This window comes from Pseudomonas sp. c313 (assembly GCF_055407145.1).
On record NZ_JBUZRD010000012.1, the window covers coordinates 1 to 55,802 of the forward strand.

The 55,802-nt window shown below is 58.8% G+C and carries 54 protein-coding genes and 2 pseudogenes (1 of these 56 running past the window's edge); 27 read left to right on the plus strand and 29 right to left on the minus strand.

Annotated features, from left to right (window positions below):
• Positions 1 to 256: 256 nt before the first annotated feature.
• From ACZRKZ_RS23610 to ACZRKZ_RS23635, 6 genes are all read left to right on the plus strand, one after another.
• Positions 257 to 994 carry a tyrosine-type recombinase/integrase gene (locus ACZRKZ_RS23610; RefSeq protein ID WP_463982901.1) on the plus strand — a complete coding sequence of 246 codons (738 nt, stop codon included), beginning with the start codon at positions 257 to 259 and terminating at the stop codon, positions 992 to 994.
• Between the two features lie 43 nt (positions 995 to 1,037).
• A complete protein-coding gene (locus ACZRKZ_RS23615; RefSeq protein WP_463982902.1) occupies positions 1,038 to 1,427 on the plus strand; it encodes a hypothetical protein in 390 nt (129 codons plus the stop codon).
• Between the two features lie 298 nt (positions 1,428 to 1,725).
• Positions 1,726 to 1,989: a hypothetical protein gene (locus tag ACZRKZ_RS23620; RefSeq protein ID WP_463982903.1), complete on the plus strand. Its 264-nt coding sequence runs from the start codon at positions 1,726 to 1,728 to the stop codon at positions 1,987 to 1,989.
• 466 nt (positions 1,990 to 2,455) lie between these two features.
• Positions 2,456 to 3,955: a phage terminase large subunit gene (gene terL / locus ACZRKZ_RS23625; protein WP_463982904.1), complete on the plus strand. Its 1,500-nt coding sequence runs from the start codon at positions 2,456 to 2,458 to the stop codon at positions 3,953 to 3,955.
• Positions 3,956 to 4,194: 239 nt separating this feature from the next.
• On the plus strand, positions 4,195 to 4,371 hold the full coding sequence (locus ACZRKZ_RS23630; protein WP_463982952.1) for a gp19.5 family protein: 177 nt from the start codon (positions 4,195 to 4,197) through the stop codon (positions 4,369 to 4,371).
• A gap of 331 nt (positions 4,372 to 4,702) precedes the next feature.
• Positions 4,703 to 5,275 carry an elongation factor P gene (locus ACZRKZ_RS23635; RefSeq protein WP_133098860.1) on the plus strand — a complete coding sequence of 191 codons (573 nt, stop codon included), beginning with the start codon at positions 4,703 to 4,705 and terminating at the stop codon, positions 5,273 to 5,275.
• Positions 5,276 to 5,389: 114 nt separating this feature from the next.
• Here ACZRKZ_RS23635 and ACZRKZ_RS23640 read toward each other — a convergent pair.
• Positions 5,390 to 5,698: pseudogene (locus ACZRKZ_RS23640) on the minus strand (LysR family transcriptional regulator); the annotation flags it as partial.
• A 97-nt stretch (positions 5,699 to 5,795) separates the two neighbouring features.
• Between ACZRKZ_RS23640 and ACZRKZ_RS23645 the strand changes: the two are divergent.
• Positions 5,796 to 6,002, plus strand: a complete 207-nt coding sequence (locus ACZRKZ_RS23645; RefSeq protein ID WP_463982953.1) for a DUF1127 domain-containing protein — start codon at positions 5,796 to 5,798, stop codon at positions 6,000 to 6,002.
• A 64-nt stretch (positions 6,003 to 6,066) separates the two neighbouring features.
• A complete protein-coding gene (locus tag ACZRKZ_RS23650; RefSeq protein WP_463982905.1) occupies positions 6,067 to 7,296 on the plus strand; it encodes a winged helix-turn-helix domain-containing protein in 1,230 nt (409 codons plus the stop codon).
• 108 nt (positions 7,297 to 7,404) lie between these two features.
• Here the strand turns inward: ACZRKZ_RS23650 and ACZRKZ_RS23655 are convergent, their stop codons facing one another.
• Complete coding sequence (locus ACZRKZ_RS23655) at positions 7,405 to 8,751, minus strand: class II 3-deoxy-7-phosphoheptulonate synthase (RefSeq protein WP_463970261.1); 1,347 nt, start codon at positions 8,749 to 8,751, stop codon at positions 7,405 to 7,407.
• Positions 8,752 to 8,912: 161 nt separating this feature from the next.
• On the opposite strand from ACZRKZ_RS23655, the gene ACZRKZ_RS23660 reads away from it, so the two are divergent.
• Positions 8,913 to 9,668: a spermidine synthase gene (locus ACZRKZ_RS23660; protein WP_133098852.1), complete on the plus strand. Its 756-nt coding sequence runs from the start codon at positions 8,913 to 8,915 to the stop codon at positions 9,666 to 9,668.
• A 22-nt stretch (positions 9,669 to 9,690) separates the two neighbouring features.
• Here ACZRKZ_RS23660 and ACZRKZ_RS23665 read toward each other — a convergent pair whose 3' ends face one another.
• Entirely contained in the window at positions 9,691 to 10,482 is a 792-nt protein-coding gene (locus ACZRKZ_RS23665) for a crotonase/enoyl-CoA hydratase family protein (protein WP_463970260.1), read from the minus strand.
• Between the two features lie 422 nt (positions 10,483 to 10,904).
• On the opposite strand from ACZRKZ_RS23665, the gene ACZRKZ_RS23670 reads away from it, so the two are divergent.
• Positions 10,905 to 12,578 (plus strand): DEAD/DEAH box helicase, encoded by a 1,674-nt coding sequence (locus tag ACZRKZ_RS23670; RefSeq protein ID WP_350613153.1) that lies wholly within the window; start codon positions 10,905 to 10,907, stop codon positions 12,576 to 12,578.
• Between the two features lie 75 nt (positions 12,579 to 12,653).
• Here the strand turns inward: ACZRKZ_RS23670 and ACZRKZ_RS23675 are convergent, their stop codons facing one another.
• Entirely contained in the window at positions 12,654 to 13,421 is a 768-nt protein-coding gene (locus ACZRKZ_RS23675; RefSeq protein ID WP_463982906.1) for a DODA-type extradiol aromatic ring-opening family dioxygenase, read from the minus strand.
• 102 nt (positions 13,422 to 13,523) lie between these two features.
• Here ACZRKZ_RS23675 and ACZRKZ_RS23680 point away from each other — a divergent pair, with 102 nt between their 5' ends.
• A complete protein-coding gene (locus ACZRKZ_RS23680; RefSeq protein WP_463982907.1) occupies positions 13,524 to 14,180 on the plus strand; it encodes a thiopurine S-methyltransferase in 657 nt (218 codons plus the stop codon).
• 60 nt (positions 14,181 to 14,240) lie between these two features.
• Here ACZRKZ_RS23680 and htpX read toward each other — a convergent pair whose 3' ends face one another.
• Together htpX and ACZRKZ_RS23690 are read right to left on the minus strand one after the other, a co-directional pair.
• Complete coding sequence (htpX, locus tag ACZRKZ_RS23685; RefSeq protein WP_133098847.1) at positions 14,241 to 15,128, minus strand: protease HtpX; 888 nt, start codon at positions 15,126 to 15,128, stop codon at positions 14,241 to 14,243.
• Positions 15,129 to 15,430: 302 nt separating this feature from the next.
• Positions 15,431 to 16,642, minus strand: a complete 1,212-nt coding sequence (locus tag ACZRKZ_RS23690; protein WP_463982908.1) for a pyridoxal phosphate-dependent aminotransferase — start codon at positions 16,640 to 16,642, stop codon at positions 15,431 to 15,433.
• A gap of 201 nt (positions 16,643 to 16,843) precedes the next feature.
• Here ACZRKZ_RS23690 and msrB point away from each other — a divergent pair, with 201 nt between their 5' ends.
• The 3 genes from msrB to ACZRKZ_RS23705 all read left to right on the plus strand — a co-directional run bounded on the left by msrB (position 16,844) and on the right by ACZRKZ_RS23705 (position 18,308).
• The gene (gene msrB / locus ACZRKZ_RS23695) at positions 16,844 to 17,236 is read left to right on the plus strand and encodes a peptide-methionine (R)-S-oxide reductase MsrB (RefSeq protein ID WP_350613162.1); all 393 of its coding nucleotides are present in this window, start codon (positions 16,844 to 16,846) and stop codon (positions 17,234 to 17,236) included.
• A 128-nt stretch (positions 17,237 to 17,364) separates the two neighbouring features.
• Positions 17,365 to 17,850, plus strand: coding sequence for a glutathione peroxidase (locus ACZRKZ_RS23700; RefSeq protein ID WP_350613164.1), 486 nt, complete (start codon positions 17,365 to 17,367; stop codon positions 17,848 to 17,850).
• Entirely contained in the window at positions 17,847 to 18,308 is a 462-nt protein-coding gene (locus tag ACZRKZ_RS23705) for a MarR family winged helix-turn-helix transcriptional regulator (RefSeq protein ID WP_463982909.1), read from the plus strand. Before ACZRKZ_RS23700 ends, ACZRKZ_RS23705 begins: the two co-directional genes overlap by 4 nt.
• Here the strand turns inward: ACZRKZ_RS23705 and ACZRKZ_RS23710 are convergent.
• A complete protein-coding gene (locus ACZRKZ_RS23710; protein ID WP_463982954.1) occupies positions 18,292 to 20,616 on the minus strand; it encodes a hybrid sensor histidine kinase/response regulator in 2,325 nt (774 codons plus the stop codon). The two genes, ACZRKZ_RS23705 and ACZRKZ_RS23710, sit on opposite strands and share 17 nt — an antisense overlap.
• A gap of 168 nt (positions 20,617 to 20,784) precedes the next feature.
• Here ACZRKZ_RS23710 and ACZRKZ_RS23715 point away from each other — a divergent pair, with 168 nt between their 5' ends.
• Entirely contained in the window at positions 20,785 to 21,675 is an 891-nt protein-coding gene (locus tag ACZRKZ_RS23715) for an ATP-binding protein (RefSeq protein WP_350613168.1), read from the plus strand.
• Positions 21,672 to 22,154, plus strand: coding sequence for a GAF domain-containing protein (locus ACZRKZ_RS23720; RefSeq protein ID WP_463982910.1), 483 nt, complete (start codon positions 21,672 to 21,674; stop codon positions 22,152 to 22,154). The genes ACZRKZ_RS23715 and ACZRKZ_RS23720 overlap by 4 nt, the downstream gene beginning before the upstream one ends.
• Positions 22,155 to 22,208: 54 nt before the next feature.
• On the opposite strand, the gene ACZRKZ_RS23725 is transcribed toward ACZRKZ_RS23720, so the two are convergent.
• The 8 genes and pseudogenes from ACZRKZ_RS23725 to ACZRKZ_RS23760 form a co-directional block, all read right to left on the minus strand.
• The gene (locus ACZRKZ_RS23725) at positions 22,209 to 25,835 is read right to left on the minus strand and encodes a transporter substrate-binding domain-containing protein (protein WP_463982911.1); all 3,627 of its coding nucleotides are present in this window, start codon (positions 25,833 to 25,835) and stop codon (positions 22,209 to 22,211) included.
• 8 nt (positions 25,836 to 25,843) lie between these two features.
• Complete coding sequence (locus ACZRKZ_RS23730) at positions 25,844 to 26,470, minus strand: response regulator (protein WP_463982912.1); 627 nt, start codon at positions 26,468 to 26,470, stop codon at positions 25,844 to 25,846.
• 326 nt (positions 26,471 to 26,796) lie between these two features.
• A pseudogene (locus tag ACZRKZ_RS23735) lies at positions 26,797 to 27,174 on the minus strand (response regulator); the annotation flags it as partial.
• Between the two features lie 250 nt (positions 27,175 to 27,424).
• Entirely contained in the window at positions 27,425 to 28,756 is a 1,332-nt protein-coding gene (locus tag ACZRKZ_RS23740) for a deoxyguanosinetriphosphate triphosphohydrolase (protein WP_463982913.1), read from the minus strand.
• 72 nt (positions 28,757 to 28,828) lie between these two features.
• Complete coding sequence (locus tag ACZRKZ_RS23745; RefSeq protein ID WP_463982914.1) at positions 28,829 to 29,992, minus strand: EAL domain-containing protein; 1,164 nt, start codon at positions 29,990 to 29,992, stop codon at positions 28,829 to 28,831.
• A 110-nt stretch (positions 29,993 to 30,102) separates the two neighbouring features.
• Positions 30,103 to 30,444, minus strand: coding sequence for a hypothetical protein (locus ACZRKZ_RS23750; protein WP_149414153.1), 342 nt, complete (start codon positions 30,442 to 30,444; stop codon positions 30,103 to 30,105).
• Positions 30,441 to 30,827, minus strand: coding sequence for a phage holin family protein (locus ACZRKZ_RS23755; protein WP_133098833.1), 387 nt, complete (start codon positions 30,825 to 30,827; stop codon positions 30,441 to 30,443). Before ACZRKZ_RS23755 ends, ACZRKZ_RS23750 begins: the two co-directional genes overlap by 4 nt.
• A gap of 2 nt (positions 30,828 to 30,829) precedes the next feature.
• Positions 30,830 to 31,144 carry an ElaB/YgaM/YqjD family protein gene (locus ACZRKZ_RS23760; RefSeq protein ID WP_133098832.1) on the minus strand — a complete coding sequence of 105 codons (315 nt, stop codon included), beginning with the start codon at positions 31,142 to 31,144 and terminating at the stop codon, positions 30,830 to 30,832.
• 362 nt (positions 31,145 to 31,506) lie between these two features.
• Here ACZRKZ_RS23760 and ACZRKZ_RS23765 point away from each other — a divergent pair, with 362 nt between their 5' ends.
• Complete coding sequence (locus tag ACZRKZ_RS23765) at positions 31,507 to 32,715, plus strand: ammonium transporter (protein WP_463982915.1); 1,209 nt, start codon at positions 31,507 to 31,509, stop codon at positions 32,713 to 32,715.
• On the opposite strand, the gene ACZRKZ_RS23770 is transcribed toward ACZRKZ_RS23765, so the two are convergent.
• Positions 32,702 to 34,432, minus strand: coding sequence for a cation:proton antiporter (locus ACZRKZ_RS23770; protein ID WP_463982916.1), 1,731 nt, complete (start codon positions 34,430 to 34,432; stop codon positions 32,702 to 32,704). The two genes, ACZRKZ_RS23765 and ACZRKZ_RS23770, sit on opposite strands and share 14 nt — an antisense overlap.
• 187 nt (positions 34,433 to 34,619) lie before the next feature.
• Between ACZRKZ_RS23770 and ACZRKZ_RS23775 the strand changes: the two genes are divergently transcribed.
• From ACZRKZ_RS23775 to ACZRKZ_RS23785, 3 genes are all read left to right on the plus strand, one after another.
• Positions 34,620 to 34,856 (plus strand): glutaredoxin family protein, encoded by a 237-nt coding sequence (locus ACZRKZ_RS23775; RefSeq protein ID WP_463970247.1) that lies wholly within the window; start codon positions 34,620 to 34,622, stop codon positions 34,854 to 34,856.
• Between the two features lie 75 nt (positions 34,857 to 34,931).
• On the plus strand, positions 34,932 to 35,267 hold the full coding sequence (locus ACZRKZ_RS23780) for a transcriptional regulator (protein WP_149414149.1): 336 nt from the start codon (positions 34,932 to 34,934) through the stop codon (positions 35,265 to 35,267).
• Between the two features lie 72 nt (positions 35,268 to 35,339).
• Positions 35,340 to 36,230 (plus strand): pseudouridine synthase, encoded by an 891-nt coding sequence (locus ACZRKZ_RS23785; RefSeq protein ID WP_463982917.1) that lies wholly within the window; start codon positions 35,340 to 35,342, stop codon positions 36,228 to 36,230.
• A gap of 63 nt (positions 36,231 to 36,293) precedes the next feature.
• On the opposite strand, the gene ACZRKZ_RS23790 is transcribed toward ACZRKZ_RS23785, so the two are convergent.
• Entirely contained in the window at positions 36,294 to 36,515 is a 222-nt protein-coding gene (locus tag ACZRKZ_RS23790) for a YgdI/YgdR family lipoprotein (protein ID WP_463970245.1), read from the minus strand.
• A gap of 86 nt (positions 36,516 to 36,601) precedes the next feature.
• Positions 36,602 to 37,198 carry a molybdenum cofactor guanylyltransferase MobA gene (gene mobA / locus ACZRKZ_RS23795; protein ID WP_463982918.1) on the minus strand — a complete coding sequence of 199 codons (597 nt, stop codon included), beginning with the start codon at positions 37,196 to 37,198 and terminating at the stop codon, positions 36,602 to 36,604.
• A 76-nt stretch (positions 37,199 to 37,274) separates the two neighbouring features.
• Here mobA and moaB point away from each other — a divergent pair, with 76 nt between their 5' ends.
• From moaB to yegS, 3 genes are all read left to right on the plus strand, one after another.
• Positions 37,275 to 37,814 carry a molybdenum cofactor biosynthesis protein B gene (moaB, locus tag ACZRKZ_RS23800; RefSeq protein ID WP_149414147.1) on the plus strand — a complete coding sequence of 180 codons (540 nt, stop codon included), beginning with the start codon at positions 37,275 to 37,277 and terminating at the stop codon, positions 37,812 to 37,814.
• The gene (locus tag ACZRKZ_RS23805; RefSeq protein ID WP_463982919.1) at positions 37,798 to 39,024 is read left to right on the plus strand and encodes a molybdopterin molybdotransferase MoeA; all 1,227 of its coding nucleotides are present in this window, start codon (positions 37,798 to 37,800) and stop codon (positions 39,022 to 39,024) included. The genes moaB and ACZRKZ_RS23805 overlap by 17 nt, the downstream gene beginning before the upstream one ends.
• Positions 39,025 to 39,112: 88 nt before the next feature.
• Positions 39,113 to 40,015, plus strand: coding sequence for a lipid kinase YegS (yegS, locus tag ACZRKZ_RS23810; RefSeq protein ID WP_463970242.1), 903 nt, complete (start codon positions 39,113 to 39,115; stop codon positions 40,013 to 40,015).
• On the opposite strand, the gene ACZRKZ_RS23815 is transcribed toward yegS, so the two are convergent.
• The 3 genes from ACZRKZ_RS23815 to ACZRKZ_RS23825 form a co-directional block, all read right to left on the minus strand.
• Entirely contained in the window at positions 39,999 to 40,658 is a 660-nt protein-coding gene (locus ACZRKZ_RS23815; protein WP_463982920.1) for a response regulator, read from the minus strand. The genes yegS and ACZRKZ_RS23815 overlap by 17 nt on opposite strands.
• Entirely contained in the window at positions 40,655 to 41,548 is an 894-nt protein-coding gene (locus tag ACZRKZ_RS23820; RefSeq protein ID WP_463982955.1) for a sensor histidine kinase, read from the minus strand. Before ACZRKZ_RS23820 ends, ACZRKZ_RS23815 begins: the two co-directional genes overlap by 4 nt.
• A gap of 459 nt (positions 41,549 to 42,007) precedes the next feature.
• On the minus strand, positions 42,008 to 42,454 hold the full coding sequence (locus tag ACZRKZ_RS23825) for a hypothetical protein (RefSeq protein WP_463982956.1): 447 nt from the start codon (positions 42,452 to 42,454) through the stop codon (positions 42,008 to 42,010).
• A 553-nt stretch (positions 42,455 to 43,007) separates the two neighbouring features.
• Here ACZRKZ_RS23825 and ACZRKZ_RS23830 point away from each other — a divergent pair.
• A complete protein-coding gene (locus ACZRKZ_RS23830; protein ID WP_463982921.1) occupies positions 43,008 to 43,943 on the plus strand; it encodes a chemotaxis protein CheV in 936 nt (311 codons plus the stop codon).
• A gap of 62 nt (positions 43,944 to 44,005) precedes the next feature.
• Positions 44,006 to 44,812 (plus strand): MOSC domain-containing protein, encoded by an 807-nt coding sequence (locus tag ACZRKZ_RS23835; RefSeq protein WP_463982922.1) that lies wholly within the window; start codon positions 44,006 to 44,008, stop codon positions 44,810 to 44,812.
• A gap of 79 nt (positions 44,813 to 44,891) precedes the next feature.
• Here ACZRKZ_RS23835 and ppnP read toward each other — a convergent pair whose 3' ends face one another.
• The 8 genes from ppnP to ACZRKZ_RS23875 all read right to left on the minus strand — a co-directional run bounded on the left by ppnP (position 44,892) and on the right by ACZRKZ_RS23875 (position 54,755).
• Positions 44,892 to 45,176 carry a pyrimidine/purine nucleoside phosphorylase gene (gene ppnP / locus ACZRKZ_RS23840; RefSeq protein ID WP_463970238.1) on the minus strand — a complete coding sequence of 95 codons (285 nt, stop codon included), beginning with the start codon at positions 45,174 to 45,176 and terminating at the stop codon, positions 44,892 to 44,894.
• Between the two features lie 47 nt (positions 45,177 to 45,223).
• Positions 45,224 to 45,766 carry a 3'-5' exonuclease gene (locus tag ACZRKZ_RS23845; RefSeq protein WP_149414140.1) on the minus strand — a complete coding sequence of 181 codons (543 nt, stop codon included), beginning with the start codon at positions 45,764 to 45,766 and terminating at the stop codon, positions 45,224 to 45,226.
• Between the two features lie 71 nt (positions 45,767 to 45,837).
• Complete coding sequence (locus ACZRKZ_RS23850) at positions 45,838 to 47,793, minus strand: acetyl/propionyl/methylcrotonyl-CoA carboxylase subunit alpha (RefSeq protein WP_463982923.1); 1,956 nt, start codon at positions 47,791 to 47,793, stop codon at positions 45,838 to 45,840.
• 663 nt (positions 47,794 to 48,456) lie between these two features.
• Complete coding sequence (locus tag ACZRKZ_RS23855) at positions 48,457 to 49,248, minus strand: enoyl-CoA hydratase/isomerase family protein (protein ID WP_463982924.1); 792 nt, start codon at positions 49,246 to 49,248, stop codon at positions 48,457 to 48,459.
• A complete protein-coding gene (gene atuD / locus ACZRKZ_RS23860; RefSeq protein WP_463982925.1) occupies positions 49,245 to 50,402 on the minus strand; it encodes a citronellyl-CoA dehydrogenase in 1,158 nt (385 codons plus the stop codon). Before atuD ends, ACZRKZ_RS23855 begins: the two co-directional genes overlap by 4 nt.
• Positions 50,403 to 50,450: 48 nt before the next feature.
• Positions 50,451 to 52,067, minus strand: a complete 1,617-nt coding sequence (gene atuC / locus ACZRKZ_RS23865; protein ID WP_463982926.1) for a geranyl-CoA carboxylase subunit beta — start codon at positions 52,065 to 52,067, stop codon at positions 50,451 to 50,453.
• 3 nt (positions 52,068 to 52,070) lie between these two features.
• Positions 52,071 to 52,958: an SDR family oxidoreductase gene (locus ACZRKZ_RS23870; protein ID WP_463970234.1), complete on the minus strand. Its 888-nt coding sequence runs from the start codon at positions 52,956 to 52,958 to the stop codon at positions 52,071 to 52,073.
• A gap of 12 nt (positions 52,959 to 52,970) precedes the next feature.
• Positions 52,971 to 54,755 (minus strand): acyclic terpene utilization AtuA family protein, encoded by a 1,785-nt coding sequence (locus ACZRKZ_RS23875; RefSeq protein ID WP_463982927.1) that lies wholly within the window; start codon positions 54,753 to 54,755, stop codon positions 52,971 to 52,973.
• 154 nt (positions 54,756 to 54,909) lie between these two features.
• On the opposite strand from ACZRKZ_RS23875, the gene ACZRKZ_RS23880 reads away from it, so the two are divergent.
• Both ACZRKZ_RS23880 and ACZRKZ_RS23885 read left to right on the plus strand, forming a co-directional pair.
• Positions 54,910 to 55,533, plus strand: coding sequence for a TetR/AcrR family transcriptional regulator (locus tag ACZRKZ_RS23880; protein WP_149415265.1), 624 nt, complete (start codon positions 54,910 to 54,912; stop codon positions 55,531 to 55,533).
• Positions 55,534 to 55,632: 99 nt separating this feature from the next.
• A protein-coding gene (locus ACZRKZ_RS23885; protein WP_463982928.1) for a substrate-binding periplasmic protein crosses the window boundary here: on the plus strand, positions 55,633 to 55,802 show its beginning. 628 nt of this gene lie beyond the right edge of the window; 170 of the gene's 798 nt are visible here — the first part of the coding sequence; it begins with the start codon at positions 55,633 to 55,635; its stop codon lies beyond the right edge, outside the window.

Below are 55,802 nucleotides of genomic sequence, written 5' to 3' on the forward strand. Positions count from 1 at the left end.
CAGCGCCTTGAACTATCGCTCTCCGAGGGAGTTCAGGCGCTTAGCGGCAGCATCAATTTAACGGGGAGTTGGTGTTCGGTTTTGTAGGGGCAAGTCCAGGGATGACCTATGGCCGGTCTATCTCAAGGAGAAGGAAGGTGACGTCAAACAGGTCACGCTGGACGGCTACAAGACCAACTATAAGCAGGTAAGTGAAGCCTTAGAGGTCACGGGGACGTCAAATCTGCGCAGGCACACACGGGATGACCTGATAGCCATGCGCGACGAACTCTTAGAGACCCGCAAGGCATCCACGGTCAATAACCTGATTACTCAGTTCACTTCGGTGATGACCTGGGCTGTGGATAACGACTACCTGACCAAGGCGTATACCGCCAAGCTCAAGCTGAAGAAGGGTGCTGAGAGTGGGCGTATTCCCTTTGAGAGGTCCCAGGTGGAAACCCTAATGGACCATGCGAACTCAATGCCTGCGGACAGCTGGGAGCGCTGGGGGCTATCTCTGCTTGCTGTCACAGGGGCACGGGCGCGTGAAGTAACCCAACTGAATCGTAAAGACATCCATGAGGTAGATGGCCTGCTGTGTATCAACATCCGTGAGGATGACGCGGGGCAGTCTGTTAAGAACAAGTACAGCGTCCGCGTGGTGCCTTTGGTCGATGGTGTCTTAGGGTTTGACCTCAGTGCGTTCCAGAAGGCTCTGGATGGGCCTAAGCCACCACTGCCAGTCTACTCAGAGGTGAACAACATCCAGGCGCGTAAGGCGCTGGGGGCGATCATCCGGGAGGTCCTACCAGGCAAATCAGAACACCAGACATTACATTCCCTACGGCACCACATGGCCTCATCTTTTAAGGTCAAAGGGGTCCCTGTAGCGTTCGCCCAGGCTCTGTTGGGGCACTCAAGTGGGACGCTTGCATACGACACGTATGGTGGCTCAGCTATACCAGTAGGCACCTTGGCGGGGGTCATTGAGGGTGTCTTTAGACCGGCCTAACTGCTGTATCATGTGCGGCTTTCTGGATTGGGAGCTTCATGTGATGCGCGTTGGCTATGCTGCTGGTGTCTTAGGTCTTTTGCTCTTAACGGGTTGCGGTAGTCACTCCTCGAATCTCCAAGTCGGCAACGAGCAGTCGTACACCAGCCTTAAGGACCAGCGTGAGGCGGTACGCTCCATCAAGGTCTATGAGGTTCTTCCTACTGGTGCTGAACCACTGACCACAGTGTCTGCTGGACGGTGCCACAGGAGCTTTGTAGAGGAATCGCCTACTGAAGCCAGTGTCCTGATTGACTTGAAGGTGGCTGCATATGCCCAGGGCGCAGATGGCATCACAGGCGTAAAGATTTTCAAAGAGTCTGGACTAAACCGTAACTGCTGGTACGTGCTTGGCGGTACTGCCCAGGCATTCACGTTGGGCAAGGCTAAATGAGTAGGGCCGGTTCGCTCATCTATTGGTCGATAAGCACTCTTTTAGCTTTCGGGCTCATCACAACCATTGCAGGCACATTCTTTCTCAAAGGTGCCTGGATAGACTCAGGTGACGCCTTTAATGCTGCGCCTACCTGGGTCAGGATCATTACGTTAATCGCAGCGGCTGTCATTGGTGTCTACTTAGTTAGGCACGAACGCCGCAATAAACATTAAGGCTGAACATGACATCGCCCACGCTCTACACAGACACCTACCAACTGTTCAAGCTCCTGAAGGCTCAAGGAGGCATTCAGAGCATGCGCACTCACTCTGACTTCGCAAGAACCTTAGAGAAGGGCCTTGATGAGCTTGTAGCGGCTGGTGTGGTGGTCCTGAGTGCCACCCAATGGACCGCTAATGATCAGGTCGTGGCGGAAGAGACGTATCACAGAGAGGACGGTAAGAGCTTCACGGGCATTGGCTTTGGTTCGTGGTTCTGTCTCGCTATGGCACTGAAGGTTAACAAGCCCGAGGTCCGTCAGGCTCTTTCGGATTACCTGAAGAAGCACCCTATCTATTGAGGTAGGGTTTCCTTACTCAACAAAAACACATTAAATATGTTGACAGGATAAGTCGCTAACGATAGATTGAACGCCTGCACCGCTTCCGAGCGGTTTTTAAAGGCTACAAACACACATTAAATGTGTTTAAGTGGCGGTGGATTTAAAAACCCTCACTAAAGCGGCACCCAAGCGAACTCCAAAGGACACCTCACCATGCCAGCAATCACTATCAAGTACCTGTCAGCCACCAACACCAAGCACCTTGGAGACGCAGTATGACTTATGCAGAAATCAAACAGGCTCTTGCAGACCTCGAAGTAATCAACGCGCGCAAGGCAGCGAACGCAGAACGCGCCAAGAGGTGAACTAAAGCCCTTCGGGGCTCCATCACGAAACTCAGTAAGCCACAGCCACCTTTATAGATAACGAAAGGGCTCCACTCAAAGAGCCCCTATCTTTAATGGTTTCCGTGGGTTGGTTCCCAATGACCCTGTTAGCCAACGAGCAACGGGCAGACGCCAACTCTATTTTCATCAAGAGAATCATCGGCCTCCTTCCGTTCCTTGCCGAGCTGAAGACCGGGGCTGGGCAGCGTGATAGCTCCCTGAGCTTCGACGTGGGACCAGCCAAGCCCGACCACTCGCCATCTGTGAAGTCTGTAGGTATCACCGGCCAACTGGCGGGGTCCCGTGCTGACATCCTGATCGCGGATGACGTTGAGGTCCCGAACAACTCGGCCACACAGGTCGCCCGTGAGCACCTGGGCGAACTCGTTAAGGAGTTCGATGCGATCCTGAAGCCGGGAGACGCCTCTACGATCATCTATCTGGGCACACCTCAGACCGAGATGACCCTTTATCGGGAGCTGGAGAACCGTGGCTATGTGACCACCATCTGGCCCGCACGGTATCCGAAAGACCAGAAGGACCTTGAAAGCTACGGGCACCGTCTGGCCCCAATGATCAACAGCGAACTTGCAGCGGATGGGACCCTTTATTGGAAGCCCACTGACCCTGTTCGATTCAATGACACTGACTTGCGTGAACGTGAGCTGTCATACGGTAAGGGTGGCTTCGCTCTTCAGTTCATGCTTAACCCGAACCTGAGTGACGCCGAGAAGTACCCGCTGAAACTTCGCGACTTCATCGTGGGGCGCTTCAGCCTCGATACGGCCCCTACGACCTTGCAGTGGTTGCCCAACGGTAACAACGAAGCCAAGGGGCTCCCCAACGTGGGCCTTAAAGGGGATCGCTTCCACCGCTACGAGACTGTAGGCCAAGCGTCTGCACCGTACACCGCGAAGATCCTTGTGATTGACCCAAGCGGGCGCGGCAAGGATGAGACTGGCTATGCAGTCCTCTACATGCTCAACGGCTACATCTTCCTGATGGACTGGGGCGGTTTCCGTGGTGGCTACGATGACAAGACCTTGCAGGCTCTCGCAGACATCGGCAAGCGCTTCAAGGTTAACGAAGTCGTCATTGAGGGCAACTTTGGTGATGGTATGTATGTGAAGCTGTTCACCCCTGTGATGACCCGGACGCACCGCTGTGCTGTCACTGAGGTCAAGTCTAAGGGTCAGAAAGAGCTACGCATCTGCGCCGTTCTGGAGCCCGTACTGGGCAGTCATAAGCTCGTGGTCTCCGAGGATGTCATTACGCGGGACTATGAGACCGCTCTGAACATCGACGGCACGACTGACATTAAGTACAGCGGCTTCTATCAGCTCTCAAGGATCACCAAGGACAGGGGCTCACTGGCTCACGATGACCGGCTTGACGCCCTGGCGATTGGCGTTCAGTTCTTCACAGAGTCCATGGAGAAGGATTCCGAGGTGGGCGCCTCTGAGATGCTGGAAGAGTTCTTGATGCACCACATGGAAAACCCATTGGTAGGCTTCGAGGACCACCGTCAGATGATGCTGGGCGACGTGACGATGCAGTACGAAGAGGACGGCACGACCACCAATTACATGGGTTGGTGATGACTTTGAGGGGCCTTCGGGTCCCTTATTTTTCAGTTTGGTGCTAAATGATCGCCTCTGTAGGCCACGGCCTGTACGGGCTCCAAAACCACTCACTATAACCATAGGGGCCGTTCCTTAGAGATACTTAAAGGCCTTCTTTAAGATGCCTCAGAGACCTCCTGTGTGGGGTGGTGGTTATAACCACTTACCACCTTCTCTCTTTATACCAACCTCAAAGGAGGCCGAGCATGATCAAAATGACCACACGATGGCAGACCTTTGTGGCTGTCTTTAAGACCCTGGCGACTCACCGGGCCACCTACAGATTCCTTGCGTTGCTCATTGTCGCCCTTGGGTTCGCTTCAGGCGGTCCTTTAGTCGAGGCCTTTGGGAGCGCTGTCTGTGTCTTGGTGGCCGGTGGGTGTGCTGAATGACACCTATAGGGAGGTGCCTCTGAGGTCTCTTTGAGAATCTGACAGAAAAATCTCTTAAGGTACCTCAATGCTTATATGGGGCAAGGTTCCCCCCCGTGGGGCCTCTCGCGGGTGTGCATGCATGGGGTCCTTAGCGCGCCTCTGTGCGCCTCTGTAAGCTGGTCGTTTGGTGTCACAAAGACTGTCCCAAGGCTGTAACAAGGGCCTTTACGATGCCCCGCAAGCCCCGTAGGATGGCCCCTCAGTTCTTTCATTGCCCAGTTTTATGTAAATTGGATATGATACGCGACCTTGAATTTTGTAAATCCCATCCAAATTTCGGATATTCGCAATGAAAACTGGTAAAGAGCTTAAACCCGGTACCGTCATCAAGCTCGAAAACGACCCTTGGCTGGTTCAGAAAGCTGAATTCACCAAGTCCGGTCGTAACAGCGCGATCATGAAGACCAAGTTGAAAAACCTGCTGACCGGTTACAAGACCGAAATCGTCTACAGCGCCGATGACAAACTGGAAGACGTGATCCTCGACCGCAAAGAGGCGACCCTGTCCTTCATCAGCGGCGACACCTACACGTTCATGGACACCAGCGACTACACCATGTACGAGCTGAACGCTGAAGACATCGAAGCCGTTCTGCCATTCGTGGAAGAAGGCATGACTGACGTCTGCGAAGCGATTTTCTTCGAAGAACGCCTGGTTTCCGTAGAGCTGCCGACCACCATCGTGCGTCAGGTTGACTACACCGAAGGTTCCGCTCGCGGCGACACTTCGGGCAAGGTGATGAAGCCTGCCAAACTGAAAAACGGTACCGAGCTGAGCGTTGCAGATTTCGTAGAAATCGGCGACTGGATCGAAATCGATACCCGTGAAGGTGGTTCGTACAAGGGCCGGGCCAAGGTTTAATCCTTGCCTGACCCGCAACACCAAAAAAAGCCCGACCATGAGTCGGGTTTTTTTGTGGTCGCGTTTTGTATCTGTTCAGGTGTTGCTTGAGTTCTTCAGAGGCTTGCAACAGGGCGGAGTACCGATGCGTACCAGTCCGACCATATGCGGCTCGCGCAAGGTGTTAAAAACCTCGCTGTGCAACTTCAGTATCCTGCGCGCATAGCCCAGTAGAACCTGCCCCTCCGGTGTCAACCTGACCTGGCGACCATCGCGCTCGAACAGCTTGCGCTGCAGCACGTCCTCTTCCAGGCGCTTCATCTGCATACTCACCGCCGACTGGGTGCGGTTGACCTGCTCGCCCGCGCGGGTGAAACCGCCCTGATCGGCGATGGCGACGAAGGTGCGCAGGACTTCAGTGTCGATGCTCGGGTAGTTGGACAATTGATCAATCTCCGAGATGTATTGCATAAGAAACATTCGTTGGATTGATCATAGCGCCAGGCACAGACTTCAGTCATCCCCACTGGAGGGCAAGATGATGAAAGGTCAAAAAGGTTTTGTGTTGATGGTGAAACGTCCTTTTTCCAGGCTGTTTCAGCGATTTTCCCGTTGGCAGGCGCTGCATCGCGAACGCCAGTTGCTGGCGAGCATGAGCAATGACGCACTCAAGGACATCGGCCTTAATCGAGCCGACGTCGAGATGGAAAGTCACCGGCGTTTCTGGGAAGACCCGCTGCGAAAATGACTTCAATGCCCCTACACAACCCAGGGTTCAGTAAGGTAGTTTGCGAGCCTACAAGGAGATGCCCATGCCCGCAGAACTGTCCTTTTCCCTCAAGCAGGCGCGGCGTCTGGCGCTGGCCGCCCAAGGATTTTCCGGGCGCCAGCCGCCGGCGCTGATCAAGGCTGCGCAGGTCAATCGCCTGATTAACCGTTTGGGTGTGCTGCAGATTGATTCGGTTAACGCTGTGGTGCGCTCCCATTACCTGCCGCTGTTTTCCCGCCTTGGGAGTTATTCCCCGCTGATTCTTGAACAAGCTGCCTGGAGCCAGGGGCGGCGGCGTTCGTTGTTTGAGTATTGGGGGCATGAGGCGTCGTTGCTGCCGATGGCACTGTATCCGTTGATGCGCTGGCGCATGCAGCGCGCGTCTCAAGGGCAAGGTATTTATCATCAGATGGCGCGCTTTGGTCGTGAGCAACAGGACACCATTCGCCGGGTGCTGGGCATCGTCGAGCAGCGGGGTGCCTTGGGCGCGGGCAGTTTGTCGACCCGCGAGGAGCGTGCTGGGCCCTGGTGGGACTGGAGCGATGAAAAGCATGCCCTGGAATGGCTGTTTGCCGCCGGCCTGGTGACGGTCGCCGGACGTCGGGGTTTTGAACGGCTCTATGATTTGCCGGAACGGGTGATCCCCGCCGCGATTCTCCAGCAAACGCCCTTGAGCGAGGCCGAGGCGCAGCGGGGCTTGCTGCTGCACGCGGCTACGGCGTTGGGCGTTGGCACAGAGAAGGATCTGCGGGACTACTTTCGACTGGAGCCCGCCGATAGCCGTGGGCGCTTGGCGGAGTTGGTCGAGGAGGGCCAGTTGGTTGCGTGCCAGGTTCAGGGCTGGAAGCAGCCAGCCTATTGCCTGCCTGAGCCGAAAGTTCCGCGCAAGGTGCTGGCCAGTGCGCTGCTCTCGCCTTTTGATTCATTGATCTGGGAGCGCAGCCGGACCGAGCGGTTGTTCGATTTCCGTTACCGGCTGGAGATCTATACCCCGCAAGACAAGCGGGTCTACGGTTATTACGTGCTGCCGTTTTTGCACAACGAACGGATCGCCGCCCGTGTCGACCTACGGGCCGAACGTGCTGCCGGGCGATTGGCGGTGCATGCCGTACACGAAGAGGAACCGGGGCTGGACGAGGAGGGGATGTTGGCCCTGGCGCTGAATCTACGGCAGATGGCCGGCTGGCTTGGGCTTGAGCAGGTTCAGCTTAATTGCCCGCGGGCCAGTGCGGCGCGGTTGCGGGTAGCGATGGGGGCTTTAGGGTTGCTGTGATAAGCGGGGCCTGGTATGTACTCAATCGCCCCGTAGAACCGAGCCTACCCCCCAGCTATCAGCAACTTCAAGAGATGTGTAGGTGCCTAATCAGGCAACAAAAAAACCTTACCTTTTCACTTGCTTCAATGTTTCGGCAATCAAAAACGCCAACTCCAGCGACTGATCGGCATTCATCCGTGGGTCGCAATGGGTGTGGTAGCGGTCCGACAAACCATCTTCCGTAATCGGCCGCGCCCCGCCGATGCACTCGGTGACGTTCTGCCCGGTCATCTCGATATGAATCCCGCCGGCGTAAGTCCCTTCGGCTTCATGGACCTGGAAGAACTCCTTCACCTCACTGAGGATCTGCGCAAAATCCCGGGTCTTGTAGCCGCTGCTGGCCTTGATGGTGTTGCCATGCATTGGATCGCTACTCCACAGCACTTGCTTGCCTTCGCGCTGCACGGCGCGGATCAAGTTGGGCAGGTGATCGCCTACCTTGTTGGCACCCATGCGCGCAATCAGGTTCAGGCGGCCGGGGTCGTTGTCCGGGTTGAGGATGTCGATCAGGCGAATCAGGTCGTCCGGGTTCATGCTCGGGCCGACCTTGACCCCGATCGGGTTGTTCACTCCGCGCAGGAATTCGACATGGGCGCCGTCGAGTTGGCGGGTGCGATCGCCGATCCATAGCATATGGGCCGAACAGTCGTAGTAATCGTTGGTCAGGCTGTCTCGACGGACAAATGCTTGCTCGTAGTTGAGCAGCAACGCTTCGTGGGCGGTGAAAAAACTGGTCTCGCGCAATTGCGGCGAGCTGTCCATGCCGCAGGCACGCATGAAGGCCAGTGTTTCATCGATGCGGTTGGCCAACTGGCTGTACTTCTCGGCGAGGGCTGAATTGGCGATGAAGTCCAGGTTCCACTTATGCACCTGGTGCAGGTCGGCAAAGCCGCCCTGGGCAAAGGCTCGCAGTAGGTTCAGGGTGGCGGTGGACTGATGGTAGGACTGCAACAGGCGATCCGGGTCCGGCACGCGGCTTTTTTTATCGAAGCCAATACCGTTGACGATATCGCCACGGTAGGCCGGCAGCGTGACGCCGTCGATGGTTTCATCGTTGGCCGAGCGCGGCTTGGCAAACTGACCGGCCATGCGCCCGACTTTCACCACTGGGCAGCCGGCGGCGAAGGTCATGACAATGGCCATCTGCAGCAGCACTTTAAACGTGTCGCGGATTTTCGCCGCCGAGAACTCGGCAAAGCTCTCGGCGCAATCGCCGCCCTGCAGCAGGAAGGCTCGACCCTGGGTAACCTCGGCAAACTGACGGCGCAACTCACGGGCTTCACCAGCGAACACCAGCGGCGGATAGCTGGCAAGGCTTTGCTCGACCTGCAGCAAGTGCGCAGCGTCAGGGTAGCGGGGTTGTTGCTGGATCGGCAGGGCGCGCCAGCTATCGGGGCTCCAGGGTTGGCTCATCATGAACTCGAGTGATTTACGGTCGGGTTGCCATGTTATCAGCAATTAGTGCGTGACCTGCTGGCGCCGGTTCGCGGACAATCGCGCCTTTCCCGCTTGGGACCGGGCGGCTGGATTGATCCGGTGCCCAGGTTGTTGCCTGGTAGCCGTTAGGAGATGAGATGACTGAGGAGCGCGTTGAGCGCCTGCTGGCCGAAGTCCATGATGACTTCGGCATGATCCGTGTATTGGAAGTGGCCGATTACCGCTTTCTTGAATTTGGTGACGCCATTGAGCAGAGTTGTGTGTTCACTGCTGACCCCAGCTGGCTGGAGTACGACTACACCCGCGCCATGCTTGTCGGTGCGCTGTGTCATGAACAGCCGGAAAGTGCGTTGTTCCTCGGGCTTGGTGCCGGAACCCTGACTCAGGCGTGCCTCAAGTTCCTGCCGCTGGAAGATGTCGAAGCCATTGAGCTGCGTCCAGATGTACCGCGCCTGGCCATCGAGTTTCTGGGCCTGGATGACGATCCTCGGTTATATATCCGTGTGGGCGACGCTCTGCAATTGCTGGAAACCGCAGAGCCGGCGGACTTGATTTTCGTCGACTTGTATACCGACCTCGGTCCGGGTGTCGGGCATCTGGCCTGGACCTTCCTGGAAAACTGCCAGAAGCACCTCAACCCTGGTGGCTGGCTGATCATCAACCAGTGGGCCACCGATGACGGCAAGCCGTTGGGCGCCGCTTTGCTGCGCGGGCTTTATCACCGGCACTACTGGGAGCTGCCGGTGAAGGAGGGCAATGTGATCCTGATCGTGCCGGCGGACCTGGATCAGGAGCTGGACCGGGATGCACTGGCTGCCCGCGCCGAAGCGCTGGCGCCGCGACTGGGGTATTCGTTGCAATCGTTGATCAAGGCGATTCGGCCGGCGACCTGAGGTTGGGCACTTGTGTCAGTCATCAACAGCCTTTGAACACCCCAGGTCGCTTTTCGATCATTGCTCGAACACCTTCCTTGGCGTCTTCACTGTTAAGCAGTTTCTCCACCAGCACCGGCAACCCGGTAGCAGCGGCCGCTTCACCCTCGATGCGGGCCTGGCGCGCCGACATCAAGGTGGCCTGCACCCCCAGCGGCGCTTGCCGTGCGATGCGATTGGCCAGCTCCAGCGCCCTGGGTAACAGGTCTTCGCTGGCCATGACTTCCTGCACCAGGCCCAGACGCAGCGCTTCATGGGCATCGAATTCATCGCCGGTAAGCAGCCAGCGCATGGCATTGCCCCAGCCGGCGATTTGATGGAAGCGCAGCGTCGCGCCACCAAAAGGAAAGATCCCACGTTGCACTTCCATCTGCGCAAAGCGGGTATTGCTGGCGCACAGGTTGATATCCGCTGCCAGCATCAATTCGATGCCAATGGTCAGGCAATAACCCTGGGCGGCGACAATCACCGGTTTGCTGACCCTTGGCCCGGCGAATACACCCCACGGGTCGCAACCGCCCAACGGCGGTTGCCAGCCCTGTGCCATGGCGTGGGCGACATTGGCCAGGTCCAGGCCGGCAGTGAAATGGTCGCCGTGGCCGAAGACGATGGCTACTCGCGCCTCATCGTTACGATCAAATTCGCCATAGGCCAGGCTCAGTTCGTTCAGCAGGTCGAGGTCGAAGGCATTGCGCTTGGCCACGCGATCCAGGCCCAGAAGCAGGACGTGACCCTGCTGTTCACGGCTGACGCGGCTGCTGCTGGCTTGATTCATGGGGGAGTCCTCGGGCGCGAAGGGTAGTTTCGGACCAAAGGGCCCGCTGCGAAAAGTGAACCGTTTAAGCGTCATGACCAGCAGGGCCGGGTCTTTGAAAAATAGACGCTACTGCAAGGATCCGCAAAGCCTGTGACACAGAGCAGTTCAACTGGTTTTTTCGATAAAAAAAGCTCCCTTTTTCAGGTATTTCCGGTATAGTGCGCGCCGGCCTTTAACCGGGCCGCGTTTAGGTAGCGCAATTCCCCGAAGTCAGCTTCGGCTGCTCGTCCGCACAGCGGACTCTTCCTTGACGAATCTTTTTCATTCATTCGTTTTCGCAAATCCCCGCCGACAAAGCAGCCAGGGCGACTCTTGAGTCTCAACACGGCATGCGCAGCTTTGGAGCATGGGTCTTTGCGGATGCACTTAGAGGCAGACCCATGACCCAGGAAACCGGCGGCTTCGCCGCTTTTAATCTTAACCCGAATATCCTTGCAGCCGTCATTGCGACTGGCTACGAAGAACCTTCGGCTATTCAGCATCAATCGATCCCGATCATCATGGCCGGCCACGACATGATTGGCCAGGCGCAAACCGGTACGGGTAAAACCGCTGCGTTCGCCCTGCCGATCCTGCATTGCATCGATCCTGCCAAGCGCGAGCCGCAAGCCCTGATCCTGGCGCCAACCCGTGAGTTGGCGCTGCAAGTAGCAACTGCTTTCGAAACTTACGCCAAGCAAATGCCGGGCGTTACCGTTGTGGCCGTTTACGGCGGCGCGCCTATGGGCCCACAACTGAAAGCAATCCGTAACGGCGCACAGATCGTTGTCGCCACTCCGGGCCGTCTGTGCGACCACCTGCGTCGCGACGAAAAAGTCCTGTCGACCGTGAACCATCTGGTTCTCGACGAAGCTGACGAAATGCTCAAGCTGGGCTTCATGGACGACCTGGAAGTCATCTTCAAGGCTCTGCCAGCGACCCGTCAGACCGTATTGTTCTCGGCTACCCTGCCGCAGTCGATCCGTGCCATTGCCGAGCGCCATCTGCGCGATCCGCAACACGTGAAGATCCAGACCAAGACTCAGACCGTTACCGCGATCGAACAGGCTCACCTGTTGGTTCACGCTGACCAGAAGACCTCGGCTGTATTGAGCCTGCTGGAAGTCGAAGACTTCGATGCCCTGATCATGTTCGTGCGCACCAAGCAAGCAACCCTGGACCTGGCCAGTGCCCTGGAAGCCAAAGGCTACAAAGCCGCTGCGCTGAACGGTGACATTGCCCAGAACCAACGTGAGCGTGTGATCGAATCCCTCAAGGATGGCCGTCTGGACATCGTTGTGGCGACCGACGTTGCCGCTCGTGGCCTGGACGTTCCGCGCATCACTCACGTGTTCAACGTTGACATGCCGTACGATCCGGAATCCTACGTTCACCGTATCGGCCGTACTGGCCGTGCCGGTCGCGAAGGTCGTGCACTGCTGTTGGTGACTCCGCGTGAGCGCCGCATGCTGCAAGTGATCGAGCGTGTTACTGGTCAGAAAGTTGCCGAAGTCCGCCTGCCGGATGCCCAGGCCGTTCTCGATGCTCGCATCAAGAAGCTGACCAACAGCCTGTCGCCTCTGGTGGCTGACGCTGAATCGACCCACGGTGATCTGCTGGACCGCCTGACTGCCGATATCGGTTGCACCCCACGTGCCCTGGCTGCAGCCCTGCTGCGCAAGGCTACCAACGGTCAAGCACTGACCCTGGCTGCCATCGAGAAAGATCGTCCACTGGTACCGAACAACGCTCCGCGCGGTGATCGTCCAGAGCGTACCGGTGATCGTCCGGACCGTGGTGATCGTGAGCGTCGTGCTCCGGTTCCATTGGCTGAAGGCCGTGCTCGCTGCCGTACCGCGCTGGGTGCGCGTGATGGTATCGCCGCCAAGAACCTGCTGGGCGCTATCCTCAATGAGGGTGGCCTGGCACGTGAAGCTATCGGTCGCATCCAGGTGCGTGACAGCTTCTCCCTGGTGGAGCTGCCGGAAGATGGTCTGGAAAAACTGCTGACCAAGCTGAAGGACACTCGTGTTGCCGGCAAGCAGCTCAAGCTGCGTCGCTATCGCGAAGATTGATCCGCTCTTGAGCTGATTGATCGAACATAAAAAATCCCCGACTGGTTCGGGGATTTTTTATGCCTGAAGTTTGAGCTAGCCAAATCGATAGATATCCATTCCCAGCGCCCCCATGGTGAAGCCTTGGTGAGCGACGCTGAATTGCCCGCCTGCGCCCCGTGCAAAGTACAACGGCAACAAATGCTCATCGCTGGGATGACTGCGTACTGCATTGGGTGCCTGGCGACGATAGTCGTGCAATGCGGCTTCATCACCGGCTGCAAGCTTCTCCACAACCCAATCGCGAAAGTCCCGAGCCCAGGGTTCAATACTTTCCGGCCCAGCGTGCCAATCCAGCTCGCCAAGGTTATGGGTAATGCTGCCGGAGCCGATCAGCAGCACGCCTTGCTCGCGCAGGCTGGCGAGCGCATGGCCAACTCGGGTTTGCAGGGCAGGGCCGAGGCGGCTGGGCAGCGAGACTTGCAGCACCGGGATATCGGCATCGGGGTACATCAGAGACAGCGGCACCCAGGCGCCATGGTCGAATGGACGTTCGGTGTCGATCATCACATCCAAACCATCCTTCTGGAGCAAGTTGACAATTTCTACTGCCAACTGCGGTTGGCCGGGCGCCGGGTATTGCACGGCAAACAGTTCCGCGGGGAAGCCGCCGAAGTCGTGCCAGGTTTCTGGAGCCGGACTGCCGCTGACCAACAGGCCCTGGCTTTCCCAGTGCGCCGACACCACGACAATTGCCTTGGGGCGCGGTAACTCGGCCGCCAGCCGCGCCAAGGCCGGACCGCTGGCGCCCGGTTGCAGGGCGAGCATGGGCGAACCGTGAGAGATAAACAGGCTGGGGAGCATGAGAGCGGTCCTGAGGTTAAGATGGTGCCATCTTCAATCAGATCATTGATCTAAATCTAATATAAGTTTTAGTACTATTTGATCGAATTTTCAGGGTGATTCATGGATCCCAAGTTTTGGCATGAGCGCTGGGCGCGCAATCAGATTGGCTTTCATTTGCCCGAGGTGAATCCTTACCTGCAGCGCCACTGGCCCGCATTGGTCTTGACGAGCGGGGCGCGTGTGCTGGTGCCGTTGTGCGGTAAAAGCCTGGACCTGGCGTGGCTGGCCAGTCAGGGTCATCAGGTTATTGGTGTGGAGCTGTCGGAAACGGCCATTGAAGGCTTTTTCAGTGAACAGGGGCTTACACCGAAAATCAGTCAGAGGGGGTTATTCAGGGTTTATCAGGCGGGATCTGTTGAGCTGTGGTGCGGTGATTTCTTCGCTTTGGATGAGGGAGACGTGGCCGAGTGCACAGCGTTTTATGACCGTGCGGCGATGATAGCCTTGCCACCGTTGATGCGTGAGCAGTATGCCGCGCACCTGAACAGCATCCTGGCCCGAGGTTGCCAGGGTCTGTTGATCACCCTCGACTATGAACGGGCGCAGAAGGCCGGACCGCCGTTTGCAGTGACTGACGAAGAAGTACGGTTGCTGTTGGGGCAACACTGGCAGTTGGACGTTCTTGACGAGCAGGACATTCTGGGAGAGAGCTGGAAGTTCTTGCAGGGCGGTGTCACGCGACTGGATGAGCGGGTTTACCGGTTGGCCAAGGGCTGAAGAGGCGCCCACAAAAAAAGGGGCGATCCAATCGCCCCTTTCTGTGTCGCTACCAGCTCGTTAGCCCCGACGACGCAAGGCGTCGATCCGCTCTTCCAGTGGCGGGTGGCTCATGAACATGCGAGCCAGGCCTTGCTTGACGCCACCGTTGATGCCGAAGGCGGTCAGGGTGTTGGGCATATGCACCGGCAGACCCTGTTCGGAGCGCAGGCGTTGCAGGGCACCGATCATCGCATTGGTGCCGGCCAGGCGGGCACCAGCTTCGTCAGCGCGAAATTCCCGTTTGCGCGAGAACCACATCACGATCGAGCTGGCGAGGAAGCCCAGTACCAGTTCGGCGAAGATGGTTGCCACGTAGTAGGCAATACCCTGGCCGCCTTCATTCTTGAAGATGACCTTGTCGACGAAGTTGCCGATGATGCGCGCGAAGAACATCACGAAGGTGTTCACCACGCCTTGTACCAGCGCCAGGGTGACCATGTCACCGTTGGCCACGTGACCGATTTCGTGGGCCAACACGGCCTTCACTTCATCGGGCGAGAAACGCTCCAGCAAGCCCTGGCTGACGGCAACAAGAGCATCGTTCTTGTTCCAGCCCGTGGCAAACGCGTTGGCTTCATAGGCCGGGAAGATCCCGACCTCGGGCATCTTGATTCCGGCTTCGCGGGACAATTGCTCGACGGTTTGCATCAGCCATTGCTCATGCCGCGTACGCGGCTGAGTAATGATCTGGGTACTGGTGCTCATCTTCGCCATCCACTTGGAGATGAACAGCGAGAAAATCGACCCGGCGAAACCAAAAACCGCACAGAAAACCAGCAGCTGATTGAGGTTCAGATCAACCCCGTTGGCCGCCATGAACCCGTTGAAGCCGAAAAGGCTCAGGGTGATGCTGGCAATCAGCACGACCGCCAGGTTAGTGGCCAAGAACAGCAGGATGCGCATCATGGTTGTAGAATTCTCCTCATGCTTAATGTGTTGCGTACTGCGGGGTATATAAGGTGCGGCACTGGGCTATTCAACAGGGCGACTATTTCAAACTGTGTCCTACAGCCTGAATGTAAAGCTTTGAAGGGGATTTCCGAGTTTGCAGGTCGGTGAAAATCCCCGCTCAGCCCCATGGTTATTGGCGGGTGCGCGACCAGAGGGGCGAGGTGGGGGCTGTAAATGCCTGCGCCCGTGTCAGGCACAGATGTGTTGCCAGATAATCGCTGTACGACCTTAAGTGAGTCGTACAGTGGAAATACTCATTACTGGCGATAGGACTTCAGGAAGCTGCCAATTCGACCTATGGCCATGTCCAGGTCATCCACGCGCGGCAAAGTCACCACGCGGAAGTGATCGGGCCACGGCCAGTTGAACGCCGTGCCCTGGACCACCAGCAGCTTTTCCGACAGCAGCAGGTCGAGGACGAACTTTTCATCGTTGTGGATCGGGCAGACTTTCGGGTCGATCCGCGGGAAGGCATACAGGGCGCCCATGGGTTTGACGCAACTGACGCCGGGAATGTCGTTGAGCAGTTCCCAGGTGCGGTTGCGCTGTTCCAGCAGGCGACCGGCCGGCAGCACCAGGTCATTGATGCTCTGGTAGCCACCGAGGGCGGTCTGGATCGCGTGCTGGCTTGGCACGTTGGCGCACAGGCGCATGTTGGCCAGCATGTCGATGCCTTCGATGTAGCTTTGCGCGTTGTGCTTGGGCCCGGAGATAGCCACCCAGCCGGAACGGAAACCCGCTACCCGGTAGGATTTGGAAAGGCCGTTGAACGTCAGGCACAACAGGTCCGGCGCCAGGGATGCAGTGCAGATGTGCACGGCATCGTCGTAGAGGATCTTGTCGTAGATCTCGTCGGAGAACACCACCAGATTGTGCTGGCGAGCCAGTTCGAGCATGCCCTGCAGCACTTCCTTGGAATAGACGGCGCCGGTGGGGTTGTTCGGGTTGATGATCACCAGTGCCTTGGTGTTGGGGGTGATCTTGGCCTTGATGTCCGCAAGGTCCGGCCACCAGTTGGCTTGTTCATCACACAGGTAATGCACTGGATGGCCGCCGGCCAGGGTCACGGCGGCAGTCCACAGCGGATAGTCGGGTGCCGGTACCAGCACTTCGTCACCGTTGTTGAGCAAGGCCTGCGTGGCCATCACGATCAGCTCGGATACACCGTTGCCCAGGTAGATGTCTTCGATGCCGACGCCGTCCACCTGCTTTTGCTGGTAGTACTGCATCACCGCCTTGCGGGCGCTGAACAACCCCTTGGAGTCACTGTAACCCTGGGCGGTGGGCAGGTTGCGGATTACGTCCTGGAGGATTTCATCCGGCGCTTCGAAACCAAAGGACGCCGGGTTGCCAATGTTCAGCTTGAGGATGCGATGGCCTTCCTCTTCCAGGCGTTTGGCGTGCTTGAGCACTGGGCCGCGAATGTCGTAGCAGACGTTGGCGAGCTTGTTCGATTTGCTGACCTGCATGGCGATGTGATCCCGAAAATGAACGATCCAGACGGCGTGGACACTACCGTGCTGGGAATCCTGCGCTGGCGCACCCATAAATACGTTTGAATGCCGGTAAAACGGGTGCCAGACTGGCGTTTTGACGAGGCGCAATCATACGTGCCGCCTGATCCATGGAAAAGACACAGATCAGGCTTTTTCAGTTGCCGAGGTGTACCGATGGAAAAGTTGCAGAAAACCGTTGATGAGTGGAAGGCAATGCTCGACCCAGAGCAGTACAACGTTTGTCGCCTCAAGGGCACCGAACGGCCGTTTTCCGGCAAGTACAACGACTCCAAGGTCGACGGTGTGTACCACTGTATTTGCTGCAATGAACCGTTGTTCGATTCGAAGGCCAAGTTTGATTCCGGCTGCGGCTGGCCCAGCTTCTACGAGCCGATTGCCGAGCAGGCAATGGTCGAGATCCGTGACGTCAGCCACGGCATGGTTCGCACTGAAGTCACCTGCACCAAGTGTGATGCTCACCTGGGTCATGTGTTCCCTGACGGCCCGCCGCCGACCGGTTTGCGCTATTGCATCAATTCTGTGTGCCTGGATCTGGTGGCACGCTAGACAGTAACCCTGCAGGCACTCGCGCCTGCAGGGGGGCTATGTCAAGGTATAAGTCTGGTAAATTAAATTGCACGCAATTGAATTGCCTACTATCTTTTAGGCCTCCTTATCTCTTTCGAGGCACTGCCATGAGCGACAACCTGCTGAGCATCCCTTGCACCACCATAAAAGGTGAGCAAAAGACGTTGGCCGATTTCTCCGGCAAGGCGATCCTCGTGGTCAATACCGCCAGCAAGTGCGGCTTCACCCCGCAATACAAGGGTCTGGAGCAACTCTGGCAGCAATACAAGGACCAGGGGCTGGTGGTGCTGGGCTTCCCTTGCAACCAGTTTGGCAAGCAAGAGCCGGGTAACGAAGGTGCCATCTCCGAATTTTGCGAGTTGAATTTCGGTGTCAGCTTCCCGCTGTTCAAGAAGATCGATGTGAACGGTGGCGAGGCTCATCCGTTGTTTGTGCAACTTAAACAGCGTGCGCCGGGCTTGCTGGGTTCCAAGGGTATCAAGTGGAACTTCACCAAGTTCCTGATCGGCCGTGACGGCCAGGTGGTCAAGCGCTTCGCGCCCACCACTAAACCTCAGGAACTGACCCAAGAGATCGAAGCGTTGCTCAAATGACCGACCTGCCCAACGAGTCCCTGGCCCTCGACAGTCAGTTGTGTTTCAAGCTGTACGCAGCCTCCCGTGCGGTGACGCGGGCCTACAAGCCGATGCTCGATCAGTTGGGCCTGACCTATCCGCAATACCTGGTGATGCTGGTGTTGTGGGAATGGCAGGATGCGGCGCCACCGCAGCCGACGGTCAAGGCATTGGGCGAACGCCTGTTACTGGACTCCGGCACTTTGACGCCGCTGCTCAAGCGCCTTGAGCAATTGACCCTGGTCAGGCGTCAGCGCAGTGCCAGCGACGAACGTGAGGTGCACCTGAGTCTTGCCGAGGCGGGCGGGCGCCTGCGTGACAGGGTTCAACCGCTAAAGGCTCGCTTGCTGTGTGACAGTGGCGTCGACCTGAGTCAGGCAGATGCCTTGCGCCACGGCCTGGATCAGTTGCTCAGGCAGATCAAAGGCTTGTCGTAGTCGGCACCCACAGGTCGAGCAGGCCGCTGAGTTCTTCCCGTCGAAAAGGCTTGGCCAGGTAGTCATTCATTCCCGCGGCCCGGCAGCGCTCTCGTTCTTCGGACAGGGCGTTGGCGGTCAGCGCGACGATTGGCAGTTCCGGCCAGCGTCCGCTGCGGCGAATTTGCCGGCTTGCCTCGTAGCCATCCATGACCGGCATGTTGCAGTCCATCAACACCATGTCGAAACGTTGTTCTTCAAGCAGCTTGAGGGCCTCGCCACCGTGGGCCGCAACGATCACCTCACAGCCGAGCTTGCTCAGCATGCCCTTGGCCACCAACTGATTGACCGGATTGTCTTCCACCAGCAGGATGCGCGCCCGATGGGTGATCGGGCCGGCTTCCAACTGGGCAAGGTCAAGGACGATGTTTGTGTCGGGGCGCAGGTTGCGATGCAACATCTGGTACAGCGCATTGCGGCTCAATGGCCGCGCCTGTTGTTGCAAAGGGGCCAGGGCGGCGACTTCTTCGCTGGGCATGAAGTTGCCATAGGCGGTGACCAGCAGGATCGGCGCACTAATCGTCGGGCGCAGGCGGAACAGACATTCGGCGCAGTCGGTGATCAGCAGGTCGGGTTTGAGCCCACTCAAGTCATCGTCGATGGTGCGGCAATGCGGCGTCAGCCCCCAACTGGGCAACAGGGTGTTCAGCAGCTCCGCCAGACCGCTACTGGCAGAGGTAATGGCAAGCACCTCGCCCGTCAGGGGCGCCAGGCGCACGACAGGTATATGGGTGGGCAGAGGCAGGTCAGCGCAGAACTGGCTGCCAAAGCCGGGTTCCGAACTGATGCTCAGGCGGCCGCGCATGGCTTCGCAAAGGCTGTGGGTCAGTGCCAGCCCCAGTCCGGTCCCGCCAAACTGGCGGGTGATGCCGGCGCCGGCCTGGGTGAACGGTTGGAAAATCTTCACCTGGGCATCCTGGGCAATGCCGATGCCGGTGTCGCAGACCTCGATCCTGACTCGACCGTTGTGCGCACTGAGGCGCACATCGACCCGGCCAAAGCGGGTGAACTTCAAGGCGTTGGACAGCAGGTTGCTGACGATTTGCCTGACCCGGGTCGGATCGCCGATGACCTGGGCGGGAAACTGATGGTCGATCAGGCACGTCAACTCGACGTTGGGCGCGGCGTTTTGCGAGAACAGATTGGCGGTGTCTTCCACCAGCGAACCAAGGTCGAACGGGATCGTCTCCAGCTCAAGCTGACCGGCATCGAACTTGGACATATCGAGAATATCGTTGAGCAATTCCACCAGGACTTTGCCTGAGTCATGGGCAATCGATAGCTGTTGGCGCTGCTCGGCATTCAGCGGGCTGTCCAGGGAAAGGGCGATCATTCCCAGCAGCCCATTAAGTGGCGTGCGAATTTCGTGACTCATGTTGGCCAGGAAGGCGGCACGGGCCTGGGCTATGCCAAGGGCCGTCATCTTCGCGGCTTCCAATTCTTCGTTGGATTGGCTCAGCCGGTGGTTGATCGCCTTGAGCTCGGTGGTCCTGGCAGAAACAATATTTTCCAGTTGCCCGAGGTACTCGGTTAGACGGTCCTCGGCTTGCTGGCGTTGCTGGATTTCGGCTTCCATGTTTTCGAACTGTTGGTTGGCGACGTTGACCAACACGCCAATCTCGTCGTGTTCATGCCCTGGCGGGCAGTCCAGGCGGCCTTGGGCGGCGCCACGTGGGTTGCGGGTACTCAGCTTGCGGATGATCCGCACCAGCGGTTGGGTCAGCATCACGTAGAACAATCCCAGCAAGATCCCGGTCAGGATCAGGCTGCGGGTAAAACCGCTGAGCAGGGTGATCTCGGCGCGCCGAAGAAAGCGGCTGCCGAATGTGTAGGTGTCGACGTCGAGGCGCAAGACGCCAAGGGATTCGGTTGGCATGTGGGCGAGGAACAGCCGGTCTTCGAACTGGCGATTGGCGCCAAACAGGAAGTCACTGATGGGGCGGTAGCTGCTTTCCTTGCGTGGTCGATCAACGTCGGCCAGTACCGTTGCGTTGTTGTCGATCAGTTGGGCACGGGTGATGGCAGGGGAGTGCAACAGGCCCAGCGTCAGCTCTTGCGCCAGTTCGGCGTCGATGTTGTAGGCGATGCGTGAGGCTGGGTCATGGCTGATTTCAATCAGCGAGCGTATTTCCCGGTTGATGGAGGCGTCTTCGCTGGCATAATCAATACCGATTTGGATCAGGCTGAGCAAGGTTCCCAAGACGAAACCGACCAGCACAGTCAGTCTGGCTTGTTTATAAGACAAGCGGTGGGTGAACTTGATATCCATCGGGTGCTGAACCACTTTACGTTTCCCTTCGCCCGGCAAGCATAGCTGAACATCAGAGGCTATCGGCCTTGCCCGGCATGAATCGATTTATTCAGGTGCAGCCCTGTGCGGTCTGCGTCAGGGTTTCCAATACGCCATCTTTTACAAGAACTTGCCAGAGGAATAGTCGTGGATTCTCGATTGAATGCCTTTCTTGAGCGGGCCGATGCGGTGCTTGCTCGTCTGGAACCTTTATTGCCGGCGCCTCGCCAGGCCATTGACTGGAATCAGTGCCTGGCCGCCCGTTGGCAGCGTGAAGGCCGCAGTGGCTTCTTGTTACCGCTGGAAGTCAGCCTGGACATGCGTTTGTCCGACTTGATCGGTGTGGACAAACAGCGCGAGCAGTTGGCCCGTAACACCCAACAGTTTCTCGATGGCCTGCCGGCCAACCATGCGTTGCTCTGGGGCTCGCGCGGCACCGGTAAATCCTCGATGGTGCGCGCCTTGCTGGCCCAGCATGCGAAGGCCGGCCTGCGCCTGATCGAAATCGAGCGAGATCACCTGGCCGACCTGCCACGGGTGGTCGAGCAGTTGGTCAAATTGCCACAACGTTTTGTGCTGTTTTGCGATGACCTGTCGTTCGAGGCCGGCGAAAGCGATTACCGGGTCCTCAAGAGCGTACTCGACGGCTCCCTGGAGCAGGCGCCGGAAAACGTCTTGCTGTACGCCACTTCCAACCGCCGCCACCTGGTCCCGGAAAACCAGAGCGACAACGAAAACTGGAAGATGGTTGATGGCGAGTTGCACCCCAATGAAGCGGTGGAAGACAAGATCGCCTTGTCTGATCGTTTTGGCCTGTGGCTGTCGTTTTACCCGTTCAACCAGGAGCACTTTCTCGACGTGGTCGAGCACTGGATCGGTGAGCTGGCCAGCAAGGCCGGCTTGCAGTGGCAACGTGACGAAGCGCTGGACATTCTCGCGGTACGTTGGGCAACCGGTCGCGGTAATCGCAACGGCCGTTGCGCTTATCAGTTCGCCCGCTATTGGGTTGGCCTCAAATTGCTGGAGCGTCAGCCATGATCGATTTGCAGCAGGCCGGTACCGGCCTTGATGGATACGACATGCTTTACGCACAGCTGGAATCGTTGTTGGCCGATGAGCGGGACTTTATCGCCAACGCTGCGCAGTTTTCGGCGTTCCTGTTCAATCAGCTCGATGACTTGAACTGGGCCGGCTTCTACCTCAATCGCGATGAAGAATTGGTGCTTGGGCCTTTCCAGGGGCAGATAGCCTGTGTACGCATTCCCTTTGGGCGTGGTGTTTGCGGCGCTGCTGCGGCCACGCGGCAGACACAACGGGTGGACGATGTTCACGCCTTTGCAGGGCACATTGCCTGTGACAGCGCGTCGAATAGCGAATTGGTGGTGCCGCTGGTCAAGGACGGACGGCTAATCGGCGTTCTGGACCTGGACAGCCCGAAGCTGGCGCGTTTTACCCCTGGGGATCAGGTCGGTATTGAACAGCTGGCAGCGATTTTCCTGCGCCTTACCGATTGTTGAATGAGTAGTGGCCCTGGCTGCAGCTGCAACCTGCAGCCAGGTTACAGTCTGTCGTCAACGACTTGTCAGGCTGTCCAGTTGCATTTGTAGGGTCCGCTCCAGTTCCAGCATGGACGCCTCGATTGCCTTGACCCAAGGATCGATACTCGGCTGATCAGTGCTGTCGCAGGCCTGTTCCAGGACTTCGCAATGTTCGGCCAATGCACGGGCCTGGACGATCCGGGCAGCGCCCTTGATCTTGTGAGCCTGGTCGATAAGGTCCTGCCGGACTCCTTGTGCCAGCAACGCCATGAGTTCACCACGATCATTGCGGCTGCTGCTCAACAGCTCTTCCAGCAGGCGCCGGCTTAACGCCGGATCACCGCCGGTAAGTGCATGCAGGCTGTCGAGATTGAAAGGTTTGCTGGAAGGCAGGGGTCTGACCTCGGCCAAGTGCCGTTCCAGGGTCGTGAGACTGATGGGCTTGAACAGGCAGTCATTCATGCCCGCGTCCTTGCAGCGTTGTTTCTCCTCCGGCTGGGCATTGGCGGTGAAGCCCAGGACAATACAGGGCGCCATGTTTTCCCGTTGCTCGTGCTCGCGAATAGAGCGGGTCAATTCATAGCCGTTCATGATCGGCATATTGCAGTCGGCGATGATCAGGTCGAAGTGTTCCTGGCGCCATGCCTGGAATCCTGCTGCGCCATGTTGGACCGCTGTGAACTGATGGCCGAGGAAACCCAGTTGCTGGCATATGAGCAAGCGGTTTGCCGGGTGATCGTCTACCACCAGCACGTTCAGTACGGCTGCGATTTCCACCACCACCGGCTTCAACTCAATCACGGGATGTGTCGGCGCCAGGCTGGTCATGTTCAGCGAAACATACACCTGGGTACCGACTCTGGGCACGCTGCTCAAGCTCAGATGCCCGCCCATCATTTCGCACAGGCTGCGACAGATCACCAGCCCCAGGCCTGCACCGCTTCTGGCCAAATGCCCTGAGTTGTCAGCCTGGGCAAAAGGTTCGAACAGCCGTTGCTGATCGTCCCTGGTGATCCCGATGCCCGTGTCCTCGACCACCAGTTTCATGTTGACGTGTTGTGTCTGGCTGGTGGCCTGGACATCCACCTTGATCTTCACCTGGCCCAGCTCAGTGAATTTGATGGCATTGCTCACCAGGTTGGAAAGGATCTGTTTGAAGCGCAGTGGATCGATCAGCACATCGGTATGTTCGACGCTGCGGTTGAACTCCAGTAACAGGCTGAGGGATTTCTGGCGCGCCAAGCCATCAAAGACCCGTACCACCGACTCAATGAGTTCCCGCAGATTGACCCGCTCGGGTGCCAGGCTCAGGCGGCCGGATTCGATACGGGCGATATCCAGGATATCGCCGATCAGCTCCAGCAAGTCTTTCGCCGAGTTGTAGGCGACCTCGATGGCCGGACGGTCCAGATGGCCGTGGTCGGCACGTTTGAGGGTCAGCTCAAGCATGCCGATGACTGCATTCATGGGGGTGCGGATTTCATGACTCATGGTCGCCAGGAATGTGCTTTTTGCACGATTGGCCTCATCTGCACGATCCTTGGCGGCCCGCAGTTCATCGAATAATTGGCGTCGTTCGCTGATGTCGATCCAGCCACCAATGATCCCCCTGACCTCGCCGGTGGAGTCGCGGTACGGCAGAATCCAGTGGTAAATCGTCAGTTTTTGCCCATGAATGTGCAACGAACGGTCGAGAATCAACGGACTGCCTTCGGCGACTACCCGTTGATAATCGGCGTGGTATTGGCGGGCCTCCAAATCGATGTCCAGGCCGATCTGGATAACGCTTTTGCCAATCACCTCTTCGCGCCTGACGCCGAAAACCTGCAGGTAGCTGTCATTGCAGGTCTGAAGCAATCCGTTGCGATCGCGTACATAGATCGGATGAGGCGTTTCGTTAACCAGGGCCCGCATGAATTCGAGCTGGTCGTTGAGGGCACGCTCAGCCATCTGTCGGTGCTTGATCTGCCTGCGCATATAAGCATTCCAGGTCAGGGACGTCAGCAGCAGGAGGCCTGCGCCGGTGATGATCTGGAGAATCAGGTGATGGTAGTTACGCCAATAGCTATCGGATGCCGCCGTGTAACCACGCCAGCGACTATTGATGATCCCCAGTTCATCCGGGGCAATACTGAGTAATGCCTTGTCGAGAATCGAGCTTAGCTCGGTGGCGCTACGTGAGGTGGCCAGGGAAAAGGAGGCCAGTTGGGTGCCGATGCTGGAGCTGATCTGCAATTTGTCCTGGAATACCTGTGAGGAGAGGAAGTAGTTGGCGACCACCAGCGGACTGACGGCACCTTCCACGTGCCCTTGGGCCAATAATTCCGAGGCCTTGAAGGTATCGCTGGCTTCCACCAACTTGATCTGCGGGAACGCTTGACGCAAATAGCTCACCAAGGGGTTGCCTTCGGTTATCGCCAGGCGTTTGCCCGTCAGTTGTTCAAGGCTTGAGGGGGCGTCAGGCCCTTTGCGCGTTAGCAGTACATAGGAATTTTCCAGGTAGGGCCGGCTGAAGCTCAGCTTGGCCTTCCGTTCGGTGCTGGGGATGATTGCTGCGATGATATCGGCCTTGTTGCTTTCTACCTGCTGGATCATGTCGTTGAGGTTGCGGGAGTGCTGGGTCTCGAAGCGTAAACCGGTGCGCAGCCGAATCAGCTCCAGAAGATCTGCAGTGATGCCGCGCAGGGTGCCGTCTGCGTCGAGGAAGGTCATCGGTGCGAAGGTTTCATTGATGACCAACGTTACCACGGGATGCTCTTTGAGCCAGCGCTCTTCGCGCTGGCTCAGTTGCAGTTTGTGATCGGTCAGCAATATGTCGCTGCCGGCGCTCCAGCGTTTGGAGATGTTTTCCTGCTCGTTGGTTGCAATGACCCCCAGGACGGAATTGATGATGCTCAACAAGATGGGCTGATCCCGGCGTACGGCAAAGCTGAAACCGTAGGCTTCGTGCTTGCCGAAGTTGGCCATGCGAATATTTTTCAGATAGCCCTTGTTGATCATGTAGTGGGTAGAGATGGTGTCGCCGAGAAATACGTCAGCCTGGTCGAAGGCAACGGCGTTGAGAGCGTTTTGATAGGACGCATAGGCCTGGATAATTGCCTTTGGGTACAGTGCCTCGACTTCCGCCAGGGGCAGATAGTGGTAGACCAGGCTTAACCGCATGCCGATCAGGCCGTCGCTGAGCGAGCGGTTTTCTCCTTCACGGGTGACCAGCACAGGCTGGTCCACGGCGTAGGGCGTTGACAGGACGATCTCGGGGGTACTCGCCTCAAACCCGTTGGCAGTGCCCAGCAAGTCTACTTCGCCGGCTTGCAATGCCTGGATCGCCGCTTCTCGGGTTGGGTAGCGCAGCACGCTGACGGGTAATGCGAGTGCCTTGGACAGGATGCCGGCATAGTCGGCTGTGATGCCCTCATAGTCATGACCGCTGGCGGTGATATCAAAGGGTGGATAGTCGGGTGCTGAGGTACCCAGCACCAACTCGCGTTTGCTTTGTAGCCATTGGCGCTGTGTTTTATCCAGTTGAGTATCCATTTGAACACTGCCTACACGACTCAGCAGTGAGTAACGCTCTTGAGCAGTTAGAGTGGCAGGCACGGCTGTGCTTAAGCACAAACCTGTACTCAATATGATTAGAAAGTCCTTTAAGCGCCTGGGCATTCTGTTTCTCACACTAACGCGTTGCGTTTTGCCATCTCGATAAGCTCTACCAAAGAGGTGGCTTTAAGTTTTTGCATGAGTCTCTTTTTGTAGGTGCTGACTGTTTTGTTACTAAGAAACATACCTTTGGCTATTTCCTTGTTTGTTCTGCCCTGTGCAAAAAGTTGCAAAGCCATAAGTTCGCGGTCATTGACTGATTTGAAGAGGTTTAATTCTTCGTTTTCGCTAGTTTCTGAGCAGTTACTATTTAGTGCTTGGCTGGGGAAATAGTTGTACCCGGATAAAACAGCTTTTATGGCACTTAGCAGTTCACTCAAGTCGCCCTCTTTGCAGACATAGCCGTCAGCACCTGATCGCATGCAGCGTGTTGCGAAGAGTGTCGGGGATTGGGCCGTCAAAATCAGGGTTTTCATGGGGGAACTCATGGCATTGAACCTGCAAAGCACTTCCAAGCCATCAAGTTTCGGGATGCTGATGTCAAGTATTATCAGGTCGGGAAGGCATTCGCGGACCATTTGTATTGCATCGCAACCGTTGTCCGTTTCTCCAACTACTTTGTAACCTTCATGTTCTAACAGCATTCGAATTGCAAGTCGGATAACGGGGTGGTCGTCGATAATAAAAACTGAGTTCATGATCAAATTCCATGTATGTGAAAATAAAGCGGGCACATTAGCTCAGAAGTTGATGCGGGGGCGTGAGGTGAATGCTGGGCAGATGTAAAATAGGAAAGATCCTACATAAAAAAATGTAATGGATTACCCTTTGCCAAGGCTTTCTTTGACGAGATTTAAGGATTTTGCATGTGGCGTATGAGGATTCGAAAACTAGCTATCGAACGGCTGGGCAATAGCGAAATTTCGTAATGGCTGGATGTTTAATGTCCTACACGTTCAATGTCGCTGTGCTTCAAGTTGGCTGGGTTTTGATGATGTTGTTTAGTCCTGCCAAATACCGCCCGGCTGATCAGTGCGCCAAGTTGCTCCTTGTTCAAAGGCTTGACCAGGTAGCCGAGCAAGGGGACATCACGTTGTATTGCCTGGACTTTGAGGTTTTCCAGTTCGACAGCGGGCAGTCCACTCAGCAGGATGGCATATCGTATAAACCCTGCGCGGCTGGCTATTTCTACCAACTCCAGTCCTGGCAGGTCTGGCAGGCATTGATCGCACAGCATGATGTCGAAGGGGGTTTGAGCCAGCGTCATCAATTTTATTGCCTGCTCGGCATTCTCTGCCGGTGTCAGTTGGTTGAAACCGAAAATTTTAAGCAGGCATTGGGTGGCCAGAAGTTGAAAGGGGTGATCCTCCACTAACAGGATGCGCGGTTGTTGTTTGAGCATAGGGGGGTTCCATGAGAATGGCTCATGCTGGAATGACTCCAACCAAGGCTTGTACCGATACGGCCCGCGAGTCATGTGTCGAACTGTCGTTGGGTCGCAGGAATGTAGGCGTTGATTGCTGTATTGGATAAGAAGGCGCGTGATTATTCATCGGGTGTTGGGATTAATTCGATCAGTCTGCTCTGTTCCTTTCGTAGGCAGATTCTTTCAGGGGAATAGCCCTGTCAGGACAGCCCGACAGGGCGCTTCTTTATTGGGGGCTTGAACGCCCGGTCATTTCTCGCGCCATCTCGCTGGCGTAGCTGTCGGTCATGCCGGCAATGAAGTCGATCATGCGCAGGAACGAGCGATGCAGTGACCCATCCGGATCGGGGGCACTGTTGCCCAGCAAATCCAGGATGCGCCGATTCTTGAAGGACGGTGTACGACCACCATGCTGTTCCAGGGCGGCGCCGCAGAAGGCATTCAAGAGGATTTCCAGGGTGGTGTAGGCGCCGATTTCATGCAGCGTCTTGCGCTTGTCCTGGAAGATTTTCTTGCGTGCCATGTCCTTGGCGTTCAGTACGCAGCGCTTGGCAGGACCGTGCATGTGCTCCACCAGATCACCTTCAAGGGTGCCAGCCAGCAGTGCGTCCTGCTGCTCGACGAAGGCCCGTGCCGCTGCATTGGTCAAGTGCTCGATGGCCTTGCCCCGCAGGATGGCCAGCTTGCGTCGCCGGGAATCGAGGGGGCCTAACTGGCGATAGGTTTGCGGCAAGTCATCGCCCACCAGGTCCAGTAGCAGCGATTCGACCTCGGCGTATTCCAGCAAGTCCATTTCCAGGCCATCTTCAAGATCGATCAGGGCATAACAAATGTCGTCGGCCGCTTCCATCAGATACACCAATGGATGGCGCGCCCAGCGTTGTTCTTCCAGTTGTGGCAAACCTAGTTTCTGGGCGATCTGTTCAAGGATCGGCAGCTCGCTCTGGTAACAGCTGAACTTGTGTTTTTTGTAGCCGAGGGAATCGGCGTGGCGGGCGGTCCACGGGTACTTCAGGTAGGTGCCCAAGGTGGCGTAGGTCAGGCGGGTGCCACCATCAAACTGATGGTATTCAAGTTGTGTCAGTACCCGGAAACCTTGAGCGTTGCCTTCGAAGTTGAGAAAGTCGTTGCGCTCGGCACTGCTCATGTCATCCAGCCAGCCACGGCCTGCAGCCTGCTGGAACCAGTGGCGAATCGCATCTTCACCCGAATGGCCGAACGGTGGGTTGCCAATGTCGTGGGCCAGGCAGGCCGATTGCACCACCATTCCCAAGTCGCTGGGATCACACCAGTCGGGTAGCGCGTTACGGATGGTTTCGCCCACGCGCATGCCCAAGGAGCGCCCGACGCAGCTGACTTCCAGGGAGTGGGTCAGCCGGGTGTGAATATGATCGTTGCTGGAGACCGGGTGCACCTGGGTCTTGCGGCCCAGGCGGCGGAAAGCGCCGGAGAAGATGATCCGGTCATGATCTTTGTGAAACGGGCTGCGACCCAGTTCTTCCGGGCTGTGTAGGGATTTTCCAAGGCGTTCGCGGGTAAGCAGGGTGGGCCAATCCAAGTCAGGGTCTCTCCGTGCGGTGAATAACGCTTTCCAGCTTCCCGGTTCAGCCCCTTGGGCGCAAGAGGAAAACTATAAGCCGACCGCGTCGATATCGATTAACAGCAAGCGCTGACCGTTATCGAAGAATTGTCCTGCTGTCAGGCAGTACTGATTGGTGGTGGCGTCGCGGTAGGTGGTGGAGAGCGTCAGGCGGCGCTCGTCCCAGCCCTCGGCCAGTAAATAGTAGAAATAAGGACGCCATGACCAGTTGTGCCCCAGATAACGGCTGTCGGCCTGCCAGGCGTCCTGGCGCCACTCGAAGTTGGGCGTCAACTGCGTGCCATGGCGATCGCACTGGTAAAAACGCAGTAGCCAGGGGAAGGCCGGTAACTGCGGCAACTGGCTGAGGGGTGCTTGTGCCTGGGCCCAGGTTTGCAGGATCTGCATCAGTTCGACCAGTTGCTGGCGCAGTTGCATGATCCGACCGCGCTCTGCCAGTTTCTGCTGGACATAAGCCGCGCGCAACTGGGCGAAGCGCGGTACAAAAGCGTCGGCGGCGAACCAGTCCAGTTGCGCCTGGGCAAACAGATAGCCCTGGACATAGCGCGATCCACACTCTAGGGCAAAGCTCAGTTGCGCCTCGGTTTCCACACCTTCGGCGATGATCCAGCAGCCGGTTTTCTCCGCCATCTGCGCCAGCGCCCGTACTACGTCGCTGCTGGGGCCGCCAAGGGCAGCGGCTTGGAACAGACGCATATCCAGCTTGAGAATGTCCGGCTGCAAGGCCAGCACCCGATCCAGTTGCGAGTAGCCGGCGCCAAAGTCGTCGATGGCAATGCGCGCACCGGCCTGACGATAGCGCGCCACCACTTCAGCCAGGCGCAGGCTGTCTCCCCCCAGTTCAGTGATCTCGAACACGATGCGCCGTGGGTCGACGCCGTGGGCCTGCAGTTGTTTAAGACTTGGTAAAGGCTGGCCGGGGCGCAGGTGAGTGATCCAGTGCGGTGAGATATTCAGGCTCAGGAACCAGTCTTCGGGCGCTTCGTGCAGGCGGCTCAAGGCGTTGTCGCGGATCTGCCGATCCAGGCGGCGCAAGGCCACAGTGGGCGTGCGCGGATCGGCAAACAACGGGCCTACCGAGCGCATCTCTCCGCCAGCCTGGCGCAGGCGTCCCAGCGCTTCCACTCCCGCAATGCGCCCGGTGGCGGTATCGATGAATGGCTGAAAGCAGGCGAGCGGTTGCCCGTCGATCACAGAGCCTCCTTAAGTTACGTCTGATGGGAAAAGAGTCGACATGAAAAAGGCCCGGTCCCTATGCAAGGGTACCGGGCCTGATCCGTGTGCAAGAATGCAGCCAGCGTCTGTCAGTTCTTGCGCGAGGCGCCCTGCATCGCCAGTTTGATCAAGGGAATGAGCCCGGCGCCGAGTCGCACAAGGCGGGTCATGGTGCCGATACCGCCACCCTTGGCGCCTTTGCCGGTGAGAAAGCCCAGCAGCGTTACCACGGCTACGCCCCACAGCGGCGCATGCTTGATGCCAAAGCCGTCCTGCCAGCTTTGCCCCATGTTGCGCACCTTTTGCAGCGGCAGCAGCAGGTTCTGGGACTCATGGCGAATTTCCTGGCGGTGCATCTCCATGCGCAGGCGGATCAACGCCTTGCGCATTTCCCGCCGGGAGTTGGTTTGCGGCAGTTCAGTCAGGCTCATGGCAACAGGCGCTCACGGTCATTGGCCAGCTCTTCGAGGGTGGCGTGGAAAGGAGTGGACTCATCGAAGATGGCCGCCTTCAAGCGCAACCCACAGAACGCCGCAGCCAGCACATAGAAGACGCATAGGCTGATTATCCCGGTCAGGCGATAGGTATCCCACACCAGGATCATCACCAGCGCCGACAAGCCCACCAGCAACAGCAGAGCAAACACCAATGCCAGCCCGGCGAACAGCAACAGGCTGACGGTGCGTGCCTTCTGTTCCTGCAACTCAATGCCGAACAACTCGACATGGCTGTGCAGCAAACCCAGGACTGCAGCGCCCAGGCGCCGCGATGAGGAACTTGGGCCCGAGGACGAGCCGGATTCGCCTATAGACATGATTAGCGCCTTGTAGCCAACAGGCCGATCAGAAAGCCGACGCCGGCAGCGATGCCGACGGACTGCCAAGGGTTGGCCTGGACATAGTCTTCGGTGGCCGTGACCGCTGCCTTGCTGCGTTCGCGCAGGGAGTCTTCGGTCAGTTGCAGGGTTTCACGGGCCTTGAGCAGGCTGTCGTGAATTTTTGTACGCAGTTCATCCGCCTGGTCACCCGCCAGTATCGCGGTGTCGTCCAGCAGCTTTTCGGTATCGCTGACCAGGGTTTGAAAATCCGCCATCAGTATTTCTTGAGCAGTCTTTGCCGTTTTGCTGGCCATGGTTATCTCCGTGAGTGGCTGTCGGGTGCTTTCGAGCTTATTGAAGCTTTTGGTTTCGAGTCATCGGCGTCAGTGAAGGTTCACTGCAAATGCCTGGTACAGCTTTTGCTTTGCCTTGGTGCGCAAACCTGTCGGTTTGCGCTGAATTTGGGCGGTTGCGGGCAAAGCCTTAAAAAACCTTACCCTAAATAACTAAAACTAGCGGAAAAACCAGGGAGTAATTGCCTTCTTCAACCCTCGCTGCGCTAAAGCGGTTCACACCCTCTGAGGAGGGAGGTGCCGGCGGTGCCAATTTAGTGCGCGAAGTTAAGGCAATGAACTGCTTTGGTGCTTTTTCCTAAACTGCAGGCCTGCCAACCTCCATGGAAAATTTGCAAAGTGCGGTGGACACTCTGGTCCACAGCTCCAATACCCTGTTTATCCTGATCGGTGCGGTCATGGTGTTGGCCATGCACGCCGGCTTCGCCTTTCTCGAAGTCGGGACGGTGCGCCAGAAGAACCAGGTCAATGCACTGTCGAAAATCCTCAGTGACTTCGCCATCTCGACCCTGGCCTATTTCTTTATAGGCTATTGGATTTCCTATGGCGTCACCTTCATGCAACCAGCGGCGGTGATCAGTGCTGACCATGGTTATGGCCTGGTGAAGTTCTTTTTCCTGCTGACCTTCGCCGCTGCCATTCCAGCGATCATTTCCGGTGGCATTGCCGAACGTGCACGTTTTGCACCGCAGTTGTGCGCTACGGCGTTGATCGTGGCGTTTATTTACCCGTTTTTCGAGGGCATGGTCTGGAATGGCAACTACGGTCTGCAAGCCTGGTTGCTGGCCAGCTTCGGTGCCAGCTTCCATGATTTTGCCGGCTCCGTGGTGGTCCATGCCATGGGCGGTTGGCTGGCGCTGGCGGCGGTGCTGTTGCTGGGACCGCGTCAGGGCCGTTATCGGGACGGGCGGCTGGTGGCGTTTGCGCCGTCGAGCATTCCGTTCCTGGCGTTGGGTTCGTGGATTCTGATTGTCGGTTGGTTTGGCTTTAACGTCATGAGCGCGCAAACCCTGTCCGGGGTCAGCGGACTGGTGGCGGTCAATTCGCTGATGGCAATGGTCGGAGGCACCGTGGCGGCGCTGGTGATAGGCCGCAATGACCCAGGCTTTTTGCACAATGGTCCGTTGGCCGGGCTGGTGGCGATTTGCGCCGGGTCGGACTTGATGCACCCGGTGGGCGCGCTGGTGACTGGCGTGGTGGCGGGGGGCCTGTTCGTCTGGTGCTTCATCGCCGCCCAGGGCCGCTGGAAAATTGATGATGTGCTGGGTGTCTGGCCGCTCCATGGGTTGTGCGGGGTGTGGGGCGGGATTGCCTGCGGCATTTTTGGTCAGAGCGCCTTGGGTGGGCTGGGCGGGGTGAGCCTGATCAGTCAGTTGATAGGCACCGCGTTGGGCGTGGTCGTGGCTCTGGCAGGCGGGTTCCTGGTGTACGGGGTGATCAAGCGCATCTGCGGTTTGCGCTTGAGTCAGGAGGAGGAGTATTACGGCGCGGACTTGTCGATCCACAAGATTGGCGCCGTCAGTCAGGATTGATCGGCGCCTCCCGATTAGTGTCCGCGCCCTGATAAAAGCCGTGGAGCAAGCGGTAGCGGTTATGCCGCACTTCGTCGACACGGGCCTGCACCTGTTGGTCCGGCAACCCCAGCATGATCAACGCGTGAGACGCGAGCATCAGGCTGGACTCCAGCAGTTCGGGCACCACTTCGCTGGCCCCGGCGGCTTTCAGCTCGGATAACTGGCTGTCGTCGCGGGTACGCACCAGGATTGGCACCTTATGGTTGATTCGACGCGCCTCCTTGAGCACGGTCAATGCGACGTCGGTATTGTCCACTGCAATAACCACCAACCGCGTCCGTTCAAGCCCGACGGCGCTGAGCAAGGCGCCTCGGCGACAATCGCCATAATGCACGCTGGCGTCCTCTGTAGCGGCTTCCTGAACTCGGGCCGGGTCATCATCCAGTGCAATGAAAGCCAGTTGTTCGTGGCGTAAAAAACGCCCGATGGACCGCCCGACCCGGCCATAGCCGCAGATCAACACATGCCCTTGCAGCTCGGCATTGAGGGCCGTGATTTCTTCCAGCTGGACTTGCTGGTTAGGCTTGTGGTGCAGGCGCAGGGCGATGGCGGGAGCAGCCCGAAGCAGCAGCGGCGTCAGCAGCATCGAGCAGAATGTTGCCGCCAACAGCAAGCCGCTGATCTCGTCGGGCAGCAGCCGGCTCAGCTGCATTTGCGCCATCAGGGCGAAGCAGAACTCACCGCCCTGGGCCAGGGCCAGGCCACTGCGCCAGGCGGTTTCGCTGTCGCTGCCACGCAGCTTGACCAGTAGCGCGACGACACCACCCTTGATCAGCATCAATGCCAGTGTCAGGCCGAGAATCAGCAGGCTGTGACTGACGAATAGCTGCAGGTCGATCAGCATACCGATGCTGACAAAAAACAGCCCCAGCAGAATGTCGCGAAACGGCCGGATGTCGGCTTCGATCTGGTGCCGATAGTGGCTTTCACCCAAGAGCATGCCAGCGAGAAAAGCGCCGAGGGCAGGGGACAGGCCCAGCAAGTGCGTCAGCCATGCCGTGAGCAGCACAATCACCAACGCCAGCAGCACGAACAGTTCCGCGGAATGAGAGGCGGCCACTTCATGGAAGAGTCGGGGCAGCAACCAGCGGCTGGCGAGCAGCAGGCCAAGGAACAGCACCAGAGTCTTGCCCAGGGTCACAGGCAACGCCCAATACCAGGCTTGCTCACTGTTGCCGGCGAACACCGGCACCAGGGTCAGCAACAGCACCGCCACGATGTCCTGGAACAACAAGACACCAATGGCATTCTGACCATGACTGCTGAAAATTTCGCCGAGGCTGGTCAGCTCCTTACTGACGATGGCGGTCGACGATAAGGCCAATCCGGCGCCGAGCAACAGAGCGGCGGTGGGCGACAGTCCCCACAGCGTCAGCAAGCCTCCCAGCAGCAGCCCGCAGCACAGCACTTGCAAGCTGCCCAGACCAAACACCACCCGGCGCAGGGCGAGCATTTTCGACAGGGAAAACTCCAGGCCCAGGGAGAACAGCAGAAACACCACGCCCAATTCGGCCAGGTCCGGCAGGTCTTCGCTGTCATTCACCCAGTCCAGGGCGGTAGGCCCTACGGCCAGGCCCACGCAGAGGTAACCGAGCACGGGCGGCAGTTGCAGCCGGCGAAACAGTGCAATGACTACCAGGGATGAGGCAAGAATGATCAGCAGGTTGGCAAACACAAACATCTCCGTCGAGGGACCAGGGCTATCGCTGGAAAAAAAGCCGCGAGAGTCGCTGAATCAGTTATAAGCCATGGTGATCTGGATCAGGGTTTTTTGGATGCGGCCGCAATAAGTCCGGTCGACATCGACGATGTTTTTCCTGCGGTCTAGAATGGACGCCTATTCCTTGTCAGGTCCGTTCGTCATGCCTCCTGAATGCCAGTTATTCGGCACCCTGGGTTGCCATCTCTGTGAAGTTGCCGAAGCCGAAGTCATGCCGTTGGTCGAGCATGGGCTGCTGGTGGAACTGGTGGATATCGCCGATTCCGAAGCCCTGTTCGAAGCCTACAGCCTGCGTATTCCGGTGCTGCGCCGGGTGGATACGGGGGCCGAACTGGGTTGGCCGTTCGATACCGAACAGGTTGTGGCCTTTCTGTTCTAGCACTAATCCAATGGCGAGTTCCCGATTTTTCGGTTACTGTATGCTTGTACAGTGATTGAGTGAGAGGGAAAGCCCGTGGTGAATGTCGAACAACTGAAAAGCAGCGTCAATCGCATGTCCGCAGAGGTTGTGCGCGATGCGGTGAATGAGCTGCGCCTCGATGGGCTGGTCACGGAAGGCAAGACGCCGTTTAACAAAGTGCATTTCAATACCTGCTTTGCGGAAATAGAGGCACTTTTCCAGCGGGCCGGTTATCACAAACAGTTGGATGTGGTCGGGTACCAGGGCTTGCTGTATGCGCTTTACGATCCGGGCCGCTGGGAGGCGGTGGATGTATTGCGCTGGCTCAAGGAGTTTACCGAGGCCGCCAGTACGTCTCCGGTATTGCGAGCGCAATTGGCCAAGGCTTGAGATCTTTCCTGGGCCTGATCTGGTTGAATGCAGGATAATGCCCGTCTGTATTTTCAGGCCTTGAGCGCACGCATGTCCGATTCCGGTTTTTCCGCTTCCCAGCACCAAGCCAGCACCTTGTACCTGCCTCCTGGCCCTTGGGCGACGGTTCTGGATTGCTTGTGCGATCATTTTCGAGCCATCAGCCGTGAGCAATGGCTGGATCGCATCGCTCGTGGCCGGGTGCTTGATGGCAGCGGCACGCCGATTCCCCTGGATCTTTCGTACAAGGAAGGCCTGCGCATCCACTACTTTCGCGAAGTGCCGGACGAAAAACCGATCCCGGTGCAGGAGACGATCCTGTATGCCGACGAGCATTTGGTTGTGGCTGACAAGCCGCACTTCCTGCCCGTCACGCCCGCTGGTGAGTATGTCGAGCAAACGCTGTTGCGGCGCCTGATTCGCCGTCTGGACAACCCTTCGCTGGTGCCGCTGCACCGCATTGATCGCCACACGGCCGGATTGGTGCTGTTTTCCGCCAACCCGCAAAGCCGCTCGGCGTATCAACAGTTGTTTCCCACCCGCCAGATCGAAAAATTCTACGAAGCCATTGCGCCAGCTTTGCCTGGGGTGACATTCCCGCTGGTACACAAGAGCCGGCTAGTGGACGGCGAACCGTTCTTCCGCATGCAGGAAGGTCCCGGCGTGAGCAACACCGAAACAGCAGTCGAGGTGCGGGAAAAACACGGTGACCTGTGGCGCTATGGGCTGTTTCCGGTGACCGGCAAGAAGCATCAGTTGCGGGTCCATATGACGGCGCTGGGGGCCAGTATCTGCAACGATCCGTTTTACCCCCAGGTTATCAAGGACGCCGAGGATGACTACGCCAACCCGCTTAAACTATTGGCCCAAGGGGTGCGGTTTATTGATCCGGTGAGCGGGGTGGAGCGCCGCTTCAACAGTGAAATTACCCTTGCGTGGTAACTCCAGGCGCCAGACATGACAAAGCCCGCATTAAGCGGGCTTTGTCGTTTCGAGCGTTAAGACTTACAGGTCTTTAACGGTGCGAACCTGGTCCTTGTTGATCCGGGTGCGCTTGCCATCAAGCTGCTGGAACTCGTAGAACCCCGAGTCCTGATCGAATTCAGGGGTATCGACAGCCTGGATTTCGCGCCCGTCATTCAGGGTGATCACTGTTGGCGAGGCGCAACCGGCAAGGGTAGCGAGGCCTAGTGCAAGCATGAGAGCGGCGATGGTCCGTTGAGTCATGAGTCTGTCTCCGAGAGAATGCTTTTTTGAGTACTGACCTTGTGACGTATAGAACGTACGCAAAGTTCCTTGTTCAAGGCTCATTCTTACACGCCGGGTGGGGTGTGCAGCAACTGCGGTGTATTGAAGTTGGCCAGGCGCGGATCATTTTCCGGACAAATCAGAGCCTGGGCTCCCAGTTGCAGCAGGATCTGCCGCGGGCTGCGCTCACCGGCCTGCCAGGCGTTTTCGATGTCTGCGCGCAGGCGTGTCGGTATGACGCAGAGCAAGGGTTCCCAGTAATCACCGTGGCGCAGCATCAGCGGAACCTGGGGATTTTGCTGCGCCTTCTCACGCATGTCGCTCAACAGTCCCGCGTCAATTTGCGGCACATCGCAGGGCAATACCAGCAAGTGCTCATGGCGAGCGGCGGCCAGTCCGACGCGAATACCGGCCAACGGGCCAGGGAAGTCCGGGCTGTCGTCGCTTACCAACTGGTCTGCGTAGGGCGCGTACTGCGGCTGATTGCGGTTGCAGGAGATGATCAGGTCATCGGTCAGCGGGCGCACTAGTCGATGCAGGTGGGCAATCAACGGCTCCCCGCGCCAGTCGAGCAAGCCCTTGTCCAGGCCGCCCATGCGCTGGCCGCGCCCGCCGGCCAGCAGCAGGATCGAGCAAGGCAAGGGCGAAGAATTGAATGGCATGACGGCTCCGCTGCGGCAGTGAAATAGGGGGCTGTGATATAACATCGGGCTGTTCCTTCGACAACCGGACCGAGCCATGAAAGCCAAGGCTGATGCGCCTTTCGTACCCCTGAATATCGCTGTTTTGACTGTCAGCGACACCCGCACCCTGCAAACCGATACCTCTGGCCAAGTCTTCGTCGACCGCCTGATTGCGGCTGGCCATCGTCTGGCCGAGCGGGTACTGCTCAAAGATGACTTGTACAAAATCCGTGCGCAAGTGGCCCATTGGATAGCCGAGGACGTGGTGCAAGTGGTACTGATCACTGGCGGCACTGGCTTCACCGGCCGTGACAGCACACCGGAAGCCGTCAGTTGCCTGCTGGACAAGCAAGTGGATGGTTTCGGCGAGCTGTTCCGGCAAATATCCGTGGCCGATATTGGCACCTCCACCGTGCAATCGCGCGCCCTGGCTGGCCTGGCCAATGGCACTTTGGTGTGCTGCCTACCGGGTTCCACCAACGCCGTACGCACTGGTTGGGATGGGATTCTCGCCGAGCAGTTGGATTCTCGTCACGGGCCGTGCAATTTCGTCCCGCACCTGAAACAGGCCGAGCCTTGTGAATCTCGTGGATAAGCCAGGCAAGACGGGTGCCTTGATGCCGGTAGAAGATGCCCTCGGGCGCCTGTTGACCATGGCCGAGGCCACACCTATCCGCGAGCGGGAAAGTTTGCCGCTGGCCGAGTGCGACGGGCGCGTCCTGGCCCAGGCGCTGATTTCCACCCTTGACCTGCCGCCGTGGCCCAACAGCGCCATGGACGGCTACGCCCTGCGCCTGTCGGATTGGAGCGGCGAGCCTCTGGTGGTGAGCCAGCGTGTTTTCGCCGGCCAGGTGCCGGAACCGCTGGCGGCAGGCACCTGTGCGCGGATCTTCACGGGTGCCCCGGTGCCTGAAGGTGCGGACTGCGTCGAGATGCAGGAAAACGCCGAGGTCCACGTCGATCAGCGGGTGAGCTTTACCGAAGCCTTGCGCGCCGGGCAGAACATCCGCCCCCAAGGCCAGGAAACCACCGTTGGCGAACAGGTCTTGTCCGCTGGCACACGCATGGGGCCGATTGAATTGGGGCTGGCGGCTTCCCTGGGTTGTGCTCGGCTGGATGTGGTACGTCGCGCTCGCGTCGCTGTGCTTTCCACCGGCGACGAATTGATTGAGCCCGGCCTGCCGCTGGGGCCGGGGCAGATTTACAACAGCAACCGTCGGGTGCTGTGTAGCTGGCTGGAGCGCCTCGGGTGCGAGGTGGTGGACGCTGGTATCTTGCCCGATGACCTGGAACAGACCCGCACTCGGCTGGGGGGGCTGGGGTCGGTCGACCTGATCCTGTCCACGGGCGGGGTTTCGGTGGGTGAAGCGGATTTCCTCGGCATCGCCTTGCGCGAAGAGGGCGAGTTGGCCCTCTGGAAGTTGGCGATCAAACCTGGCAAGCCGCTGACGTTTGGTCATTTTCGCGGCGTGCCGGTGATCGGTTTGCCGGGTAACCCGGCTTCCACGCTGGTGACCTTCGCCTTGCTGGCTCGGCCCTATCTGTTGCGTCGCCAGGGTGTAGAAGATGTACAGCCACTGCGTTTCGACGTGCCAGTGGGGTTTGTCTGGCCCAAGCCAGGTAATCGTCGCGAGTACTTGCGCGGGCGCCTGGAGCACGGGCGAGCGATCATCTACCAGAATCAGAGTTCCGGTGTGCTGCGCAGTGCCGCCTGGGCCGAGGGGTTGGTAGAGGTGTTGGAAGGTACGACGCTGGCAGAGGGCGATCGAGTCAACTTCATCCCTTTGAGCGAGCTGTTGGTCTGATGAATTAATTCATCAGGCCAATGACTTTTTTCCCGTTGTTCAAGGTCCACATCCCTCATGACCCTTTGAACTGTAGGAGCCTCAACCCATGAGCAAGCCCAAGGCACTGTTGGTTCTGCACGGCAAACAAGCCCTCAACGAGCAGGTGCGGGCGGCGGTGCAAGGTAAGCGCGAACAAGGCTGGGACCTGGCCGTGCGCGTGACCTGGGAGGGCGGCGATGCCCAGCGCCTGGTCGGCGAAGCGCTGGACGCCGGCTACACCCGGCTGATCGCCGGCGGCGGCGATGGCACATTGCGTGATGTCGCCCAAGCCATGGCCCAGGCCAAGACCGACGCCAGCCTGGTGCTGATGCCCCTGGGCACCGCCAATGATTTCGCCCGTGCCGCCGGTGTACCGCTGGAGCCCGATCAGGCCCTGAACCTGCTGGATGTCCCGGCCGTTGCCATCGACCTGGGCGAGGTCGGCGGGCAGATTTTCCTGAACATGGCCACCGGCGGTTTTGGCAGCCAGGTCACCGCCAATACCTCCGAAGACCTGAAAAAGGTACTGGGCGGTGCGGCCTACCTGTTTACCGGCTTGTCGCGGTTCAGCGAATTGCACGCGGCCTATGGCGAGTTACAGGGCCCGGATTTCCATTGGCGGGGTGAATTACTGGCCCTGGGTATCGGCAACGGTCGTCAGGCCGGCGGTGGGCATGTGTTGTGCCCGCAAGCCATGGTCGATGATGGTTTGCTGGATATCAGTATCCTGCCGGCACCCCAGGAGGTCGTCGGTACCCTGCGCAATTTGATGACCGACGGCTGGGGCCTGGACAACCTATTTGTCCGCGCGCGCCTGCCGTGGGTGGAAATCAAGGTCGCCGAAGGGTTGGATATCAACCTGGATGGCGAACCGCTCAAGGGCGACGACCTGCGTTTCGCGGCATTGCCACGGGCATTGCGGGTGCACTTGCCGAAGGACTCGCCGTTGGTGTCTAGTCGTCCAGACTGATGATCTGTTCACGCACGGCAAATAGCACCAGGCCCGCTACATCGAAAATCTGCAAGCGCTTCATGATTTGCGAGCGGTGAGCCTCCACGGTCTTAATGCTCAAGCCCAGGCCATTGGCGATCTCTCGGGTGGACTTGCCGCGCACGATCAGCCGCAGGATTTCCAGCTGGCGCGCGGTCAGATTGTGGCGGTGAGGCAGGGTAGCGGCCTGGGCATGGTTGCGGATCAGCGCCTGGTTGATCACCGTATGGGCGATGGCAGGGCTCAGGTAGCGCTCGTTGTTGCGCAGGGCCAGCAGCGCATGCTCAAGCTCATTGGCGGTGGTGTCCTTGAGCAGGTAGCCGTGGGCGCCTGCCTCCAGGGCGCACATGATCAACTCCGGATCGGTGTGCATCGACAGGATCAGCACTTTGCTCTTGGGATAGGCGCGCTTGAGTTGCAGCAGGGCATCCAGCCCGCTGGTGTGCTTCATCGACAGGTCCAGCAGGACGATATCGGGCTGCAGGGCGTCGAATTGCTCCAGCACCTGCGCACCATCATTGGCCTCGCCGATCACCGCGTAGCCGGGAATATCCAGCACCAGCGCGCGCACGCCGGCCCTGATCAACGCGTGGTCATCCACCAGGAGTAAGTTGCAGGTCACTCTAGAACCTTATGGGGGCTGGCCCGTTCGAGGGCGCGTGGCGCCCAGGGGAAAAGCGCTTCGATCCGGGTTCCTTTGCCTGGCTGGCTATTGACGGACAATGTGCCTCCCAGTTGATCAATCCGCTCAGACATGCCGGCCATGCCCCGTTGTCCTTCCTGACCAGGGTTGATGGCGGGCGAAAACCCCAGGCCGTCATCGCTGATAAACAGCGAAAGGCCTTGGGGCAGGCGTTGCAGGCGCACCAGCAGATTACATGCCTGGGCGTGGCGCAGCATGTTGGTGACCGCCTCTTGGGTAATACGAAAGGCCGCGACGGCCATCTCTTCCGGAATGCCGGTCAGCCGCTGCTGGCATTCCAGGCTCCAGCTCACCTTGGTGTTTTCCAGGGTCTTGAGCAGGTGCGCCCGCAGGCTGGCCTCCAGGCCAAGACTGGCCAGTTGCCGGGGGTTGAGGATGGCGGAGACGTCCCGCACCTTGGTCAGGGTTTCATTCAATGTGTTGCACAGCACCGCGCATTGGCCTTGCAACTCTTGCGGCAGACGGCGCTTGAGCCATTCGCTTTGCAGCTTGGCGGCGGTCAGCAGTTGGCCGATATCGTCATGCAGTTCTCGGCTCAAACGATGGCGTTCGCTTTTCTGGACTTGCAGCAGGCGGTCGGCCAGTTCCTGGGGCAGGAGCTTGATCGACTTGCGCGAGCGCCAGCGTTGCAGGCCGGCGGCGACCAGGGTCGCCAGGTTGAGTATCAACAGCGCTATCGGCAACGGCTCGGAGTGGGCATAGACCCACAGGCTGACCAGCGTCGCGCAAGCACAAAGGCTGAGTGTCATCCAGCGTGCATTGCTTCGGGACACGGACCTTGCGATGAGTGACTTGAGGCTGGCGTACATAGCGGATGGAGCCAATGGATGTTCGCTGCGGGGAGACCGGTCAAGGCGGCTGACTGGGCTCTGTTTGGAAAGCGCTACCGGGTCATGATCCCGATTCAATACCGGGTCGACAGGGTGTTGGCCTTGGCATTGGTTCGAGGGGCTTTTCAGATTCTTGTGCATCATGAAGTTCAGCCACTTCGAGTGCGGCATAGTACCACTAACAATTACCGTTGGTCGCCTGGAGCGGTTATCGACGACGGCCGCGAATCCAGGGGAAAACTGAGTGTTAGTCCTATTTAGTCCCAGAGGGAAGAAATTGTCTTATTCAAGCTGTTTTGTATCGCTATTAGCGTTGCGGGCCTATTGATGTATATCAATGAGCACGCGCCCGCGTGCTAGTTGTCCTTGTCGGTTTTGGACCGGACGGTAGTTGGATGCGACATCCGTTGGCAGGCGCGAATTAAAGGCGAAGAGCACTCAGGATGCGTGCGGCAGATCCTGTCGGGATTGATAGCCAAAGTCTTTTTGCGGGATCTGTTGGGTCGCCGTCGCAATCAGCGTGGTTTGTTCGCTTTCATCCAGGCTGAGCTTGCCGGTCTTGGCATCAACCAATTCCAGTTGCCAGGCCATCAGTGTCAGGCAGTCGTGCAGTGCCGAAAGTGCTTTGTCATGCAGTTGCATTGGGCTCTCGGCGTTACTGATCAGATCCTGGATATGACGGGAAAAATCGCTGATAGCCCCTAGCGTCATGGCGTCGGCCTTCTCGGCGAGCTTGATCAGGCTGTTTTTCATACAGTCGATGGCGTCGTTGTCGTTACGGATCAAATGCAGGTGGCTCAAGCATTCTTCAGACTTGGCCAGCAGCATTTCAGCCTCAAGAAGGAAGTCGGGAAGTGCATCTCGCCACTCTTTACCGTCGTTCATCATGCAAGTCTCCACAACATACGGTCAGACGATGAGAAATCGTACAGAGGGAATGGCGTCAAGCTACCGCTGAAATATGACCAAAATCTGTAGTTTGCTTCTAGTTTTGCCGTAGTGCGTTTATCTAAATGATGGCCGTGGCGGCCAGTGTCCCTGTTTGTGGCGATATTCAAGATCATTCGCTCAACTTCGGTTGCCAAGACATAAGTGCCTGGCAGGTCCGCGAGACGTGGGCTTGCGATAGCAAACAAAAGCCTGACTCCATTCATGCAATGAGAATGGCGTCACATTAATGGCTATTGGATATCGCGAATATCAGGTTGGACCTGATTGCAGCTAGGGGAATCCCTTACACGACAGAACTTCGCGGCGATTTCAGGGTCGCGCGACGCTGTTTGACTGCCCAGAGGAAAGGCCGGATCAGTAAAACATGATGTCAGTGTGACATCAATGCGTTTGCGTGGCATTTTATCGGGGGTCAAGGTCCGGCGTTTACCGCCGATAACCTCTTTCAGTAAGCAGAAAATCCTTCAGCGCAACCCAGGAGTCTTTAATGGCCGGCATTCTCGACACGGTAGATCAACGCACGCAATTGGTGGGTGAGAATCGCCTGGAGATCCTTATGTTTCGCCTGGCCGGGCGGCAGCTGTTCGCGATCAACGTGTTCAAGGTGCAGGAAGTGCTCCAGTTGCCCAAGCTGACCTTGATGCCCCAGCGCCATCCCTTTGTCTGCGGCGTCGTCAACCTGCGCGGCCAGACCCTGCCGGTGATTGACCTGTCCCAAGCCATCGGCATGCGCCCCCTGGTGCCGGGTCCCAACAGCACCATCATCGTCACCGAGTACAACCGTTCGGTACAGGCGTTCCTGGTGGGCGGCGTGGACCGCATCGTCAACATGAACTGGGAAGCCATCCTGCCGCCACCGGCCAGCGCCGGGCGCGAGCATTACCTGACCGCTATCAGCAAGGTCGATGACCAGTTGGTGGAAATCATCGACGTCGAAAAAGTCCTGGCGGAGATCGTGCCTTACAACGCCAAGGTCTCCCGGGAGAAGCTGGAGGACCCGGTTCTGGAGCGGGCCCGCGGCCGCGAAGTGCTGCTGGTGGACGACTCCAATGTGGCCCTGTCGCAACTGCGTGACACCTTGGGGCAGTTGGGAGTGAAGATGCACATCGCCAGCGACGGCCTCAAGGCCCTGAAAATGCTCAAGGGCTGGGCGGACAGCGGCCAGGTGATGACCGACAAGCTGCTGATGATCTTCACCGACGCCGAAATGCCTGAGATGGACGGCTACCGCCTGACCACCGAGATTCGCAACGACCCGCGCCTGCGTAGCCTGTATGTGGTGTTGCACACCTCTTTGTCCGGCAGCTTCAACGATTCAATGGTGAAGAAGGTCGGCTGCGACAACTTCCTCTCCAAATTCCAGCCGGACAAACTGGTGGATGTGGTTCGCCAGCGCCTGATGCTCGATGAAGTGCCAGCCTGACCTTTGATTCCCGGGCCACCCTCGTATAGGGTGACGTTTTTGCCCATCAGGAAAGTAGGCTCATGCTGCGTCTCAGCGCGTTGTATCGGTACCCATTAAAGTCCGGCAAGGGTGAAACCTTGCCCCATATCAGCCTGGATAAACTCGGGCTGGAAGGGGATCGACGCTGGATGCTGGTGGATGAAGCCAGCGGGCGCTTCCTGACCCAGAGGGCCGTCGCGCAGATGAGCCAGTTATCGGCCTTGTGGAACGGGCAGGGCGGGCTGACCTTGAGCGCGGCGGGTTTCCCGACCCTGGAAGTAGCGCTGCCTGGCGCTGACGCGCAACTGCGCGGCGTCACTATCTGGCGCGACACGCTGCGCGTGCCGGATGCTGGCGCCGAGGCGGCCGCGTGGGTCAGTGACTTTATCGGCAAACCCACGCGCCTGGTTCAGGTACCGCTGGAACGTGCGCGGACCACGGCAGCCGGCTATGGCAAGGATGATGACCAGGTGGCGTTCGCCGATGGCTTCCCGCTGTTGCTGATCGGCCAGGCATCCCTGGACGACTTGTCGCAACGGATCGGCCGGCCGATGGAGATGCTGCGTTTTCGCCCCAACCTGGTGATTGAAGGCAGCGAGCCCTTCGCCGAAGACGGCTGGAAGCGGGTGCGTATTGGCGATGTGGAGTTTCGCGTGGTCAAGTCCTGCTCGCGCTGCATCCTTACCACCATCGACCCTCAGACCGGTGAGCGCAGCGCCGACCGCGAACCTTTGGCCACGCTCAAGACTTACCGCGAGCAGGCGGGCGACATCATGTTCGGCCAGAACCTGGTCAACGACGGCGCTGGTCGCCTGGAAGTCGGCATGCCGGTGACGATTCTGGAGTAACAGGCGCCGGAATGAAAAATGCCCGTCTCTCACGAGACGGGCATTTTTTTGAACGTTGGCTTTGTGTTTTAACCGCGTATTAACCGCGGTATTCACACAGGTAAGCGGTGTCCACTTCGACTTTAAGCTGGAACTTGCTGTTGGCCGGGACATGGAACTGGCTGCCGGCGGCGAAAGTTTCCCAGTTGCTGCTGTCCGGCAGCTTGACGCTCAGCGCGCCCGACACCACGTGCATGATTTCCCGCTGGGCGGTGCCGAATTCGTATTCGCCCGGGGCCATGACGCCTATGGTTGCCGGACCTTCGGCGGTGCCGAAAGCGATCGACTTGACGGTTCCGTCGAAGTACTCGTTGACTTTAAACATGGGCGAATCCTCGAAAAAGGGTCAAGAAAGGTCGGCCAGTATGCCTTCTACACGGGCAAAATCAACGGCAGCAGGCGCGCCGTATTGCGCGCATCTTCCAGTGCCCGGTGTTGCTGGCCATTGAACTGCATGCCCGCCAGTTGCAACGCGCCGTTGAGCCCCAACGGCTTGTCCAGGCGCCGGGCCTTGGCGAAGTGCTGCTTGAGGTTCACATGGGGCGTGTGCTCCAGGGCACTGCTCAGGCCCTGCTGTTGCCAGGCCAGTTGCAGTTGCTGGCGATCATAGTCGCCCCAGCTGGCCCAACCTTCCAGGCGCGCCTGATGCTGGCCCAGCCAGCGTTCGAACAGCGGCCAGACCTCGCTCAAGGGCGCGGCGCCGTCGATATTAGCCTGGCTGATGTGGGTCAGCTTGCGGCAAAACGGCGTCAATAAAGGCCGACGCTGTGGCCGCACGAAACGCTGGAAGTGATCCAGTTCGCGGCCCTGGCGGTTGACCAGGCTCACGCCGATTTCGATGATTTCCATCTCCGTCACGGGCCAGCCGCCTTCATCCGTTGTGGCTTCAAGATCAATAATCAGCCAATGAGGCATCGCAGGTTCCCGTACTCTTCCCGTCCTGATGGGGATAGAGCGTAGCCAAGCCTGGTAGTTCCGCCCAGCGGTTACTCGATCTCCAGTAAAACCTGGCGATTGCGCACCTGATCGCCGGCCGATACTTGAATTCGCTTGATCACACCGTCGATGCCGGCCTTGAGCGGGTGTTCCATTTTCATTGCTTCGAGCACCAGCAACAGTTGGCCTTTGCTCACCGAATCACCTTCGTGTACCTGCACCTCGACGATGGCTCCATCCATCGGCGCCTTCACCGTGCCGCTGCTTGCCGGGGCTTCACGGTTGGCAACGGTTTGGGTGCGGTTGGTTACACACAGGCTGCCAGCTGCGCCAGACAACCACAGTTGCGTGCCGTCCAGATGGTAGGCGATGCGCCGGCGGATGCCATTGAGCGACACAGTGGCCCAGCGTCCGTCGCTGCTCAGGTCGCGTACTTCAATGGCCTGCTGATCGACTTCTACCTGCAGCAAATTGTCCGCCAGTACGCTGAGGCTAACCGGCCGGACTTCATCCTGCACGGCGAGGCGGTAGGTCCAGGGCACGCTGGCGTTGTTGCGCCAGCTCGATAGCTCGTTGCGATGGGCGCTGGCGCTGTGCTGATAAAACAGCGCGGCAGCCAGGCCCAGTTCTTCACCGGTTGCCGTGGGCGGTGTCAGGCTGGGGTCATGGCTGAAATGTTCGGGGATAAAACCGGTGCTGAAGTCGCCGGCTACAAACTGTGGATGCTTGAGCAGGTTGGCCAGCAGCCGCTGATTGCTGGTAACCCCTAGCAGTACGCAATCTTCCACCGCTCGCAGCAGCTTGCGCCGCGCTTCTTCGCGGGTGGCGCCGTGGGCAATGATCTTGCCCAGCATTGGGTCGTAGAAAGGGCTGATCTGCTGGCCCTCACACAAACCATGATCAATCCGCACACCGGCTGCAGGTTCCCAGCGCAGCACGTCGCCGGTCTGCGGTAGAAAGTCCTGGGCCGGGTCTTCGGCATACAGGCGCACTTCCATGGCATGGCCGGTCAGAGTGACTTGGTCCTGGCGCAAGGGCATGGGCTGGCCGGCGGCGATTTTTAATTGCCAATCCACCAGGTCCACGCCGGTGATCAGTTCGGTCACCGGGTGCTCCACTTGCAGGCGGGTGTTCATTTCCAGGAAGTAAAACTGCCCGCTTTTGTCCAGCAGGAACTCGACGGTGCCGGCGCCGACATAATTCACCGCGCGTCCGGCCTTGAGCGCCGCTTCGCCCATGGCCTGGCGCAAATTGACGGTCATGACCGGGCAGGGCGCTTCTTCGATGACTTTCTGGTGACGGCGCTGGATCGAACAATCACGCTCGCCCAGATAGATCAGGTTGCCCGAGGTATCGCCGAACAACTGGACCTCGACATGGCGCGGCTCGATCAACGCCTGTTCCAGAATCAGCTCGGCGCTGCCAAAGGCATTCAGGGCTTCGGAACGTGCGGTGCGCAGTTGCTCCAACAAGTGGTCGGCGCTGTGCACCAGGCGCATGCCGCGTCCGCCACCGCCGGCGCTGGCCTTGATCATCAACGGGTAGCCGATGCGATCTGCCTCGCGTTGCAGTGTGAGGTCATCCTGCTCGGCCCCTTGGTAACCGGTGATGCACGGTACACCGGCGGCCAGCATGGCGATTTTCGACAGGCGCTTGCTGCCCATCAGTTCGATGGCTTCGGCGCTGGGGCCGATGAAGATCAGGCCGGCATTCAGGCAGGCGCTGGCGAACTCGGGGTTTTCCGAGAGGAAGCCGTAGCCGGGGTGGATTGCGTCGGCGCCTGTGCGGCGCGCAGCGTCGAGGATGGCGGGGATGTTCAGGTAGGAGTGTTGCACCGGGGGCGGGCCGATATTGACGGCTTCGTCGGCCATCTGGACGTGCAGGGCGTTGGCGTCGGCGTCGCTGTAGATCGCGACGGTGCGGTAGCCCAGGGATTGGGCGGTGCGCTGGATGCGGCAGGCGATTTCGCCGCGGTTGGCGATGAGGATTTTGGTGAATTTTGGCATGAGGGGCCCCCTGGTTTATTGAGTACATATCCGTTGTTGCGGTAACGGCGGCTTAGGGTTACGCCCTTACGGCGTGTTACTTTTGAAAAGAGCCCAAAAGTAACCAAAAGGCTCTTGCCCCACCACTTGGTGCCTCGCTGTGGCTCGGCATGCCTTCACTCCGGCATTGCTCCGTGGGCCGCCGCGATGGGCCATCCTTGGCCCAGCGCGGCTAAACCGGCGTCCTGCCGGTTTACCCACGGATCAATGCCTGCGTTCAGCCATCGTGGTTAACGGGGCGCCTTAGATCAAGATCAAAAGCACGGCGGCCTGGTAGCCGACCTGAGTGGTGAAAAGCAAGAGCGGACCCCATGCCACCTGTAGGAGCGAGCTTGCTCCGGGCGACGTTCCGACGATGGTCGTTAACGATGACGCTGGCTTCCTGGATGAACGCGGTGCCCTCAGGTTCTTCGCGAGCAAGAACTAGGCGTCCCCCTCGCTCCTACAGAAAAGCGAATTGGCACTGGCTCTTGATCTGCCTGCCCATAAAACCAGAGGCCGAACGCAGGTGTTGCGCAGTGGGTAAACCGGCAAGGATGCCGCTTTTGCAAAGTGACACGCCGTAAGGGCGTAACCCTAAACCGCTGTTGTCGCAGCAACGGATATGTACACCTTCAAAAGTCTTCATCTACTCCACCGAGGCTTGCACTTTTGTACAAAGGCCTGAGTCCCCTCAATCCCTTCCTCGCTCGTCACCGCCTCGGCAAACCACTCCGCCGCCTGGTCCAGCAACGTCTCCACCGGCTGCTCCAAACTGGCTAGCAGCAGAGCCTTGGTCCGCGCATTGGCCCCAGGCGCACATCGCAATACCTGCCCCAACACCTCGTCCAGCCGCTCAGCCAACGCTTGGGCATCGTGCTCAACAAAATGCACCAACCCCAGTCGCTCAGCCTCAACTCCATCAAACCGCGCAGCCGTCAAAGCCAAGCGCCGTGCCTGAGTCAACCCAATGCGCTTGACCACAAACGGCGCAATCTGCGCGGGCAGCAGGCCGAGGCTGGTTTCCGGCAAGCCGAACTGCGCCTGGTGATCGGCAATGGCGATGTCACTGACACAGGCCAAACCAAACCCACCCCCCAGCACCGCGCCTTGCAACACTACGATCACCACCTGTGGCAACCCTTCGACTTCCTGCAACAGCGTACCGAATGCACGGTTCAGATCCCGCAAAGCACTCCGCGAGCCTGCGCCGATCATGTCCTTCACGTCACCACCTGCCGAGAAATGCCCATCAGCGCCACTGATGACCAGCGCCCGCACCTGGCTGTCACTGGCCACGGCTGCCAATACTGCGCGCAGTTCGTCGACCATCTGCAAGCTCATGGCATTGCGGCTTTGCGGGCGATTAAGGGTAACGTGCAGCACGCCGTTGTGAGGTTCCAGCAACAGCGTTTCGCAAGCGGGCAGGCTGATCATGGTTTTTTCCCCGGCAGCGTACCCATCAGCTTGCAGATGATCCCCAGCATGATTTCATCGGCGCCGCCGCCGATCGACACCAGCCGCACATCGCGATAGGCACGGGCCACGGGGTTGTCCCACATAAAGCCCATGCCGCCCCAATATTGCAGGCAGCTGTCGCTGACTTCCCGGCCCAGGCGCCCGGCCTTGAGCTTGGCCATGGAGGCCAGGCGCGTCACGTCCTGGCCTTTGATGTATTGCTCTGTGGCCTGGTAGACCAGCGCCCGCAGGCATTCGATTTCGGTGGCAAGCTCCGCCAGGCGAAAGTGGATCACCTGGTTGTCGATCAGCGCCTTGCCGAAGGTCTTGCGCTCCTTGCAGTACTCGATGGTGCTGTCGATGCAGTACTCCAGGCCCTTGATCATATTGGCGGCGCCGAACAGCCTTTCTTCCTGGAACTGCAGCATCTGCATCATGAAGCCCGCGCCTTCATGGCCGATGCGGTTGCGCTGGGGCACGCGCACGTCATCGAAAAACACCTGGGCGGTTTGCGAACTGTGCATGCCGAGCTTTTCCAGGTCCGGGCTGACACTGACGCCCGTAGTGTTCATGGGCACCATGATCAGCGACTTGTTGATGTGCGGCTTGTCGTCGGAGGTGTTGGCCAACAGGCAGATAAAATCAGCGCTCGGCGAGTTAGTGATCCACATCTTGCTGCCGTTGATCACGTAGTCGTCGCCGTCCTTGCGGGCATGAGTTTTCAGCCCTGCGACGTCGGAACCAGCGCCGGTTTCCGAAACGCCGATACAGCCCACTTGTTCGCCGCTGATGGCCGGGCGCAGGAACTCGTCGCGTAACTCATCGGAGCCGAAGCGGGCCAGGGCTGGGGTGCACATGTCAGTCTGCACGCCGATGGACATAGGGATACCGCCGCAGCGAATGGTGCCGAACGCTTCGGCGGCGACAATCGAGTAGCTGTAGTCCAGGCCCATGCCGCCGAATTTTTCCGGTTTGGAAATACCCAATAGGCCGAGGTCGCCGGCCTTGCGGAAAATCTCGTGGATCGGGAAGCGTCCGGCCTTTTCCCACTCATCGACGTGAGGGTTGATCTCGCGCTCGACAAAGCCATGGACGGTGCGACGCAGTTCTTCGTGTTCCGGGGTGAAGATCATTTTTATTGTGCTCCCTGTCGTGACGCAAAGCGCCACGCGAAATAATGATTAAAACCGCGCCACACCAAAGCTGTTGGGCTGCAACTGCCGCACCTGGGCTTCATGGCAAATATCCAACAGAAGCCCAAGCAAGGTGCGGGTATCCCGTGGATCAATCAGCCCGTCGTCCCACAGATTGGCACTGCCATAAAGCGCCGTGGACTGGCTGTCGAGTTTCTGTGCGGTGACCTGTTCGAGCATGTCGAGCACCTTGGGGTCGGGCACCAGGCCGTCCTTGAGTTGTTTGGCCTCGGTGACGATGCGCAGCACCTTGCCTGCCTGGGCTCCGCCCATCACCGCGGTGCGGCTGTTGGGCCAGGAGAAGATAAAGCGCGGGTCCAGGCCACGGCCGCACATCGCGTAGTTGCCGGCACCATAGGAGCCGCCGACGACGATGGTCAGTTTCGGGACTTGAGCATTGGCTACCGCCTGGATCATCTTCGCGCCGTGCTTGATCACGCCTTGCTGCTCCGATTCAGTGCCGACCATAAAACCGGTGGTGTTGTGGAAGAACAGCAGCGGCGTCTGGCTCTGGTCACACAGCTGGATAAACTGCGCCGCCTTGCTCGCGCCCCTGGGGGTGATCGGGCCGTTGTTGCCGATAAAGCCGCAGGCGCGGCCCTGGATCTGCAAGTGGCCGCACACCGTGTGGGGATCGAACTCACCCTTGAATTCGAGGAAGTTGGAAGCGTCCGCCACCCGCGCAATGATTTCGCGAACGTCGTAGGGTTTTTTCGGATCGTCGGGAATCAGGCCCAACAGCTCCTCCACCGGATGCAACGGCTCGGCATAGGGCCGCGCCGGCGTGACGGGCAGCCGATCATCCCAGGGCAACAGGCTGACAATCTCCCGAACGATGCGCACACCGTCGGCGTCGTTTTCGGCCAGGTATTCGGCGGTGCCGGCGATTTGTGCGTGCATCTGGGCGCCGCCCAACTCTTCATCGGTGGCCACCTCGCCGGTAGCCGCCTTGAGCAACGGTGGGCCGGCGAGAAACAGCTTGGCCTTGCCGCGCACTACCACTACGTAATCCGAAAGCCCCGGCTGATAAGCGCCACCTGCCGTAGCCGAGCCGTGAACCACGGTGATTTGCGGCAGGCCCATGGCCGACATCCGCGCCTGGTTGGCGAAACTGCGGGCGCCCTCGACGAAGATCTCTGCCGCGTAATTGAGGTTGGCGCCGCCGCTTTCCGCGAGGGTCACTATCGGCAACTTGTTCTCCATGGCGATCTGCTGCAGGCGCAGAGATTTTTTCAGGCCGCTGGGGGAAATGGTTCCGCCCTTGATCGCGCTGTTGTTGGCCACCACCAGCATGCGTACGCCCGAGACAAAACCAATCCCGGCAATCAGCCCGCCGCCGGCCTGGCTGCCGTCCTTGTCATCGTGCAGTTTGTAGCCGGCAAGGCTAGCCAGTTCGAGAAATGGCGCACCCGGATCGAGCAACAGATTAAGGCGCTCACGAGGCAGCAGTTGCCCGCGCTTGTCGAATTTTGGCTTGGCCTCCAGGGCCTTGCTCAGCAGGTTTTGCTCCAGTTGGCGCAGGTGGTGGAGGGTCGTGAGCATGGCTTCGCGGTTCTGGGCGAACGGCGGGCTGTGGACGTCGAGCTGCGAGTCGATCACCGGCATGGCTTATTTCTCCTCCTTGAGCACATCTGGCAGATACGCCCGGTGAAATCCGTTAAAGGATGCGCTTGAAGGGTGCGCCTTGTGCAGCGGCCAGGCACGGCTGCCCAGGCTGGCGGCGCCGTCGATGCGCAAGGTGCTGCCGCTGATGAAGGCGGCAGCGGGGCTGAGCAGAAACACTATCGCCGCACTGACTTCCGACTCGGTGCCGATGCGCTTGAGGGGCACGTGTTCGCGCAAGGTCGGGATCACGGCCTTGAACGCGCCTTCGTAAGTGTCCATGCCGCTTGAGGCAATCCAGCCGGGTGCCACGGCGTTGACACGCACCCCGGCATAACCCCATTCGAAGGCGGCGGTCTTGGTGAAATTGTCCATGCCTGAACGCGCCGCGCCGGAGTGGCCCATGCCCGGCATACCGCCCCACATGTCGGCGAGCATGTTGACGATGGCGCCGCCTTTTGTTCCCAGGGAAGGCTTGCTCATGGATTGGTTGAACACTTCCCGCGCCATCAGGAACCCGCCGACGAGGTTGGTGCGCAACACGGTTTCAAAGCCTTTCTGATTGATCGATGCTAGGGGCGAGGGGTATTGGCCGCCGGCGTTATTCACCAGGCCGTGGATCGCGCCGTGCTCCTGGATCAGTTGGCTGACCAAGGCTTTGACGGCTTCCTCATCGCGAATATCGCAGGCCTGCCAACTGGCGCGGCCGCCGTCTTCGGTAATTTCCGCCGCGACCTTTTGCAGCTTCTCGGGCTTGCGACCCACGAGGATCACATGGGCGCCGAGGGCCGCCAGCTCATGGGCGGTGCAACGGCCAATACCGCTGCCGCCGCCGGTGACGATAATGGTCTGCCCTTGGAACAGATCGGCTTTGAAGATCGAGTCGAAGGCCACGGCGTGCGTCCTCTAGTTAAGTTGATCAGCGATGTGTTGCGGCACCGCAATGGGTATCTCCAGCAGTTGCTGGGCGAAGGCCTTGCCTTGGGGGTCGATGCGCAGGCTGGCAATCCCGCCGCCGCCCAGGGCGTTTTCCAGGAGGAAGTTGAGGCTGTGGCTGCCGGGTAAATACCAGCGCTCCACGCGGCCGTGAATCGGATCGAGTACGTGGCTCATCCAGTCGACGATGACCTCCGGTGTCAGCGCCTCGGCGATCCAGGGCAGGTATTCGGGCTGGCGGGCGATCACGCCGATGTTGCTGTGGTTGCCCTTGTCACCGGAACGGGCCACGGCCAGTTTTACCAAAGGCACGCTGGCGTCGGCGCAGCCCTGGGGTTTGGGTGGGTCGAGAGGGACGGGCAGGGCTCGGGTGTTAAGCGGTTCGCTTTTCGGGAGGTCGCAAGAGTGACGTTCGCCGAGAAAGTCGATCGAAAGCGTACAGGCGGATTTGTCGATCAAGAACGAGAACAGCCGAATTAACGGATACACCGTTGGCCGGCCGCCGACGATGCCGGTCAATCCCGGCGCCATGCCGGTGGCTGCTTGGGCGATCTCCCGGGCGAACAGCACCAGGGCTTGTTTGCTTGGGTGACGGACCGCCAGCTTCACCACCACTTCCCGGCAGTCCTGGCGTTGGCCGTGGGCGCCGTAGGTGGCTTCGCTGCCCAGCAGTTCGATACTGAGGTCGGTATAAGGAGCCCAACCGCGCTGGCTGAACAACTGCGAGGTCTTGTTGATGATCGCCTGGCTGACCCGTTCGGCCTTGGCCACCGCATCGATGCCGGCGATCAGGCAACTGGCGGTGCAGCGAAAACCGTCGGGGTAGGTGGCGCTGACCTTGTACTGGTCGGTGGGCGGCAGGCCTTTGGCGCCGTGCAGTCGCACGCAGTTTTTGCCTTGCTGTTGAAGTTTGACCTGGCTGAAATCGCAGATCACGTCGGGCAACAGATAGGCGCGTGGGTCGCCGATCTCGTAGAGCAATTGTTCGCTGACGCTAAGCTCGCTGATCAGCCCACCCGAGCCTTGGACTTTATTGACGGTGAACTGGCCATCGGCGCTGACTTCGACGATGGGGAAGCCGATGTGCTCGTAATCCGGCACATCACGCCAATCGGTGAAATTACCGCCGGTGCACTGGGCACCGCATTCGATGATATGCCCGGCCAACGCGGCCTGGGCCAGGTGATCGTAATCCTGCCATGACCAGTTGAACTCATGCACCAGCGCCGCGCTGACCACGGCGCTATCGACCACGCGGCCGGTGATGACAATATCGGCGCCCAGCTTTAACGCCTCGACGATGCCTGGTGCGCCGAGGTAGGCATTGGTGGAGACGCACATCGCCGGCAATGACGCGCCGCTGAACATGTCGCTGATGCCGCGCAGGTGTTTGAAGGTGGGTTGCAGGTCATCGCCCAGCAGCACGGCGATCTTCAACGGGATCTGCGCCTGATCGCAGGCGGCCTGCAACGCGGCGGCGCAAGCCTGGGGATTGATCCCACCGGCGTTGCTGATCACGCTGATGCCCTGGCGTTGGATATCCGCCAACAAGGGTGTAAGGACTTCAACAAAGTCCGTGGCGTAGCCGGCCTGGGGATCTTTCATCCGTGCCCCGGCGAGGATCGACAGGGTGACTTCCGCCAGGTAGTCGAACACCAGATAGTCCAGCGCGCCGCCGTGCACCAGTTGCGCGGCAGCGGTGCAGGTGTCGCCCCAGAAGGCACTGGCGCAGCCGATACGAACGGTCTTGTTCATGAGAAGTCCTTCTCTGAAATCGCTGGGCTGAGACTACCAAGCAAGCGCTTGGTTTGTAAACTCTGCTCACAACTTTCGCCCAAGCGCTTGCTTGGGTGGCTGTCACGGCCTAAATTGCCGGCCATGACGCCATAAAGTAGTTGAGGAGAGCAGCATGGATGAGCAAAAAGCCCTGAGGGTAATGCGCACCATGGTCGACGGCGGGCAATTGACCGATCCCGACAGTGCCAGGGGCAAGTTGCTGCAAACGGCGGCTCACCTGTTTCGCAACAAGGGTTTTGAGCGCACCACGGTGCGTGACCTGGCCAGCGCGGTGGGTATTCAGTCCGGCAGCATCTTTCATCACTTCAAGAGCAAGGATGAAATCCTGCGTGCGGTAATGGAAGAAACCATCCACTACAACACGGCCATGATGCGCGCGTCCCTGGCTGAGGCTCGCGATGTTCGCGAGCGAGTGCTGGCGCTGATTCGCTGCGAACTGCAGTCGATCATGGGCGGCAGTGGCGAGGCGATGGCGGTGCTGGTGTACGAGTGGCGTTCGCTGTCAGCCGAAGGGCAGGCCCAGGTGCTGGCGTTGCGCGATGTCTACGAAGACATCTGGTTGCAGGTGCTGGGCGAGGCCAAGCAGGCTGGCTATATCAAGGGCGATGTGTTTATCACCCGGCGTTTTCTCACGGGTGCCTTGTCCTGGACCAACACGTGGTTCCGTGCCCAGGGCAGCATGACCCTGGAGCAACTGGCAGACGAAGCGCTGCTGTTGGTGCTCAAGGCTGACTAGACAAGTTACGCAAGCTGCTAATTGTTGAGCCCAAAGTTGTCTCTCCAGAAAAAAACGCCTAGCTTAGCGGGATCAGAGTTTTGAACGGTGCGTGCCTTGATGTTTTCGCCATTGCGGCTGGCTGCGGGACTTACACTATTGGCGCTTGGCACACTGTGGTTGATGCCCGCTTCGGCCTCGCAACTGGTGAGGGTCGGTGCCGCACATTTTCCGCCCTATACGGTGCGCCCGGAGCAGGGCGCTGACACCGGCTTGCTGCCGCAACTGGT

Coding starts and splice junctions, on each gene's coding strand:
- ACZRKZ_RS23730 (WP_463982912.1), bottom strand. CDS start 26,470: ATGAACTCAGTTTTTATTATCGACGACCACCCCGTTATCCGACTTGCA.
- ACZRKZ_RS23880 (WP_149415265.1), top strand. CDS start 54,910: ATGGATGAGCAAAAAGCCCTGAGGGTAATGCGCACCATGGTCGACGGC.
- ACZRKZ_RS23830 (WP_463982921.1), top strand. CDS start 43,008: ATGGCCGGCATTCTCGACACGGTAGATCAACGCACGCAATTGGTGGGT.
- atuD (WP_463982925.1), bottom strand. CDS start 50,402: ATGATCTTCACCCCGGAACACGAAGAACTGCGTCGCACCGTCCATGGC.
- ACZRKZ_RS23660 (WP_133098852.1), top strand. CDS start 8,913: ATGACTGAGGAGCGCGTTGAGCGCCTGCTGGCCGAAGTCCATGATGAC.
- ACZRKZ_RS23790 (WP_463970245.1), bottom strand. CDS start 36,515: ATGACTCAACGGACCATCGCCGCTCTCATGCTTGCACTAGGCCTCGCT.
- msrB (WP_350613162.1), top strand. CDS start 16,844: ATGGAAAAGTTGCAGAAAACCGTTGATGAGTGGAAGGCAATGCTCGAC.
- ACZRKZ_RS23825 (WP_463982956.1), bottom strand. CDS start 42,454: ATGAACGACGGTAAAGAGTGGCGAGATGCACTTCCCGACTTCCTTCTT.
- ACZRKZ_RS23760 (WP_133098832.1), bottom strand. CDS start 31,144: ATGGCCAGCAAAACGGCAAAGACTGCTCAAGAAATACTGATGGCGGAT.
- ACZRKZ_RS23785 (WP_463982917.1), top strand. CDS start 35,340: ATGTCCGATTCCGGTTTTTCCGCTTCCCAGCACCAAGCCAGCACCTTG.
- ACZRKZ_RS23650 (WP_463982905.1), top strand. CDS start 6,067: ATGCCCGCAGAACTGTCCTTTTCCCTCAAGCAGGCGCGGCGTCTGGCG.
- ACZRKZ_RS23765 (WP_463982915.1), top strand. CDS start 31,507: ATGGAAAATTTGCAAAGTGCGGTGGACACTCTGGTCCACAGCTCCAAT.
- ACZRKZ_RS23700 (WP_350613164.1), top strand. CDS start 17,365: ATGAGCGACAACCTGCTGAGCATCCCTTGCACCACCATAAAAGGTGAG.
- ACZRKZ_RS23710 (WP_463982954.1), bottom strand. CDS start 20,616: ATGGATATCAAGTTCACCCACCGCTTGTCTTATAAACAAGCCAGACTG.
- htpX (WP_133098847.1), bottom strand. CDS start 15,128: ATGATGCGCATCCTGCTGTTCTTGGCCACTAACCTGGCGGTCGTGCTG.
- ACZRKZ_RS23645 (WP_463982953.1), top strand. CDS start 5,796: ATGAAAGGTCAAAAAGGTTTTGTGTTGATGGTGAAACGTCCTTTTTCC.
- ACZRKZ_RS23615 (WP_463982902.1), top strand. CDS start 1,038: ATGCGCGTTGGCTATGCTGCTGGTGTCTTAGGTCTTTTGCTCTTAACG.
- moaB (WP_149414147.1), top strand. CDS start 37,275: ATGAAAGCCAAGGCTGATGCGCCTTTCGTACCCCTGAATATCGCTGTT.
- ACZRKZ_RS23680 (WP_463982907.1), top strand. CDS start 13,524: ATGGATCCCAAGTTTTGGCATGAGCGCTGGGCGCGCAATCAGATTGGC.
- ACZRKZ_RS23850 (WP_463982923.1), bottom strand. CDS start 47,793: ATGCCAAAATTCACCAAAATCCTCATCGCCAACCGCGGCGAAATCGCC.
- yegS (WP_463970242.1), top strand. CDS start 39,113: ATGAGCAAGCCCAAGGCACTGTTGGTTCTGCACGGCAAACAAGCCCTC.
- ACZRKZ_RS23875 (WP_463982927.1), bottom strand. CDS start 54,755: ATGAACAAGACCGTTCGTATCGGCTGCGCCAGTGCCTTCTGGGGCGAC.
- ACZRKZ_RS23690 (WP_463982908.1), bottom strand. CDS start 16,642: ATGCAGGTCAGCAAATCGAACAAGCTCGCCAACGTCTGCTACGACATT.
- ACZRKZ_RS23665 (WP_463970260.1), bottom strand. CDS start 10,482: ATGAATCAAGCCAGCAGCAGCCGCGTCAGCCGTGAACAGCAGGGTCAC.
- terL (WP_463982904.1), top strand. CDS start 2,456: ATGACCCTGTTAGCCAACGAGCAACGGGCAGACGCCAACTCTATTTTC.
- ACZRKZ_RS23775 (WP_463970247.1), top strand. CDS start 34,620: ATGCCTCCTGAATGCCAGTTATTCGGCACCCTGGGTTGCCATCTCTGT.
- ACZRKZ_RS23705 (WP_463982909.1), top strand. CDS start 17,847: ATGACCGACCTGCCCAACGAGTCCCTGGCCCTCGACAGTCAGTTGTGT.
- ACZRKZ_RS23750 (WP_149414153.1), bottom strand. CDS start 30,444: ATGAGCCTGACTGAACTGCCGCAAACCAACTCCCGGCGGGAAATGCGC.
- ACZRKZ_RS23620 (WP_463982903.1), top strand. CDS start 1,726: ATGCGCACTCACTCTGACTTCGCAAGAACCTTAGAGAAGGGCCTTGAT.
- ACZRKZ_RS23820 (WP_463982955.1), bottom strand. CDS start 41,548: ATGTACGCCAGCCTCAAGTCACTCATCGCAAGGTCCGTGTCCCGAAGC.
- ppnP (WP_463970238.1), bottom strand. CDS start 45,176: ATGTTTAAAGTCAACGAGTACTTCGACGGAACCGTCAAGTCGATCGCT.
- ACZRKZ_RS23835 (WP_463982922.1), top strand. CDS start 44,006: ATGCTGCGTCTCAGCGCGTTGTATCGGTACCCATTAAAGTCCGGCAAG.
- ACZRKZ_RS23610 (WP_463982901.1), top strand. CDS start 257: ATGCGCGACGAACTCTTAGAGACCCGCAAGGCATCCACGGTCAATAAC.
- ACZRKZ_RS23635 (WP_133098860.1), top strand. CDS start 4,703: ATGAAAACTGGTAAAGAGCTTAAACCCGGTACCGTCATCAAGCTCGAA.
- ACZRKZ_RS23855 (WP_463982924.1), bottom strand. CDS start 49,248: ATGATCAGCCTGCCCGCTTGCGAAACGCTGTTGCTGGAACCTCACAAC.
- ACZRKZ_RS23630 (WP_463982952.1), top strand. CDS start 4,195: ATGACCACACGATGGCAGACCTTTGTGGCTGTCTTTAAGACCCTGGCG.
- ACZRKZ_RS23725 (WP_463982911.1), bottom strand. CDS start 25,835: ATGCCCAGGCGCTTAAAGGACTTTCTAATCATATTGAGTACAGGTTTG.
- mobA (WP_463982918.1), bottom strand. CDS start 37,198: ATGCCATTCAATTCTTCGCCCTTGCCTTGCTCGATCCTGCTGCTGGCC.
- ACZRKZ_RS23755 (WP_133098833.1), bottom strand. CDS start 30,827: ATGTCTATAGGCGAATCCGGCTCGTCCTCGGGCCCAAGTTCCTCATCG.
- atuC (WP_463982926.1), bottom strand. CDS start 52,067: ATGCCGGTGATCGACTCGCAGCTCGACGTCCACAGCCCGCCGTTCGCC.
- ACZRKZ_RS23720 (WP_463982910.1), top strand. CDS start 21,672: ATGATCGATTTGCAGCAGGCCGGTACCGGCCTTGATGGATACGACATG.
- ACZRKZ_RS23675 (WP_463982906.1), bottom strand. CDS start 13,421: ATGCTCCCCAGCCTGTTTATCTCTCACGGTTCGCCCATGCTCGCCCTG.
- ACZRKZ_RS23655 (WP_463970261.1), bottom strand. CDS start 8,751: ATGAGCCAACCCTGGAGCCCCGATAGCTGGCGCGCCCTGCCGATCCAG.
- ACZRKZ_RS23670 (WP_350613153.1), top strand. CDS start 10,905: ATGACCCAGGAAACCGGCGGCTTCGCCGCTTTTAATCTTAACCCGAAT.
- ACZRKZ_RS23845 (WP_149414140.1), bottom strand. CDS start 45,766: ATGCCTCATTGGCTGATTATTGATCTTGAAGCCACAACGGATGAAGGC.